The sequence below is a fragment of the Tumebacillus amylolyticus genome, assembly GCF_016722965.1.
GTDB classification, from domain to species: Bacteria; Bacillota; Bacilli; order Tumebacillales; family Tumebacillaceae; genus Tumebacillus; species Tumebacillus amylolyticus.
Genome location: NZ_JAEQNB010000006.1, coordinates 288,358 through 346,028, shown reverse-complemented (window position 1 = coordinate 346,028; position 57,671 = coordinate 288,358). Strand labels below are relative to the sequence as shown.

29 protein-coding genes (2 of these 29 only partly in view) are annotated in these 57,671 nt (G+C 55.4%); 23 read left to right on the top strand and 6 right to left on the bottom strand.

Annotation, left to right across the window (positions count from 1 at the left end; translation table 11 throughout):
* Together JJB07_RS19050 and JJB07_RS19045 are read left to right on the top strand one after the other, a co-directional pair.
* Nucleotides 1-2,980: the 3' portion of a DUF4062 domain-containing protein gene (locus JJB07_RS19050; RefSeq protein ID WP_201637659.1), read on the top strand. It extends 1,178 nt beyond the left edge of the window; the window shows 2,980 of its 4,158 coding nt (coding positions 1,179-4,158); the start codon falls outside the window, past its left edge; the stop codon is at nt 2,978-2,980.
* Between the two features lie 13 nt (nt 2,981-2,993).
* Nucleotides 2,994-4,430 carry a hypothetical protein gene (locus tag JJB07_RS19045; RefSeq protein WP_201637658.1) on the top strand — a complete coding sequence of 479 codons (1,437 nt, stop codon included), beginning with the start codon at nt 2,994-2,996 and terminating at the stop codon, nt 4,428-4,430.
* 75 nt (nt 4,431-4,505) lie between these two features.
* Here JJB07_RS19045 and thrS read toward each other — a convergent pair whose 3' ends face one another.
* Complete coding sequence (thrS, locus tag JJB07_RS19040) at nt 4,506-6,449, bottom strand: threonine--tRNA ligase (RefSeq protein ID WP_201637657.1); 1,944 nt, start codon at nt 6,447-6,449, stop codon at nt 4,506-4,508.
* A gap of 484 nt (nt 6,450-6,933) precedes the next feature.
* Here thrS and JJB07_RS19035 point away from each other — a divergent pair, with 484 nt between their 5' ends.
* Nucleotides 6,934-7,755 carry a dienelactone hydrolase family protein gene (locus JJB07_RS19035; RefSeq protein WP_201637656.1) on the top strand — a complete coding sequence of 274 codons (822 nt, stop codon included), beginning with the start codon at nt 6,934-6,936 and terminating at the stop codon, nt 7,753-7,755.
* A 117-nt stretch (nt 7,756-7,872) separates the two neighbouring features.
* Here the strand turns inward: JJB07_RS19035 and JJB07_RS19030 are convergent, their stop codons facing one another.
* Nucleotides 7,873-9,477: an FMN-binding glutamate synthase family protein gene (locus JJB07_RS19030; protein WP_236588201.1), complete on the bottom strand. Its 1,605-nt coding sequence runs from the start codon at nt 9,475-9,477 to the stop codon at nt 7,873-7,875.
* A gap of 214 nt (nt 9,478-9,691) precedes the next feature.
* Between JJB07_RS19030 and JJB07_RS19025 the strand changes: the two genes are divergently transcribed.
* From JJB07_RS19025 to JJB07_RS19000, 6 genes are all read left to right on the top strand, one after another.
* Nucleotides 9,692-27,757, top strand: a complete 18,066-nt coding sequence (locus tag JJB07_RS19025; protein ID WP_201637654.1) for a non-ribosomal peptide synthetase — start codon at nt 9,692-9,694, stop codon at nt 27,755-27,757.
* Nucleotides 27,754-30,780, top strand: coding sequence for a condensation domain-containing protein (locus JJB07_RS19020; protein ID WP_201637653.1), 3,027 nt, complete (start codon nt 27,754-27,756; stop codon nt 30,778-30,780). Before JJB07_RS19025 ends, JJB07_RS19020 begins: the two co-directional genes overlap by 4 nt.
* A 169-nt stretch (nt 30,781-30,949) precedes the next feature.
* A complete protein-coding gene (locus JJB07_RS19015) occupies nt 30,950-31,984 on the top strand; it encodes an AAA family ATPase (protein ID WP_201637715.1) in 1,035 nt (344 codons plus the stop codon).
* Complete coding sequence (locus JJB07_RS19010; protein WP_201637652.1) at nt 31,959-32,552, top strand: GTPase; 594 nt, start codon at nt 31,959-31,961, stop codon at nt 32,550-32,552. The genes JJB07_RS19015 and JJB07_RS19010 overlap by 26 nt, the downstream gene beginning before the upstream one ends.
* Nucleotides 32,533-33,141, top strand: coding sequence for a hypothetical protein (locus JJB07_RS19005; protein ID WP_201637651.1), 609 nt, complete (start codon nt 32,533-32,535; stop codon nt 33,139-33,141). The genes JJB07_RS19010 and JJB07_RS19005 overlap by 20 nt, the downstream gene beginning before the upstream one ends.
* Complete coding sequence (locus tag JJB07_RS19000) at nt 33,138-33,314, top strand: hypothetical protein (RefSeq protein WP_201637650.1); 177 nt, start codon at nt 33,138-33,140, stop codon at nt 33,312-33,314. The genes JJB07_RS19005 and JJB07_RS19000 overlap by 4 nt, the downstream gene beginning before the upstream one ends.
* A 94-nt stretch (nt 33,315-33,408) precedes the next feature.
* Here the strand turns inward: JJB07_RS19000 and JJB07_RS18995 are convergent, their stop codons facing one another.
* Complete coding sequence (locus tag JJB07_RS18995; protein WP_201637649.1) at nt 33,409-34,137, bottom strand: hypothetical protein; 729 nt, start codon at nt 34,135-34,137, stop codon at nt 33,409-33,411.
* A 99-nt stretch (nt 34,138-34,236) separates the two neighbouring features.
* On the opposite strand from JJB07_RS18995, the gene JJB07_RS18990 reads away from it, so the two are divergent.
* Together JJB07_RS18990 and kynU are read left to right on the top strand one after the other, a co-directional pair.
* A complete protein-coding gene (locus tag JJB07_RS18990; RefSeq protein ID WP_201637648.1) occupies nt 34,237-35,478 on the top strand; it encodes a glycosyltransferase in 1,242 nt (413 codons plus the stop codon).
* A gap of 18 nt (nt 35,479-35,496) precedes the next feature.
* Nucleotides 35,497-36,777, top strand: a complete 1,281-nt coding sequence (kynU, locus tag JJB07_RS18985; RefSeq protein ID WP_201637647.1) for a kynureninase — start codon at nt 35,497-35,499, stop codon at nt 36,775-36,777.
* A gap of 78 nt (nt 36,778-36,855) precedes the next feature.
* Here the strand turns inward: kynU and JJB07_RS18980 are convergent, their stop codons facing one another.
* A complete protein-coding gene (locus tag JJB07_RS18980; protein ID WP_201637646.1) occupies nt 36,856-38,316 on the bottom strand; it encodes a methyl-accepting chemotaxis protein in 1,461 nt (486 codons plus the stop codon).
* Nucleotides 38,317-38,699: 383 nt separating this feature from the next.
* Between JJB07_RS18980 and JJB07_RS18975 the strand changes: the two genes are divergently transcribed.
* Together JJB07_RS18975 and JJB07_RS18970 are read left to right on the top strand one after the other, a co-directional pair.
* Nucleotides 38,700-45,266, top strand: coding sequence for a non-ribosomal peptide synthetase (locus JJB07_RS18975; RefSeq protein WP_201637645.1), 6,567 nt, complete (start codon nt 38,700-38,702; stop codon nt 45,264-45,266).
* A gap of 95 nt (nt 45,267-45,361) precedes the next feature.
* Nucleotides 45,362-46,300, top strand: a complete 939-nt coding sequence (locus tag JJB07_RS18970; protein ID WP_201637644.1) for a phosphatase PAP2 family protein — start codon at nt 45,362-45,364, stop codon at nt 46,298-46,300.
* A 40-nt stretch (nt 46,301-46,340) separates the two neighbouring features.
* Here the strand turns inward: JJB07_RS18970 and JJB07_RS18965 are convergent, their stop codons facing one another.
* The gene (locus JJB07_RS18965) at nt 46,341-47,243 is read right to left on the bottom strand and encodes an alpha/beta fold hydrolase (RefSeq protein WP_201637643.1); all 903 of its coding nucleotides are present in this window, start codon (nt 47,241-47,243) and stop codon (nt 46,341-46,343) included.
* A 76-nt stretch (nt 47,244-47,319) separates the two neighbouring features.
* Here JJB07_RS18965 and JJB07_RS18960 point away from each other — a divergent pair, with 76 nt between their 5' ends.
* From JJB07_RS18960 to JJB07_RS18930, 7 genes are all read left to right on the top strand, one after another.
* Nucleotides 47,320-48,564 (top strand): aminopeptidase P family protein, encoded by a 1,245-nt coding sequence (locus tag JJB07_RS18960; RefSeq protein WP_201637642.1) that lies wholly within the window; start codon nt 47,320-47,322, stop codon nt 48,562-48,564.
* 143 nt (nt 48,565-48,707) lie between these two features.
* Nucleotides 48,708-49,142: a GAF domain-containing protein gene (locus tag JJB07_RS18955; protein ID WP_201637641.1), complete on the top strand. Its 435-nt coding sequence runs from the start codon at nt 48,708-48,710 to the stop codon at nt 49,140-49,142.
* A gap of 24 nt (nt 49,143-49,166) precedes the next feature.
* Entirely contained in the window at nt 49,167-50,255 is a 1,089-nt protein-coding gene (locus tag JJB07_RS18950; protein ID WP_347338373.1) for a sensor histidine kinase, read from the top strand.
* Nucleotides 50,227-50,883: a response regulator gene (locus tag JJB07_RS18945; RefSeq protein ID WP_236588198.1), complete on the top strand. Its 657-nt coding sequence runs from the start codon at nt 50,227-50,229 to the stop codon at nt 50,881-50,883. The genes JJB07_RS18950 and JJB07_RS18945 overlap by 29 nt, the downstream gene beginning before the upstream one ends.
* Nucleotides 50,884-51,133: 250 nt before the next feature.
* Nucleotides 51,134-51,274 (top strand): cytochrome c oxidase subunit 2A, encoded by a 141-nt coding sequence (locus tag JJB07_RS18940; protein WP_201637640.1) that lies wholly within the window; start codon nt 51,134-51,136, stop codon nt 51,272-51,274.
* Nucleotides 51,275-51,306: 32 nt separating this feature from the next.
* Entirely contained in the window at nt 51,307-51,774 is a 468-nt protein-coding gene (locus JJB07_RS18935; RefSeq protein ID WP_201637639.1) for a cytochrome c oxidase subunit II, read from the top strand.
* Between the two features lie 25 nt (nt 51,775-51,799).
* Complete coding sequence (locus JJB07_RS18930; protein ID WP_201637638.1) at nt 51,800-53,440, top strand: b(o/a)3-type cytochrome-c oxidase subunit 1; 1,641 nt, start codon at nt 51,800-51,802, stop codon at nt 53,438-53,440.
* Nucleotides 53,441-53,514: 74 nt separating this feature from the next.
* Here JJB07_RS18930 and JJB07_RS18925 read toward each other — a convergent pair whose 3' ends face one another.
* Nucleotides 53,515-54,042 (bottom strand): type 1 glutamine amidotransferase domain-containing protein, encoded by a 528-nt coding sequence (locus JJB07_RS18925; RefSeq protein WP_201637637.1) that lies wholly within the window; start codon nt 54,040-54,042, stop codon nt 53,515-53,517.
* 272 nt (nt 54,043-54,314) lie between these two features.
* Here JJB07_RS18925 and hutH point away from each other — a divergent pair, with 272 nt between their 5' ends.
* The 3 genes in view from hutH to hutI are tightly spaced (at most 38 nt apart) and all read left to right on the top strand, a layout consistent with a single transcriptional unit that may run on beyond the window.
* Entirely contained in the window at nt 54,315-55,850 is a 1,536-nt protein-coding gene (gene hutH, locus JJB07_RS18920) for a histidine ammonia-lyase (protein WP_201637636.1), read from the top strand.
* A 38-nt stretch (nt 55,851-55,888) separates the two neighbouring features.
* The gene (gene hutU, locus JJB07_RS18915; RefSeq protein WP_201637635.1) at nt 55,889-57,556 is read left to right on the top strand and encodes a urocanate hydratase; all 1,668 of its coding nucleotides are present in this window, start codon (nt 55,889-55,891) and stop codon (nt 57,554-57,556) included.
* Nucleotides 57,557-57,574: 18 nt separating this feature from the next.
* Nucleotides 57,575-57,671, top strand: the 5' end (the start) of a protein-coding gene (gene hutI, locus JJB07_RS18910; RefSeq protein WP_201637634.1) for an imidazolonepropionase. It continues 1,199 nt past the right edge of the window; the window shows 97 of its 1,296 coding nt (coding positions 1-97); its start codon is at nt 57,575-57,577; the stop codon falls past the right edge of the window.

Sequence of the window (57,671 nt, the reverse complement as noted above, 5' to 3'; positions counted from 1 at the left end):
ATATCTGGAGCAAGCACTCGAGCACTTCAACAACGCGAAACAACGGTCTGCACGTAATCGTGAAGGATACGTCAAATCGAGAATGGCTTGGATCGTGACTGCCTCGCATCTGTCTTCGCGATGGCAAGAAGCGAATCGCGAAGCTATCGAGTTGTTAGAGGAGGACCCCGGGAATGACAGCGCTTGGGCGTATGTTGTCCATTATGGTGTTGAACTGGATGTAGAACGTCATGTCGAGCCGGTACAACGGCTGATTCAAGAAGGAAAAGCCTCTCTCAACCAAATCGTGACGATGGCCCACTATCAGATTCAGCAAGAAGACTTCACAGCTGCCCGAAACCTGCTGGACGATCAACGAATACAGTTTCGCAGACACGATGAGTTAGGGCGTTGGGAAGCGCTTATGGTGTTTGTTCTGATCCAAAGTGGAGATGAAGCGGAAGCACTGCGTGTCATGCAAGAGTCAGAGAATTTGGAAGATCCGGTGAAACAGAGGATGCAACTGAATCTCTATGAACGACAAGGGAATCAGGAAGCGGCTTTGGAGCTGGCAGAGCGCTTCGCCAGGGCATCGGGAGACCGCATTGACTTGCGAAACTGGTCTTACATCGCGTATGACACAGGGGATTGGAACAGGGTAGCTCCAGCAGCAGAAGCGTGGCTCGCACAGCACGCCGAAAGACAGGCTGCTGAATTGTATGCGCTCGCTTGCATGCATCTTACACGATACAACGAGGCGTTGGAAACGGTCACAACACATGAGTCTATTTTTCCAGATGGTGGGAACAACCGTTTTGTACTTGAAATCAAGTTCGATGCTTACTGGCATCTCGGGCGGATTTTTGATACGTTGCAAACGGTTGAACAACTTTGGAAGCATGCACCCAGTGAAGTCTTGGCTGTGCGGTGGGCGAATCTGTTCACCAATCAAGGGGAGATCATGCAGGCGGTTCATGTGTTGGAAAAAAGTATTGCGGAAGGAGTAAATACCCCTGCGGTTTATGCGACATTGATCGATTTGCTTACTACTCGAGACCCTTATCAAGCATTTGCCTACGCCAAAAGGGCTTTGGAAGAGAATCGCGACAACCCACATTTGTATCTACGCGCAATGAATTGCGCGTTTCAAACGGGTCACGATCAAGAAGGCGCTGAAATTATGAATGAATACCATGCACGGTTTCCTGATCAATCTGACCTGCGCCTGATGTCCTTGGAAGATGTGCTACAACGCCTGGAGCAGAACAGGGAGAAGCATACGAAATTGCAGAAGGAGTACCTGTCAGGTGCCATACCGGTACAAGTTTTTGCAGACGCGACGTCTCAAAGTACCGGGGCAATCTTTTATCATTGGTGGCACAGCGACGTAGGTGAGTGGCAGTTGCCGATTGGGTATGGAGGTCGACAAGCCGTTCATCCGATGATCTTTCAAAATCGAAAAGTCGTGATGGAATACAGTGCTTGGCTGTCGGCGCATGCGATGGGGCTGATCCCGGCCCTTGAGCAAGGCTTTACTTCGTTTGTTGTTTCACCTCATCTGATGGACTGCATTCAAGCGGACATCCAACAACTTACGCCGGGGCAACCTTCACGGGTTCAATTATCTCAAGAGCTTCAAGAGATTTTGCCACGGGTTAAGAAGCGTGAGGTTCAAATGCCAGAAATGGACAACACGGTAGGCTCTGAACTCCCAGTTTACGATATGCAACGCTTGCTAGCTGCTCGTGAGAACGAAGCGTTCCTTGTGACCGATGGATTTGTTGTTGAAGTATCACTGGAGGGGGAAATGCCGGCTGAATTGGAGGAACAGCGTGTCTATGTGCGTGAGGTGCTCGCTGCTCTCATTCAGATGGGTGAACTTCCAGAAACAGTGTTGGAATCAGCTCCCTATGCCGGTCTGGATATTCGCCCAGACAAGGTGAACCTGTTACACGAAGGTTCTCGACTTCTGGTTGACCGGGTGTTCCTCGAGGAACTTCTGGAGACAGATCGACTGCAAGTTGCGGCTGAAGTCTTTGAATTGTTGGTTCCCTCTGATATCCAGAAGTCATTGGATCGTGAGATTCAAAATATCTCGCAAATTGAACGAAATGTTGATTGGCTGCACGAACTGATGAACCAACTCAGACGCTTAAATGATGCCGGGAAATTGGAATACGTGCCGCGAGTGGAACCCAGAGAGAACGTGAAAATTCTTTCCCATCAAATGGTCGAGGCGGTAGGCTATCAGACCGAATCTCTCGTCCCGTACTGGTGTGAGGATCGTTATTTAAATCGTGCTCCTTTAGCGGTGAACCTGTTCGACGTATTGCTCTATTTGCTAGCCAGTGGTGTGATTTTGGAACCTGATTATCGAAACTACATGACCCAGTTGTATCGAAAAAACACCCACTTTCGTGTGCCCCCAGCCTTCCTCCTTTTTGGTCTCCTCAAGCAAGCACGCTTGGTAAATGGACAGCTTGTGGAGAACCGACATTTGAGTGCCATTCGTTCCCACATCTCCAGTGCGACCGCGGAGAAGTCGATCATAGGACGAGAAGTGCTGAACGAGGGGGGCGCTACAGAGGGTCTATTGTATTTGAACCATTTGCAGGATGTGGTCACCGATACCTTGGTGGGCCTCTGGGGTGACCGGGAGATTGAACAGGTTACCTGTCAAGCGGCCTCAGCTTGGCTTCTATCACATGCATATTTGAGCCTTGCTGATGTTCCACACCTCGCACCTCATGTACCACCAGATTTGCAGGAAAGTGGGGGCCAATTCAGGCTCCTCATCAAAGGGCTGCAGTTGGAGAACAAGGAGTCGTATTTCAATTGGCTGGCGACCTATCTGGAAGCTAGATGGAAGCACGCAGTGGACAGCCAACTTTACCTGCGTTTGTTCCTGCGCAAAACCGGTATTCTTGAGAATTTCCGTTTCATACAGGATCAATTGCCAGAGAGTTTGCATGCGCTTTTGGAAGATCCCGCAGAGGAATAAAGAGGAGGAACCTATGTCACCGAATACAGACGGTACGCTGGATGCAACGCAGTCTTGCGTCCCTTTCATCTTCGCAGTGGACCCCGTTGCACAGTACGATTCGAGCGATCAAGGAAAGTTTGAAACCAACGTCCGCAATGCGTTGTCTCACATCGCGAAAACGTACAAGCACACGAAGATATGGTTCTATACGACGAAGCAATCGGTTCAGGAACAGTGGGTCGAGTCGATGTCCAACGAGATGGGACTGCCAGTCCACGTGATTGATTCCTCACGTGTGGGGGATCCCACGGCGTTCGTTCGGAACAACGTCACGATGTTGGTCTGTGATCAAGTCCTGACACGGCCGACCGCTTCGCCTTTGGATGTGGAAGAACAATGGCCGATTATGCTGGTACTAGACCGAGGTCTCGACTTGACGGAGAAATACATGGAGGCGTTACAAAACATTGACAAATACAACGAGCTGATAGGGAGCCAAGTAACGCCTCAGATGATGCAAAAAAGCATCTCGAATATCAGCGGTTTAACCCCGCGCTTAGAGACGTTGCCTGACCATTTGCTCGATATCTTGAATGGGTACGCTGCGGCTGACGCGCTTAGCATGCGCTTCCAACCGTCATGGCGATGGAACTTAAAATGGATCCTCGCTCTGATTGGATTGGCGGTTTTCTGCTTTGGATACTACTCAAACATCAACTATGATTCCTGGGCGATCATCGGGTACCTTGTTTTTGTGGCAGTTGCTAATCTTGTATACAGGTTTGCAAAAAACAAACGATATGCGAGTAAATATATCGACTATCGAGCGATTGCCGAAGGGTTACGAGTAGTGTTTTTCTGGAAGGCGGGAGGGGTGCAGGATGAGGTTCCGGATTTCTACCTGCGAAGGCATCGCAGTGATTTGGATTGGGTGCGTGTCGCCCTGCGTACGTCCATCCATGTCTGGACAGCAAAACATGCTACGCTGAACCAAGGGAAGGACTTGAATCTTGTTCATGAATCTTGGGTATTGGATCAAAAGAATTTTTTTGTGGGTAAAGTAAAGCGAGATCTGGGGAAGATTGAATCGGTGAACTGGTGGGCCAAGAATTTTTTCCGGTTGGGACTAGGCGTTGCCATTGTTCTGGCTGTACTTACCCTGATGGGATCTACATACCAAAATCTCATCAAGTGGGCTTGCCTACTTACCCCGTTTTTGCCGGTTATCAGTGCCTTATTGGACGTCTATTTAGACAAAATAGCCGCTCGCGAACAGTCTACCCGCTACGAGTTGAGCGGCCAATTGTTCAGCCGGGCAGACGAGATGCTCCAACAGTGCAAGAACAGCCCGAATTCTTCGGTGAATGCTGTCGAGCTCTTGAGAGAGTTGGGAATTGAAGCGTTGTCGGAGAACGGGGATTGGTACCTGCTACGCAAAGAGCGTCCGGTAGGTGTTCCTAAGGGCTGAATTGAAGATAATCGACTCACGAAAAGAGCCCCGGAACGCCATTGGCGGTCCGGGGCTTTTTTTCGTACCTGTATCTTAGTTTTTCGATTCGATGGAATCGAGGATGTACTGAGCTGCTTCTTCGAACTTCATCGAGCCTTTGTCGCCTTCGCCGCGTTGGCGGACGGAGACGGAGCCGTTCTCCGCTTCTTGGCCGCCGATGACGAGCATGAACGGAATTTTACCGACTTGTGCTTCGCGGATCTTGTAGCCGATCTTCTCGTTGCGAACATCGAGTTCCACGCGGATTTTTTTCGAACGGAGGTATTCCACGACTTGCTCTGCGTACTCCTGTTGGTTCTGCGAGATGGTCATGACTCTCGCTTGAACCGGGGACAGCCAGGTCGGGAACGCACCTTCGTAGACTTCGATCAAGTGCGCGGTCATGCGCTCCATGGTGGACACGATCCCACGGTGGATAACGACCGGGCGGTGCTTCTGACCGTCTTCGCCGATGTACTCCAGCTCGAAACGCTGCGGGAGGAGGAAGTCAAGCTGAACGGTGGAGAGGGTTTCTTCCTTGCCGATCGCGGTCTTGACTTGCACGTCGAGTTTCGGGCCGTAGAACGCCGCTTCACCCTCTGCTTCGAAGTATTCGAGGCCGAGTTCGTCCATCGCTTCCTTCAGCATGGATTGTGCTTTTTCCCACATCTCGTCGTCTTGGAAGTACTTTTCGGTGTTCTTCGGATCTCGGTAGGAGAGACGGAATTTGTACTCGCCCATCTTGAAGTCTTTGTAGACGCGCTGCACGAGTTCGACGACTTTCTTGAACTCGACTTTGATCTGATCCGGACGGCAGAAGATGTGCGCGTCGTTCAGGGTCATCGCACGCACGCGTTGCAAGCCGGAGAGCGCGCCGGATGCTTCGTAACGGTGCATCATCCCAAGTTCCGCGATGCGAATCGGCAGGTCGCGGTAGGAGTGCATATCCGCTTTGTACACCATCATGTGGTGCGGGCAGTTCATCGGGCGCAGGACGAGTTCTTCGTTGTCCAGTTTGATCGGCGGGTACATGTCTTCATGGTAGTGATCCCAGTGACCGGAGATCTTGTAGAGCTCAACCGACCCGAGGTGCGGGGTGTAGACATGGTCGTAGCCGAGGCTTTCTTCGAGATCGACGATGTAACGCTCGATGGAGCGGCGAATCTTCGCGCCGTTCGGGAGCCAGAGCGGCAGGCCTTGACCGACTTCCTTGGCGGTGGTGAACAGGCGTTGCTCTTTGCCGATGCGGCGGTGGTCGCGACGCTTCGCTTCTTCGAGACGTTGCAGGTATTCGTCGAGTTGCGCTTGCTTCGGCCAAGCGGTTGCGTAGATGCGTTGCAACATTTCGTTGTCGGAGTTGCCGCGCCAGTAAGCGCCCGCGATGGAGAGCAGTTTGAATTGCTTGGTGCGGCCGGTGGACGGCAAGTGCGGGCCGGTGCAGAGGTCGGTGAACTCGCCTTGGTGGTAGATCGAGAGCACGACGTCTTCCGGCAGGTCGCGGATGATCTCCACTTTGAAGTTGTCACCGCGCTCTTCGAACATTTTCAGAGCCGCTTCACGGCCGATTTCTTCGCGGCGGATCGGCAGGTCTTCTTTGACGATCTTCGCCATCTCCGCTTCGATTTTCGCGAGGTCTTCCGGATGGAAGGAACGGCCGGAGAAGTCGTAGTAGAAACCGTCTTCGATGACCGGGCCGATTGCGAATTTCACTTCCGGCCACAGGCGGGCAACTGCTTGCGCCATGAGGTGGGCGGAGGAGTGGCGGAGGGTGTCGATGCCTTCCGCGTCTTCGTAGGTGAACAGTTCGACTTTCGCATCTTGGGTGACCGGGGTGGTCAAGTCGACCAATTTGCCGTCGATTTTACCGACGACGACGTTTTTCTTGAGGCTTGACGACAGGGCGCCTGCGATGTCCAGCAGGGTGGTGCCGGATGCGAACTCTTTTACAGAGCCATCCTTGAGCTGGATCTTGATTTGTTCTTGAACTGCGTTCGACATGGGGGGTAACCTCCTTCGGGATATAAAAAAACGCCTCCGTCCTCGTACAGACAGAAGTCTGCAAGGACGAAAGCGTTATGCTCACGTGGTACCACCTTGATTCGATCTGCATGAAATAGGCATGGCAGATCCTCATAGACCCGGATAACGGTGGGGGGCCGGTTTGAAATACTGCCGAATTGCGCATGACGCAGAACGGGTTGGTTCAAACAGCTACCAAGGGGGTCACTCATGGGGCCAGGGTCCGAGAATGCTTGCAGCCGGTGGCATTCTCTCTCTGGAGGTCTGCGCCTGAGAGCGTTGTCCTCGGTCATTGCTATTGGCTTTTCAACACTAATGACATCTACTATAGTGTACCAAAAGTTAAAAGTCAAGCCTAATTACGCGGAAAAACCGATCACCCTTTCGTAACACAATCGACAAACATGAAGCAGGGAGTTTATGGCATCCTAGAGGAAGAACAAGTACAGGGAGGACGCAAGAGATGACCTTACATACCGAATGGATTCGCACCGAGCAAGACGGACAAGAGATTTCGCTGTACACCGCACGTCTGGAAAACGCTAAAACGCCGCTTCCGGTCGTCATGGTGATTCAAGAGATCTGGGGGACGGATGAGCACATCCAGCATGTGACCCGTCGTTTTGCAGAAGCGGGTTATCTGGCTGTGGCGCCGGACTTGTACTACGAGGGCGCAGGCAAGCACAAACCGGGTCTGTCGCCGGAGCGCATCGAAGCGACCAAGAAATTCCTCGATACGATCCCGCACACGGCATGGTTTAACGACGAGGAGCGTGCAACGGAGCTTGCGAAACTGCCGGAACCGGAGCGTTCCGAAGTTACGGAGACGATGACCAATTTGTTCAGCGGCATGGCGAACGGTCCGGTGTTCCTCGCGACGTTGAAAGCATCGCTTGCCTTCTTGAATTCGTATGAGCACAGCCAAGGGCAAAGAGTCGCTTCTGTCGGTTTCTGTATGGGCGGGGCGCTGTCTTCGGCGCTGGCGAACCATGCGGATCTCGCGGGGGCGGTTGTGTTCTACGGTCGTCTGAACCCGGAGAACGCGGAGAATGTTTCGTGCCCGGTGCTCGGCTTCTTCGGCGAGAACGACCCGAACATCAACGGCATGATTCCGGAGTATGCACAAGCGATGCAAGCTGCGGGCAAAGAGTTCGAATACCAAGTCTATCCGGGCGCAAGTCATGCGTTCTTCAACGACACTCGCGTCACGTACGATGTAGACGCGGCGCGTGATGCACTCGCGCAAACGCTCGAGTTCTTCCGCATGGTGCTGGTACAGGCGTAATCTTCGTCGGAAGTCAGCTTAGATGGAAAAAAGACCTTCCACCCTTGAGGGGGAGGTCTTTTTTTGCGTGTGCGGGGAAAAAAGAGGTCGTCCGTTGTAGCGGGCGACCTCTTTTTATTAGGAGGCGTTGGTTTCGGGTTTGGGTTCCGGTTTTTGTTCGGCTTCCGGATAGGGGAAGAGGTGTTGCAGTTGCACGGATTGGCCGTATTGGTTGTTGTAGACGATATGCTCACGGGTGAATTTACGCGGGCTGTCGAGTCCGCAGGCGGCGGCGAGTGCGAAGAGGCTGTAGCGCATCGAGAGGAGGTAGTTCATGACGCGCCATTGTTTTTCCTCGGGGACGAGGGCGTCTTGGTACTTGGGATCGGTGGTCGTGATGCCGGCCGGGCACTTGCCGGTGTGGCATTGGAGCGCCATGATGCAGCCGTTTGCCATCATAAACCCGCGTGCCGAGTTGACAGCGTCTGCCCCGATGGCGAGTGCGATGGCAACTTTGTCGGGCGAGATGAGCTTGCCGGATGCGAAGATTTTGAATTTGTCGCGGATGCCGTAGTGCAGGGCGGTATCAACGACCGTGAGCAAAGCCGGGAAGAGCGGGAGACCCATCGAGTCTGCCATCGCTTTGTACGTGGCACCGGAACCTCCTTCACCGCCATCAACGGTGATGAAATCGGGGTAGACGTTCATGTCGATCATCGTCTGGAAGAACAGCTCCAACTTGGCCTGTTGCCCAACCACGATCTTGACTCCGACCGGTTTGCCGCCTTCTGCTTGCAGGAGTTGGACGAATTCGAGCATCTCTTCGGCGTTGGTGAGAAACGGGAAACGGTTCGGCGAGTTGATCGTCTTGCCTACCGGAACTTTGCGGACCGCCGCGATCTTGGCGTTGACTTTGCTGCCTTCGAGGTGACCGCCGCGAATCTTGGCACCTTGCGCCATTTTGAGTTCGAACGCTTTGATGTTCGGGGTCGCGGCTTTGGCACGGAACTCGTCGAGGGAGAACTGCCCGTTTTCATCGCGGTATCCGAACATGCCGGGCCCGATCTGCGCTACGATGTCGACGCCGGACGCCAAGTGTTCTTCGACCACGCCGCCCTCGCCGGTGTTGATCCAAGAACCTCCGGCCATCGCTGCACCGTGGCCGGTGGAGAGGATGTAGTTCTCCCCGACTGCGCCGTAGGAGGTTGCAGAGGCGCCGAACATGCCGCTTAGGTGCCAAGGATGGCTGCGATCTCCGCCGACGATGAGGGTGTCGGAGTCATCATAGAGCCATTTTGGAGACTCGTCGGTGATCATTTTTTCCTTGCGGGAGAAAATGCCTTCCTTATGAATGACGTATTTCTTGGCTTGGACAACTTCGGCGTTGTTGACGTGAAGTTCGTTGGTGAGCAGGGGGAACATGTCATTGGCGATGTAGTAGCCGGGTTGGTCGAAGTCACGTTTGGAGCCAAAGGAGATGAGGTCTTGACGGTACTTCGCGGAGAACACGAGGCCGACGAATTCAGCACGCGAGAACGGCTTGCCCGCGTTGTCGTCGTCAAACCAATACTGGCGGAATTCCGGGCCGAGTTTTTCTAAGAGGTACCGAATCCAACCGAGGTAGGGATGCTGACGAATGATGGAGTGCTGCGCCTTGCGCGAAACGAGGTAGAGTTGGATGGAAAGTGTTGCGGGAACAGCGATCAGAATCAGAATGAGGATCATGAGTAATGTGTTGACCAAGGATACACAACCTTTCATTAGGCGGGAAAGTGTGAATGACTTGCTTTCTATTATACAGTTTCAACTGATGAATGGAACGGAATTTGTTAACATTGACCGATAATCAAGGGTGTGATAATTTATAAAAACGGGATTGGTTAATTACTCTAACAAAAAGTTCTATTTTTAAAAAATTTCCATTACGTACTACGAATGCGGTTCTGGAGGGGAAACAATGAAAAACATGACGAGGCACCAAACGGCGGAGAGGGACATGGGTGATCTACTCTCTTATTGGAAGAGCCTGTTCAGTGGTGAATGGTCCGCTTTGCAATTGCCAGCAGACAGACCCCGCTCTACGACCTCAGGAGTTCCGTTTTCTGTGCATGCTTGCACATGGCCTGCACCGCTTGCAGAGCGAACGCAAGAGCTTTGCCACGAGTTGGACGTCGATCTCTATACGTTGTTGCTGACGGTTTGTGAAACTTTACTGTACCGTTATACAGGACAAGCCGACTTTTTGATCGGCACGTTGTTGAGCCGGTCGGAAAGTGGGCACGAGCAAATCTGGGTGCTCCCAGCTAAACCTACTGAAGTCCAAATCTTCCGTCAGTTGGCGCAGCGTGTGCAACGCGATGTATCCCAAGCGCGTGTTTACCAAAATGCTTCGGTCGAAGCCGATTTGTCGGAAGCCCAAACCACGCAGGGACTTCAGTTCGATGCCCAACTTCCGGTCTTGTTTTCAGCGCCTCTTGGGGAGGCGCAGGTTCAACCTCTTGGAGTGTCCGCTTCCATCTTTGGTGGAGCCGGCCATGATCTGATGGTTTCGATTGACGAGGAGAACGGGACGTACACCACCTCTTTTTCGTACAATCCCGATTTGTTTGAAGAGAGTACGATTCAGCGCATGCTGGAACATTACCAAACGTTGTTGGAATCGGTCCTCGTCAATCCCGATCTTGCTCTCCACGAGATTCCGATGCTCTCAGACACCGAACAACAACAAGTGCTGTTGAATTGGAACCAAACGGAGACCGATTACCCCAAGGAATTCTCGATTCAATTCCTATTCGAAGAGCAAGTTCGTTCAACTCCGGATGCAGTGGCTCTCGTGTGTGCAGATCAAGTAATCTCGTACCAAGAACTAAATCGTCGTTCCAACCAAGTGGCGCATCACTTGCGAAAACTCGGGGTCGGGCCCGAAGTGATGGTTGGAATCTGTGTGGAGCGTTCGGTTGAGCTGGTGGTCGGTCTGCTCGGGATCTTAAAGGCGGGCGGCGCATATGTACCGCTGGACGCCAACCTCCCGATGGACCGGTTGACTTTTATGATGGAAGAGACGGGATTGGACGTTCTCGTCACGCTGCAACATCTTCTCGAAAAATTGCCGGAGCAGGCGACCTCCATCGTCTGTCTGGATTCTGATTTGGGCCGTCTCGCGCAAGAAAGCGAGGAGAACCCCGTCTTCGCGTCCTCTTCGCAAGATCTCGCCTATGTACTGTACACCTCGGGCTCAACAGGGAGACCCAAGGGGGTCTGTGTTCCACATCAAGCGGTCGTTCGGTTGGTGAAACAAACGAATTATGTCTCTTTGACTGCGGAAGACGTGTTGCTGCAATTTGCGCCCATTTCGTTTGATGCCTCGATATTTGAGATTTTCGGAAGTTTGTTGAACGGTGCGCGCTTGGTTCTATATCCGCCGCAGATGCGTTCCTTGGAAGAATTGGGCGAATGTATCCGCGAACACGGCGTGACAACGCTCTGGTTGACAGCAGGGCTGTTCCATCAATTGGTGGACGAGCGTCTCGAAGATTTGGTTCAGGTGAGGCAACTTCTGGCAGGCGGGGACGTTCTTTCGGTTGCGCATGTGAAAAAAGTGTTGCAGTCCTTGCCGAATTGCCACGTCATCAACGGGTACGGTCCGACGGAAAACACGACGTTCACCTGCTGTTACACGCTGACCCACGTGGAGCAAATTTCTTCGTCTGTGCCGATTGGGCGGCCGATTGCCAACACGAAGGTATACGTTTTGGATCAACATCTGCGACTCGTGCCCATCGGAGGTGTGGGGGAGCTCTACATCGGGGGAGCAGGTCTTGCACGCGGCTACCTCAACAACCAAGACCTGACTGATGCAAAGTTCATTGCCAATCCGTATGGAGAGCGCGGAGAGCGGCTGTATCAGACGGGGGACTTGGTTCGTTACCGAGCGGATGGCAACCTTGAGTTCTTGGGTCGGGCGGATCAGCAAGTGAAGATCCGCGGGTTTCGGATTGAATTAGGGGAGATTGAAAAAGTACTGGGTCAGCACCCTGCGATCCAAGAAGCTGTGGTGATCGCTCGCGAGTATGAACAGGGAGACAAACGACTGGTGGCCTATGTCGTACACGACCCTCAATCCACCGACAGCGAGGAACAAGAGGCGGAGCAAGAACTGCAACAGGAGCAGACTTCCCAGTGGGAGATGGTGTTTAACACCACCTATACGCAAACGTCCGAAGAATCGGAAGACCCGACGTTCAACATTATCGGTTGGAACAGTTCCTATTCGGGAGATGCCATTCCGGCAGACGAGATGCGCGAATGGCTTGGTCATACGGTAGATCGGATTCTGGATCTGAAACCGAAGCGCATGCTGGAGATCGGGTGTGGCACCGGGATGATTTTACACCGCGTTGCACCGCATTGTGAGCGCTACGTAGGGGCCGATTTTTCCCAAGAGGTTGTGAACCGCCTGCATCATCAATTGGCGAGTCGCGAACTCCCGTTGCCGCAAGTGGAGTTGCTTCATCGGACGGCAGACAATTTCGCAGGGTTGGAAGCTTCCTCCTTCACAGGTGTGGTGATCAACTCGGTCGTGCAGTACTTCCCGAATATTGAGTATTTGGTGGACGTGTTGCGCGGGGCGACAGAGGTCGTGTCACCGGGAGGCTTTGTTTTTGTAGGAGATGTGCGACATTTTGGGCTCTTGGGCGCGTTCCATACGGCGGTCGAGCTGCATGAGGCCCCAAAGGCGATGTCGACTGAAATTTTGAGTCAGAACATTCAAAAAGGGATGTTTGAAGAAAATGAACTTGTGATTGATCCGGCCTTCTTCTTGGCTTTGCAACAACAGCTTCCCCACATCGGGCATGTTGAAATTTTGCCGAAGCGCGGCGTTGCACACAACGAATTGACGCAGTTCCGTTATGACGTCATCTTACACATCGGAACGGAACGTCCGCTCCTGATCGACGGGGGAGATTGGCTGGATTGGGAATCTGATTTCTTGACGGTGGAGAGCTTGCGTCAGATCCTCACACAACCCGGCCAGCAGGCGGTAAAAATTCGACGTGTGCCCAACTCTCGTGTGTTGCACGAAGTGACGGCTCACGGCCTCTTGGAGAGCCCTGACCTGCCGCCAAATGTCGGGGAATTGCTGGAGAAGGCAGTCGCTGAACAGACAGACAAGGGTGTGAATCCTGAGGACTTATGGGCGATAGGGGAACTCTTGGGGTATCGTGTCGATGTCAGTTGGGTGCAGGGAGATGCGTCGGGGAGTTACGATGTGGTCTTCCAACCTTGCACAGATTCTGAACCGCGGCGTTTGCCCGTGTTCCAAGAGAAGGCAGCCTTCCCGCTTCCTTGGCACGCGTATGCCAACAATCCGCTGCAAGCAAACTTTGCGCGTGTGCTCGTGCCGAAATTGCGGACCTATCTGAAAAGTCTGTTGCCTGATTATATGTTGCCCAGTGCGTTTGTGCTGCTGCCTACCATTCCGTTGACGCTCAACGGCAAGGTCAATCGCCGTGCACTGCCCAGTCCCAGTCAGTTTCGTTTTGAACAAGAGACGGAGTACATCGCACCGCGCACTCCGATTGAAGAGTTGGTCGCAGGGATTTTTGCACAGGTACTGGGATTTGAAAAAGTGGGTGTTCATGACCATTTCTTTGAGCAGGGTGGACACTCCCTGTTGGCGACGCAAGTCATTTCCCGGATTCGGGATGCGTTCCGTTTGGAATTTCAATTGCACGATCTCTTCGAAGCTTCGACGGTCAGCTCGTTGGCGCAGCGGATCGAGAATGCGCGGCAGTTGGAACGCCCTTATGAAGTTCCGCCGATTGTCTCTCTCGACCGTGGGGCTGAAGTGCCGCTTTCGTTTGCACAGCAACGTCTGTGGTTTTTAGAGCAATTTTGGCCGGGGCTGCCTTCTTACAACATACCGGTCGCCCTTCATCTCCACGGAGCGTTGGACGTTGTCCGATTGGAACAAAGTCTGCGCATGATTCTCTCTCGACATGAGGCGTTGCGCACGACGTTCGTCGATGTGGAGGGTCAGCCCGTTCAAGTGATTCGTGAATCGGTGAACTTGCCGTTCTCCGTATACGATCTGACGAACTTGCCTGAGCAGGAGCGCATGGAGCAGGTGATGCAACTCGTGAAGGCGGAAGCAGGGCATGTGTTCAACCTGACACAAGACGTGCTGTTCCGCGCTCAAGTGGTGCAATTGGGCCAGTTTGAACACGTTCTGATCGTTAACATGCATCATATCGTCTCCGATGGCTGGTCGATGGGGGTGTTTGCAAGCGAACTTGCGGACCTCTATGCGGGAGAGTCTGGATCACCGCTACCCGAACTGCCGATCCAATATGCCGATTTCTCCCAATGGCAACGTCAGTGGTTGCAAGGGGAGGTACTCGAAGCACAACTTACTTATTGGAAGCAACAATTGACCGGGCCGCTTCCTGTCTTGCAATTGCCGACAGATCGTCCACGTCCGGCACTTCCGGGGTTCCAAGGCGCCGTGCATAAATTTGTGCTGTCCAAGCGTTTGACGGAGGATTTGAAAGCGTTAAGCCAGCGCGAGGGTGTCACGCTGTTTATGACGTTGTTGGCTGCTTTCCAGACGTTGTTGCACCGTTATTCGGGACAAACCGATATCGTCGTGGGTTCGCCGATTGCCAACCGAAACCGGCAGGAGATCGAAGGGTTGATCGGATTTTTCGTCAACACGTTGGTGTTGCGAACTGACCTTTCCGAAGAACCTGCGTTCCAAGAAGTCATGAAGCGCGTGAGACAAGTTGCGCTGGATGCCTACGCCAATCAAGACGTGCCGTTTGAAAAATTGGTGGAAGAAGTGCAACCGGAGCGCGACTTGAGCCATTCGCCGCTGTTCCAAGTGATGTTCCAGTTGGTCCCGCCTGCGGAGTTTGTGCTGTCAGGTTTGAGCGTGGAGGCGTTGGAAGTCCACAACGGAACGTCCAAATTCGATTTGTATCTTCCACTTTCCGAAGAGGGAGGCCGTTTGGTCGGCCGTCTGGAATACAACACCGAATTGTTCGAGCCCGCTACGATCTCCCGCCTGGTACGACATTTCCAAGTGTTGTTGGAAGGCATCATCGCCCAGCCGGACGTACCGATCTCCCAGTTGCCGCTGGTGAGTGAGGGCGAAGAACATCACTTGTTGATGGACTTGAACCGGACAGAGACGGAATATCCCAAGCACCTCACGATTTCTGAACTGTTTGAAGCGCAAGTGGAAGAGACTCCCGATTCAATCGCGATTGTGGGGGATGACCACCAACTCTCCTACCGTGAACTGAACGCAAGGTCCAACCGTTTGGCCCATCATCTTCGTTCGCGCGGGGTGGGAGCCGATGTGCTCGTCGGGTTGTGCATGGAGCGTTCTGTAGAAATGATCACCGCCATGCTCGGGATCTTGAAGGCGGGTGGCGCTTATATGCCGTTTGAACCAACGTATCCGGAAGAACGCTTGCTGTATATGTTTGAAGATACGAAAATCTCGTTGTTGTTGACGCAGCAAGAGGTACTGCCACAATTGCCGATCTCTTCGGTGGAGACGATTTGCATCGACCGTGAGGGTACATCGTTCGAGCAGGAAAGTGAAGCGAATCCAGTACACACGATTCAGCCGGATCATCTGGCGTATGTGAACTACACTTCCGGATCGACCGGCAAACCCAAGGGGGTGTGCATCCCGCATCGCGGCGTGGTGCGTTTGGTCAAACAGAACCACTACGTGCAGTTCTCGCAGGATCAAGTGTTCTTGCAGTACGCAACGATTTCGTTCGACGCAGCAACGTTTGAAATTTGGGGATGTCTGCTGCACGGGGGTCGTTTGATCGTCCCGCCGGCGAACAAGCTCTCTTTTGAAGAACTGGGGAATCTCTTGCTCCAGTACAAAGTTACGACGATGTTTTTGACCACCTCGTTGTTTAACCAGTTGATTGAGAACCATCTGGAGTGCTTGGTGCATCTAAAAACGTTGCTGACAGGTGGAGAGGTGATGTCGCTTCCACACGCGAGAGAAGCGCTGACCCGTTTGCCTGACTGTCAGTTGGTCAACGTGTATGGCCCGACGGAGGGCACAACGTTTACCACGTATTATCCGATTTCTTCGTTGGAGCAGTTGGCATCGAATGTTCCGATCGGGCGACCTATTGCGAACACGATGGTCTATGTACTCGATCATCATCTGCAACCTGTACCGATTGGAGTGGCGGGGGAGTTGTACATCGGAGGCGATGGGGTGGCACGAGGCTATCTCAACCAACCTCAGTTGACGGCGGAGCGCTTCCTGGCTGATCCGTTTCGCGTGGAGAGAGACGGAAAGTTGTACAAAACAGGCGATTTGGTGCGATACCTTCCGGACGGCAATCTGGAATTCTTGGGACGAACGGACGATCAAGTCAAGATTCGCGGATTCCGTATTGAACTTGGTGAAATTGAAGCGGCCCTTGGGCAACATCCTGACTTGGAACAAGTCGTGGTGGTCGCGAGAGAGGACCGAGCGGGTCAGAAGCGATTGGTAGCCTATACAGTACCGGCAGAGAATTGTCACCCTACTGCAAGTGATCTGCGGATGTTCTTGAATGAACGCTTGCCAGCCTTTATGGTGCCTGCGAGCTATGTGTTGTTACAAGCGTTCCCGTTGAACCCAAGCGGCAAAGTGGATCGTCGGATGTTGCCGGAACCTGAGGCGGTGTTGGCGGACGTTCGCGATCTCATCGTAGCCCCGCGCACGGCAGAAGAAATGGTGATTGCGGAGATTTGGTCCGAATTGCTCGGATGTGAGCAAGTTCATATCCAAGACCACTTCTTCGAACTCGGTGGACATTCGCTGTTGGCGATGCAAGTGGTCAATCGCATTCGCAAACAGTTGGGGCTGCAGATCGAGTTGAAAGAGCTGTTTGCCGCTCCTACTGTGGAGCAATTGGCGGAGATTGTGGCTCAGCGACTGGGGAATGATTCCGAAGTGGGTGAGTTGCAGATTCCTCGTGCGGTTGCTCAAGAGCACTATGCGTTGTCTCATGCACAAAAACGCTTGTGGTTCTTCTACAAATTTGATCCGGGGGCGACGGTGTACCATGTGCCGGTGAGCTACCTGCTCCATGAACAATTGGAACCAAGCGTGTTTGCACAAGCTTTGCAAGCGTTGGCTGCAAGACATGCGATTTTGCGCACCGTGTTCCTCGAAGTGGAGGGAGTGCCGCGTCAGCAGGTGTTGGATCAGGGGAATGTGCTCTTCGAGTATCAGGATTTGAGAAGCCTCGATGCACATCTCCAGAGGGCGACTCTTGAAGCGAAGATGAGCGCTTGCAACGAAGTTCCGTTTGATCTGACCCGAGGACCTTTGATGCGAGTGCTTGCGTTCCAATTGAGCGCAGAGCTGACGCACATCTATCTGAACATGCACCACATCGTCACAGACGGCTGGAGTAACAATGTGATTTTCCGTGAACTTTTGGAGCTGTATCGCGCCGAGAGAGAGGGCCGAGAAGCAGATCTAGAGCCTTTGCCGATCCAATACCTCGATTATGCACAGTGGCAAGAGGAAACGGGCGGTCACGGTCCGGAGGAAGAAGGATATTGGTTGCAAACGTTGGCCAAGCCCTTGCCGGTCTTGGATTTGCCGAGAGATCGAGAGCGTCCGAAAACGCAGACGTTTGCCGGGACGTCTCTCCATGTAGAAGCTTCGAAAACGCTGTATGCGAGCTTGCAACAGGTCGCCAAGCAGCAAGAAGTATCGATGAACATGCTCTTGTGTACGGCGTATGTGACTCTGTTGCGCCATCTCTCCCAAGATGAGGACATCATCGTGGGGATGCCGGTTGCAGGGAGGACGATGGATGCCCTCGAACCGATTGTCGGCTTTTTTGCCAATACGCTACCGATTCGTGTGCGTTTTGAAGAACAGGTGCGCACGTTGCAAGATTTGCTGCATGTGGTGAAACAGCAGACGTTGGAAGCCTACCAGCATCAAAATTACCCGTTTGATCTGTTGGTGGAGAAAGTCAATCCCGAGCGTGACATGAGCCGTCCTCCGATCTTCTCGACTTTGTTTGGTTATCTCGAGGGCATGCAGGCAGCGGAACAAGGTGCAGAGTCATTGTTTGGGGTCGATTTCCAATCGGAGACGAGCAAGTTTGATCTCGCGCTCTATGCGGGGGAGAAAAACGAGACGTTGATGTTTAACTTTGAGTACAATACCGACCTGTTCAACCAAACCACGATGGAGCGTTATGGGAACCTGTTGCTCCAGGTGTTGGAGGCGTTTGCAACCAATCTCCGTGCTCCGCTGGACAGTGTGGAATGGATCACCGACGCTGACCGTGCCGTCTATGCAGCGATGAACGAAACGGCCGTGGAGTTTGATTTGAACCAACTGTTGCACGAAGCGTTCATCGAACAGGCTGAAGCGCATCCCGAGAGAATTGCGTTGATCTACGAAGGCCAGTCGATCACCTATGGGGAGATGCATGAGCGTTCAAACCGACTCGCGAACTTCCTGCGTGATCAAGGTATCGAGCGAAATCAATTGGTCGGGATCATGATGGAGCGCAGCATCGAGCTGTTGGTGGGGATGTACGGGATCTTGAAAGCGGGCGGTGCGTATGTGCCGATCGACCCGGAATACCCGATACAGCGCGTTCAGTACATGCTGACGAACTCGGGATCTCAAGTGCTTTTGTCCAAGCAAACCTATCGAGAACAAGTCGAAGAAATTGCAAGTGGTCTTGCTCTGAAGTCGTTGCTCTATATGGATGCGTCTGCAAACAGTCAGGATGTGACCGACGCGAAGACTTCGATTTTTGTGTGGAGCGACTTGCAGAAGTACAGCACAGACACGCCTGTTGCCGTCAACGAGCCGAGCGACCTGGCGTACGTCATCTACACGTCGGGATCGACAGGAAAGCCCAAGGGCGTCGTGATTCAACATGCCGCCATCGTCAACCGACTGTTATGGCATCAGTCCGTCTTTGCCGCTACGCCTCAAGATTGCATGATTCAGCGAACCACCCATTGTTTCGATGACTCGATTATCGAACTGTTCTGGCCGTTGCGACATGGGGCGTCGTTACTGATTCTGCCGCGTGAAGTCTACACCAACCCGGAGTTCCTTGCCGACTTCATGATGCGCTACCAAGTGACCTACATGCAGTTCGTGCCGGCTTTGTTCTCCCTCTTCGTCAACTATTTGCAAGGTCTTCAAGAGGAGGATCGCCCGCGCTTTGTGATGCGCAACTTCATCGTGTCCGGGGAAGCATTGCCAAGCAAGTTGGTCAACCAGTGGTTCGAAATGTATCCAACAGGTACGCGCATCGCCAACCTCTACGGGCCGACAGAAGCTGCGGTCGATGTCACGGCATTTTTGATCGAAGCACCTCTGGAAACGGTCTACATCGGGGGTCCGATTGCCAACACCCAATGTTACGTGGTCAACCGCGGGGGTCAGCTCTGCCCGGTAGGCGTCAAGGGTGAATTGCTGGTCGGTGGTGTGCAGTTGGCGCAAGGATATCTACACCAACCGGAAAAAACAGCCCAAGCGTTCATTGCCAATCATTTGCCCGGCACTCCGGGAGATCGACTCTACAGAACCGGGGATTTGGCGCGCATCTTAGCAGACGGCACGATCGAATACTTGGGGCGGATTGACAACCAAGTCAAAGTGCGCGGCTTCCGCATTGAGCTTGGCGAGATCGAAGAAGTGTTCGTGCAACACCCGGCTGTGGAAATGGCCGCCGTCATCGTGAAGACCGCAAGCGACGGGAACAACATGCTCGTCGGGTTCTACAAGTCGACGGGAGGCGAGTTGGAGTCGGAGGAACTCAAGGGGTATATCGGCCGTCAAGTAGCGGCCTATATGGTCCCGACGCGCATCGTGTGGCTTGAGGAGATGCCTCTGACACCAAACGGTAAGGTCGACCGCAAAGCGTTAGAGCAGATCGCGGCGGATGCTTCCTTCGACATCACGCACGATTTCGTTGCCCCCTCTACGCCAACCGGACAAGCGTTGCAAGAGATCTGGGGAAGTGTGTTGAAGCGGGATGAAATCAGCGCAAACGACAACTTCTTCGATTTGGGTGGACACTCTCTACTGGTGATTCAAGTGACCAACCGGATTCAAAAGCAGTGGGGCGTGACCGTTGAGTTGAAAGACATGTTCCTTCACGCGACGCTGGAAAGCTTGGCGAATCATGTGGATGGCTTGTTGGGCGACGATTGTGAGCAGCAAGCGGTGCTCATTCCGTCCTTGCCGGAGCTTGCGCATTATGAAATGTCTCATGCTCAACAGCGCTTGTATATCCTCTACAAATTCCATCCCATGAGCAACGTGTACAACGTCCCGATGTTGAAAACCTATCGAGGCACTCTGGACCTCCCCGCCTTCCAAGCAGCGTGGCAGATGGTGGTACAGCGTCATGAAGCACTGCGTACCTTGTTTGTGGAAATTGAGGATGTGCCGCGTCAGGTGGTGAACGCAGAGCTGGAAGTGCCGATGGTCGTGCATGATCTGTGCGGGAAAACGTCCGCCGAGCAGCAAGCGTTCATTCGCGCAACCGTGGAAGCAAGTGAAAGTGTTCCTTTCGATCTGGAAGTGGGGCCGCTTCTGCGAACGATTCTGTTCAAACTCTCCGAAGCGGAGTCTGAGTTGTATCTGAGCATGCACCACATCATCACAGACGGTTGGAGCCTCGACGTGCTGTTTGGGGACCTGACCTTGGCTTATGAAGCGTTGAAGAGCGGACAACAGCCGGATTGGGAAGTTCTGCCTGTGCGGTACGTGGAGTATGCAGCGTGGCAGAATCAGGAGCTCTTGGCAGGGAAGTGGGAACAGCAGGAGCAATTTTGGTTGAACGCGATGGCAAAGCCGTTGCCGGTGCTCAACTTGCCGACCGATTTTGCACGACCGGAAGTGATGACGTTCCACGGGGAGATGGTGCATGCACACGTCCCGATGGAGGTGACCGAGCAACTGCGAGCACTTGCCAAACGTGAGGAAGTCTCGATGTACCTGTTGACGCTCACCGCCTATCTGATGCTGCTGCACCAGATGTCAGCTGAGGAAGACATCATCGTCGGCACGTTGGCTGCGGGACGAACGGTTGCAGAATTGGAGCCGATGATCGGATTCTTCGTCAACACGATGCCGATTCGCATCTCGTTTGCAGGAGTTGAATCCCTCCACGATCTGTTGCAAGCGGTGAAGACTCAATTTTTACGCAGCTACGAGCACCAAGAGTATCCCTTCGATCTCTTGGTTGAAAAAGTGAACCCGGAGCGAGATACGAGCCGTCACCCCATTTTCTCGACGATGTTCCTGTATGAAACGAATAAAAAAGGCGATATGAAATCACCTCCGCACACCATCTCCAAATTTGACCTCTCCTTGGCTGTTTTGGATGACGCGGATGGTTTGGTCTTGGAATTTGAATACAACACCGACTTGTTCAAGAGATCAACCATCGAGCAGTTCCACGACCGTTTGAAAAAAGTGTTGCATGCCTTGGCGCAACACCTTTCCAAACCGCTCGGTGCGTTGGATTTGCTCTCCGACACCGACCGCCTACTCTATGCGCAGTTGAACGAGACGCAACTGGCATTCCCGGAGGAAGCGACGATCCAGGAACTGTTTTATGAGCAAGCGGCGCTGCGCCCCGAGGAACCGGCACTTTCCGATGAGCAAGGGATGCTCACCTATGGGGAATTGAATGAGCGCACGAACCAAGTGGCGCGCTTTTTACAAGAGCAAGGGGTCGGCACGAATCAGTTTGTCGGCATCTTGATGGAGCGTAGCCGAGAATCTGTCGTGGCGATGCTGGCGGTACTCAAAGCTGGGGCCGCGTATGTGCCGATCGATCCGAATTACCCGGAAGAGCGTGTGCAATACATGTTGGAGGACAGCGGGGCGAGCGTTGTGCTCACTGAAAAACATCTGTGCTCTCGATTGGCAGAGGGCACGGTGGAGACGGTCTGCATGGAGGACATCCCGAACACCACTTCCAAGGCGAATCTCGCCGTTGGCAACGAGCCGACCGACCTCGCGTACATGATCTACACCTCAGGCTCAACCGGTTGGCCGAAAGGAACGATGGTGGCTCATCGAGGCGTCGTCAGTTTGGTCACGTGGATGAAGGAAACTTTCACAGCGGACGTGCGTCAATCGATGCTGCAATTCTCCTCCCACAGTTTCGACTTGTCGGTTTGGGAATTGTACACGTCGCTGTTGTTGGGCGCACGAGTGCATGTGCTGTCAGATCGTCAGCGTCACTCGGTTGAAGCCTTTGGGCAAGCGGTCGAGGAGTTGCAGGCGACGATCACATTCTTGCCGCCGGCGCTGTTCCACCAGTTCGGGTTGCATTTGCCTGAGAATTTGAACCCGTGGCAGACGATGACGTGTATCTTCGTTGCAGGGGAAGCGTTGCAGGCCGAGAGCGTGCGGATCTGGCAAGAGCGGTTCGGGGACAGCCTTGAAATCGTCAACGGGTATGGACCTACGGAAGCGACCGTGTTCACCACGTACCACCGAGTGCGGGAAACGGTGAACCCTGAATGGTCGACGGTGCCGATTGGCCGTCCTCTTGCCAACTTGGAATTGTCCATCTTGAACTCGCACTTGCAATTGTGCCCCGTCAACGTCCCAGGAGAGCTCTATATTGAAGGAACAGGATTGGCAAAAGGCTATCTGAACAAGCCGGACAAAACCGCAGAGGCCTTCAAGCCGCATCCACTCAAACCCGGACAGCATGTGTACAAAACGGGGGACATCGTGCGTCTGTTGCCAAGCGGGGAGATCGAATTCATCGGTCGCCAAGACTTCCAGGTAAAAGTGCGCGGCTACCGCATCGAGACCGGAGAAGTAGAAGAGTGTCTGTTGCAGCATCCGGCTGTAGACCTTGCAGCGGTCGTCGTGAAAAAGGACGCCCTCGGTCAGAACGAGCTGATCGCCTTCTACACCACGCAAAGCAACCCGCTCTCTCCGGCAGAACTGCGCCGTGAGTTGGAGGGCAAACTGCCGGCTTACATGGTGCCTGCACAAATTCTGCTCTTGGAGGAGATGCCGCTGCTGCCAAATGGCAAGGTCAACCGCAGGATGCTGACCGAGAGGGCCGAGTCGGTCGCAGTGACCCACAGTCGGGAGTTCCTCGCACCGGTGACTGCGATGGAGGAGCGGGTAGCTTCCATTTGGACGAATTTGTTTGCGAGAGAGGAGATCAGCCGTGATGACCATTTCTTCGAGATGGGCGGTCACTCGCTGATGGCGATTCAATTTTTGAACCGTGTTCACAAGGAGCTGTCTGTTCGTCTGGAGATGAGGGATATCTTCTTGCATCCGACGCTGGAGGGAATTGCGGCTCATGTAGAGGCCAATTCGGTTGTGCCGACGTTGGCGCCCGCGATGATCGAGCGTCTGCCTGAGCAAGCGCACTATGAATTGTCTTCTGCGCAGAAACGAATCTGGTTCCTGCATCAACTTCATCCAAGCAACCGGATGTACGATGTGATGACGATGATGGAGCATGAAGGGACGCTGGATCTGGAGAAGTTCGAAGCCGCTTGGAAACTCGTCATTGAGCGTCACGAAGCGTTGCGAACCGTGTTCTTCCAACTGGGAAGCGAGCCTCGCCAGCAAGTGTTGGATGAGATCGTAATTCCTCTGGAAGTCCGGGATCTCCAAGGTTTGGATCGCGAAACGCAAGCTGAGTTCATCTCGATGAAAATCGAGCTCTTCAACGCCCAACCGTTCGATCTCACAAAAGGGCCGCTGGTACGCATGTTGTTGTTCAAACGTGGAGAGCAATCGTACCAATTGTTCTTGAACATCCACCACATCGTCATCGACGGATGGAGTATGGAGTTGCTGTTCCGCGACTTGTCGTTGGCGTATGAAGCGCAAGTTCGAGGCGGAGAACCGGAGTGGGCACCGCTTGCGGTACGCTATGTAGATTTTGCGGCGTGGCAACGTGAGGAATTGGAAAAAGGAACGTGGCAGGCGCAGGAAGAGTACTGGTTGCAACAACTCTCCAAGCCGTTGCCGGTCTTGGAATTGCCGACCGACTACCCTCGCCCTCCGGTGATGACCTACAGCGGCTCGACGGAGGAACGTACAGTCTCCCTCGAACTGTTGGAGCAACTGCGAGGAGTGGCGATGCGGGAAGACGTGTCTCTGTACCAACTGTTGCTGGCTGCCTATTTCATGCTGATGCACCACCTGAGCGGACAGGATGATCTCATCGTCGGGACACCGGTGGCAGGGCGTATGAACGAAGAACTGGAACCGATGGTCGGATTCTTTGTCAACATGTTGGGGATTCGCACACGGATTGAGGACATTCAGACTCTTCGGGACCTGGTGCAAGAAGTGAAGCACCAATTCTTGAGCGCCTTCGAGAACCATGCGTACTCCTTCGATCTCTTGGTCGAAAAAGTAAACCCGACTCGCGACACATCACGAACGCCGATCTACTCCACCATGTTCACGTTGCATGCGGAACGGGGAACTGTACAGCCAGCAGGGTCCCTGCAGTTTGTGAGCAGGGAGGAAGAGTTGGGGTTCCAAACGGCCAAAGTCGACTGCTCCCTGATGGCTGTCGAACAGGTGAACGGGTTGCGATTGGCCTTTGAGTACAAAACCGATCTGTTCAAACGGGAGAGCATCTTGCGCTTTGCGGACTTGTACCAAGAGGTGTTGCACGCGTTCGTCGAACGAATGACAGCGCCGCTGGCAGAAGTTGAACTCTTGTCCGCAGAAGACCGGGGAATCTATGCCGCGTTCAATGACACGGCGGCTGAGTACGATCTGGAAACGACGTTGGTCGATCGCTTCTATGATTGTGTGCAGTCCTACCCGATGAGCATCGCACTGTCCGGCGAGCGGGGTCAACTGACCTACGCAGGGCTGAACGAGCGATCCAATCAGGTTGCCCATCTGTTGAAGCAGCAGGGGTTGCAGAGCGGTGAGTTTGTCGGCATCGTCATGGAGCGCTCGATGGAGACGGTCGTCTGTCTGCTTGGCGTCATGAAAGCCGGCGGCGTGTACGTGCCGATCGACCCGGATTATCCGGAAGAGCGAATCCGCTACATGATCGGAGACAGCGGAGCTCCTTATCTGTTCACCAAACTCGCGTATGTAGAAAAGCTGCAAGCGTTTTTGGAGTCGGAGGGTGGACAACAGGGACCGAAAATTCTGTGCATCGAAGAGGCCGCCGAGGTTTCCGACAAGCAAGATCTGCGAACGGAACTTCGCCCGGATGATCTCGCCTATATGATCTACACGTCAGGATCAACCGGACAGCCCAAGGGAGCCATGCTTGCCCATCGCGGTGTGGTCAATCTCGTGGAGTGGGCTGCGGATCGGTACCGCATTGGCCGTGATGATGTTGTGTTGGAATTCGCATCGTTTAGCTTCGATGTGTCCGTGTGGGATACGTTTGTCCCGCTTCTGCTCGGCGGTCGTTGTCATCTGCTTTCACAGGCGGAACGACTGTCTGTCGAAGAGTTTGCACAGGCGGTGGAGAACACGGGAGCAACGGCTGTTGCGATGCCGACGGTGTTCTTCAAGCAACTGGCCACGAATTTGACAGAGGAAAGTTACGCCAAGATGAAGACCCTCCGGAACATGTTCGTCGCAGGCGAGGTATTCTCAGGAGAAGTCATGCGTCTCTGGCAACGCCGCTTCGGTGAGCAGATCTCCATCACCAACGCGTGTGGGCCGACCGAATGCACGGTGTACCTCTCCGCGTACGATGCCAACACTCCATTCCCGGAGGAAAAAGTCAACGTCCCGGTCGGAACCCCTGTTGCGAACTACAGGCTGTATGTGCTCAACAAATACCGGACGCTCTGCCCGGTCAATGTGATCGGAGAGCTGTATGTCGAGACGGTGGCACTGACCAAGGGCTATCTGGGCAAGCCGGACAAAACGGCAGAAGCACTCTTGCCCAATCCGTTTGTGACAGCCGGCGAACGGAGATTCAGCGATCAACTGTACAAGACGGGCGATCTTGCGCGACTGCTCCCCGATGGAAATCTCGAAATTCTGGGTCGTCGCGACAACCAAGTCAAAGTCCGCGGGTATCGCATCGAAATCGGAGAAGTGGAAGCGGCGATCCTTCGCCATCCACAGGTGGAAGTCGCGTCTGTTGTCGTGCAAAGCGCGTCCGATGGCAGCAAGGAACTACACGGCTTCTACACGTCTGTCGAGGAATTGCCCGTTCACGAACTCAAAGCGTTCCTGAGCCGTCTCCTCCCGGTCTGGATGGTGCCTGCTCATCTGACGTCTCTTGCGCAGATGCCGCTCTCTCCGACGGGCAAAGTCGACCGCATCGCATTGGCGCAACGCAAGCCTCAATCCGGTGAGGAAGCAACTCCAATTAAAAAAGCAGCGCAGACTCGCGCAGCCGCTCCCCAGGTCGCGTTGGGAAGAAGTCATCTGCACCAACAGATCGTAGACATCTGGGCGAACGCATTGAACCGTACACCTGCCGAGATTCGCATCGACGACAACTTCTTCGACATCGGGGGACACTCGTTGCTGTTGATGAAGGTGCAGGACGACTTGCGAAAACAAGTGGGCTCGTCCCTGAAGATTCTCGATTTGCTACAATACACGACGGTTCGTCAACTGGCTGATGCGTTGGGGCAACCGACTTCCGGGAAGCACCGTACGCAAGAACCGACGTTTGCACCTGAACGAATCGTGGAACAAGAGTCGATTGCGATCATCGGCATTGGCTTGCGCTTCCCGGGTTCGAAGACTCCCTACGAGTTCTGGCGCAACTTGAGAGAGGGCAACGAATTGATCCGCGACCTCACATTTGAGGACGTGCAAAGCCAGTGGGAACATCTCGACTCGGAGGAACGCGAGCGTTTGGTGCTGCGTGAAGGATATCTCGATGACATCGACCTGTTCGATCCTGAGTTCTTCCAGATGAGCCAACAGGAAGCGAGCTACATGGACCCGCAACAGCGCCTGTTCATGCTCTGCGCGTGGGAAGCGATTGAGAATGCCGGGTACAAAGTCAGCGACATCCGTTCGAACGCCGCCGTCTATGCCGGCGTCTCCGATACAGAATTCCAAACGGAGGTCTTGGGACGAGGAGAAGGAGCTTCGGATGAATTCCAAAGCGACCTGCTCACCAACAAAAAATTCGTCGCGACTCGACTTTCCTACAAGTTGAACTTGCAAGGAGAAAGCGTCGTCGTCGACACCGCTTGCTCCACCTCGCTGGTTGCCGTGCATATGGCGTGCCAAAGCTTGTTGACCGGACAGAGTGAGTATGCCATCGCAGGAGGCATCTCGGTTCAAACTCCACAAAAATGCGGCTATGTATATGAACCGGGCTTCATCGCGTCGCCGGACGGCTATTGCCGAGCGTTTGACGAGCAAGCAAACGGAACGGTGTTTGGCAACGGGGTCGGAACGGTGTTGTTAAAACGCCTCTCCGCCGCAGAGCGTGACGGAGATCCGATTTACGCGGTGATCAAAGGCTCCGCGATCAACAACGACGGCAATGCGAAGATCGGCTACACAGCTCCAAGCCAACAGGGGCAAGCGGACGTCATTCGAAAAGCGCAACGTGTGGCAGGAGTCGACCCGTCGACGATCTCCTACATCGAAGCTCACGGGACGGGAACTCATCTCGGAGACCCGATCGAAGTGTCTGCGTTGAAGGATGTATTCGGCGATCAGCAGGAGCAAGGCTTCTGCGCCCTCGGATCGGTCAAAACCAACATCGGGCACACCGACGCAGCGGCGGGTGTGGCCGGGTTAATCAAAGTGGCGCTTTGCATGAAATACGGTGAACTGGTGCCCAGCTTGCATTTCAACAAACCGAACCCGGCCTTGGGATTGGAAGACAGTCCGTTCTATGTCAACACGACGCTCAAACCATGGACAGAGGAAAAAGGACTGCGCCGAGCGGGGGTAAGTGCATTCGGCATCGGTGGCACGAATGCGCACGTGATACTTGAACAGGCTCCCGGTACGAATACAAGAACTGGAGGTAAGGAAGCGTGAGCACAGAGGGAATCGACCGTTCGCATCACCTCTTCACACTCTCGGCGAGAAGTCTAGAGGCAGTGTGTCAAGCTGCGGAGAAACTAAAAGACCATGTAGACGTGGAACCTGCCCAAAACCTGGCCGATCTTGCGTATACCCTGCACGTCGGCCGGGAGGAGTTTGATCATCGAATCGCGGTGGTCGCACAGGATGCAGAAGAACTCAAGAAACTGTGCCAACAGGAACCGGAGACAACGGGGGCCATCGCCTATCGGAAACAGAGCACAGAGCCCCTCAAAATTGCGTTTCTGTTCAGCGGCCAAGGTTCGCAATACATCGGGATGGGGCAGACCTTCTATGAAAGTTCGTCGCTGTTCCGCGACGTGTGCGATACCTGCTTTGATCTTGTCCAACCGTTCTACCCCATACCGTTTCAAGAGTACATGTTCAATCCGAAGTACAGCGTCGAACTGAATCAACTGCATATTAGTTCGACTGCGATGTTTATCATCGAATATGCGCTGGCTTCTCTATGGATGTCGTGGGGGATTCAGCCGGATACGGTGATTGGACACAGTTTGGGGGAGTATGTGGCCGCCTGCATTGCGGGCGGGTTCTCTCTGCGCGATGCGCTGCAAACCGTGGTTAAGCGCGGATATCTCATGCAGGAGGGGACGGAAAGCGGAGCTTTGCTTGCGGTGAACGGAACGTTGGAGATGGTACAGGCGTACTTGGAACCGTATGGGGAGGACGTGTCGGTGGCAGCCGTCAACGGCCCGCAGCATTTCGTCATCGCGGGCCGACGAGATGCGGTGGAAAAATTGGACGCTTCCTTGGAGGCAGACGGGATCGTACACCGACTGTTGCCGCTCGCCTCAGCTTCCCACTCGGTGTTGATGGAGCCCGTCTTGGACGAGTATCGCGAATTTATGGAGCGAGAAGTCACGTTTTCCCCCATTCAAATACCGCTTGTGTCCAACTTGACAGGGGAAGTCGTGGAGGGACGAACTCTGGATGCAACGTATTGGTGTCGCCACTTGCGGGACACCGTGCAGTTTGCAGCCGGGATTCAGAGATTGCTGGACCAAGGGTTTACAACGTTTTTGGAGATCGGACCGCATCCGATGCTGACGACGTTGGTCGAAACTCTGCAACTCTCAGAGGGTCACGTGGTCGTCCCCTCACTCAATCGCAAAGAGCCCGCTTGGAAGACCTCGCAAGAAAGTCTCGGTCAACTCTGGTTGGCGGGGGCGAACATCGATTGGCACGCATTCGATCAGGAGTGGAAGCGCAAGCGAGTCCATGCGCCCACGTATCCCTTCGAACTCAGGTCCTGCTGGGTCGCATCCGGAACTTCTGATCGCGTTGCACCGGGGAGCGCAGAAGCACTGCCAAAGCGTGTCAACGTGGTGCGGTCGCCGGAAGAATGGGTGCGGACCATTTGGACCGAGGTGCTCGGTGTGGAAGAGATTGCACCCCAAGATAACTTTTTGTATCTGGGCGGAGATTCCTTGAACCTGATTCGCGTGCAGTCTCGACTCAACAAAGCGTTACAACTGCGTCTCAACCTGCAAGAACTGTATACAAACACGGGGTTCGCAGACTTAGTTGCCCTGCTCGAAACCAAGCTGGGGGAGAACAGTGGTGAAGTCGTGGAAGACACCGTTGGAGGAGAGACGCAAACTCCTGTCGTTGGCGAGGTTCCGCTGTCGCACATCCAGCAGTGGTTGTTCCAAAGTAGCAAGATGGACCCCGAATATTTCTTCATGCCGGTCTGTTTGGAGCGAAGCAAGCCGCTGCAACCTGAATTGCTACAGCAAGCACTTCAGATCTTGCATGCTCAACATGACATGTTGCGGGCGACCTACAAGCGAGATGGCGGACTCGTCCGGCAGATCGTGCTCGCTCCCGAAGAGACAGCTGTGGAACTGCTCCTCTACGACCTCTCCGACTTGGAGGTTGCTCAAGAAAAAAGGGAAGCCTTCCACCGTCTGGAACTTGACTTGGCCAATTCCCTTACATTTGAAAAAGGACTCATGAACCGTGCCGCGCTGATCAAGATGGACGAGCATCAGCACCGCGTCCTCTGGGTCGTCTCCCATCTCTACACCGACAACGTCAGCAGCCATATCCTGCCCCAAGACTTGATTACGGTGTATGAGCAATTGGAACAGGGCGTGGAGCAGTCCCACATCCATTTGGGCGAGAAAAGCGCTTCCTACAAAGATTGGGTGGAGATGTGTCGCTCCTTTGCCAATTCTGCACAGGGAGCAGACGACTTCCGCTATTGGGAAGCCCTTCTGGAACAAGAGGGCGAGGCGTTCTTCGCAATCGGAGAGGGCCGTGAACGCAACACCCTCGCGAACATGAAGTCACAGTCCTTCAAGTTCGACGCCGCGCGCACCGCGATCATCCGCCAACACATCCCCGAGATGTACAACACGTCGGGTAAAGAAGTGCTGACCGCTCTCGTTCTGCACAATCTCTCCAAATGGCTTGAGCGGGAGCAGGTCTGCGTCGCAGTCAACGGTCACGGACGGGATGTGGTAGGAGACCAACAGGCCGTAGACCTGAGTCGAACGGTCGGGTACTTCATCAACACCTACCCGTGTCACGGGCGGATCGAGGGGCATCAAACCATCGAGCAAACCATCACGCAGATGCAACGACGCTCGCAGGAGATGCCGCATGGAGGAGCTTCCTTCAACATGCTGCGCTACCTGAGTGACGACGCGCAGATTCGTGAAACCATGCAGGGCTTCCCCGATCCCGAGGTGTTGTTGAACTATCACGGCGAATTGCTCGACCTCTCAGGCACGAGCGAGTGGCGAGAGTACGAGCCCGGCAATCTGGAGCAGCCGATGAACCAAGAGTCGCAATACAAACTGATCGTCTCCGGCTACATCCAAGACGGCGAATTGGTTCTCCACCTCTCTTATCTGGAGTCCCTGATCTCGCCGGAAAGCATCGCTTCCTTGGAGCAACTGTTCCACGAGCAAGTGCAACATCTGGTCGAGGTCTGTGAAGGAAAGCTCGTCTAAAAAAGAGTCGCGTTGGACCGAAGAAGGGGTGCTGAACCCCTTCTTTTTTTATCTCCGTTGAATAAAGTAGGAATATACTGCAACTTCGAAAGAGGCTGGGCAATCACCTATTTCCACCTCAACACATACCCTATACCAATCTCTCCAAAAGCGAGGTGGAAATCACGTGATGAGGAGCGGTAACAGGACTCCTTCCTTGCGCGAGTCGGGTCCGGATGTGTTGGATCAATTCCGCAAGGGCGAGGTAGCCTTGAATGAGGCGCTCAAACGATTGAATGGGAGCAGCCCGAACTCCACCCTCCGCCGTGAGAACAAAGGCCAAACGGCCGTTGTCGATACACAGCGCTACCAGGCGATCATCAAAGAACTTGACGGACTGATCGGGTTGCGACAGGTGAAGAATTTGGTCAAGGAGATTTTTGCTTTCATTCAAATTCAGCAAAAACGCTCCGCCGCCAAACTCGCCACCGAACCCATCGTCTTGCATATGATCTTCAAAGGCAATCCGGGCACCGGGAAAACGACGGTGGCACGCATCTTGGCCCGTTTGATGCGTGAACTTGGCGTCTTGTCAAAAGGTCATCTGGTAGAAGTGGAACGGGCCGATCTCGTCGGCGAATACATTGGGCACACCGCCCAAAAAACGAGAGAACACGTCAAAAAAGCACTCGGCGGCATCATGTTCATTGACGAAGCCTACTCCCTCGCCCGCGGCGGCGAAAAAGACTTCGGCAAGGAAGCCATCGATTGCCTCGTCAAATCCATGGAAGACCACAAAAACGACTTCATCCTCATCCTCGCCGGCTACGGCTTGGAAATGGATCAGTTTCTGCGCACCAACCCCGGCTTGCCGTCGCGCTTCCCGATCACCGTCCATTTTGAGGACTACTCGGAGCACGAACTGATGCAGATCTCGGACACGATGCTCCGCCAACGCGAATACCGTCTGTCGCACGAAGCCAATGTCAAATTGCGCTCGTTCCTCCGCGACAGCTTGCAAGGGGCGGGACGTCGAAACTTCAGCAACGCCCGGATGGTGCGCAACATCATCGAGCGGGCGATTCGCCTGCACGCGGTGCGGCTGCTCGACAACGAGCGCCCGTCTCGCGAAGAGTTAATGCGGATCGAACCGGAGGACTTGGTGATGGGGGAGGAACTCAAAAATGAGGAACTGTCTCGTGATTGGCCGAACCAACGTCGGTAAGACCATTTTCTGCCTCAACTTCGCGGAGTTCCTCGGGCTCCAGCGAATGGATGTCTACTTTCAATTGCCCGACGGCACCACCCGTCAGCGCAAATACAACGTAAGCACCGCCCGCGAAGAGCTCTCCAGCACCGAAGCCCACCACACCCGCTCGCTGCAATCGATCTCGCTGGAACTCCCGCGCGGCAAAGGCATGCGCCAACTCAAACTCACCGACTCCACGGGCCTCGTCGACGGCATCCACCCGGACCTTGAAATGCGCGAGGCAATGGCGCAAACGCTCGAAGAACTTCGCCTTGCAGATTGCGTCCTCCATCTCGTCGACGCCAGCGAGATCATGAAGGCAGGGGGCCTCAAAAACCTCGGCGAGCTCGATCTGCAAATCGCCGAGCTCGGTTCCCGAAAAAGCGGCTACCTCTGCCTCGCCAACAAAGTCGATCTCCCCGACGGGCAACGTGGCTTCAAACTGTTGGAAAAAGAGATGAAGGGCCTCAACTTGCTCCCCATCTCCGCCCTGTACCGCCAAGGATTTCGGGAGGTGAAAGATCATGTATGGCGTCTGGTCTAGCCTCCTTGTCGAAATCTTCGGCATGGTCTTGACCGGACTGACGATCAAGTTGATGGACGATGCGCTCGATGTGGAGTTTGACAAAAGCGTCGGGCGGCACACGCTGTCCGTTCGTCTCGGACGCGCCTGCCTGCCGTACGGACTTCTGCTGTTCGGCGTGGCGATGGCGCTTGCGCCAAGCGTGGCCTTGGCGCTTTTTCTCGCCTCCTACGCAATCGGAATGGGGCATGACCTTTCGGAAAAAATGCCCACCCGACTGCCGGGCTGGCTCGAATCGATCCTCGCAATCTGCCTCGCCCTCTGGCTGAGCGGGCCGCAGACCACCGCGTGGGCCGTGTTCGTCATGATCATGATCCAACTGCTCGACGATCTGATGGACGTTCACCATGACCGTCGATCGGGACAGACGAACTGGGCCATTCGCGCCGGCGTTGTGGAAGCCACCCTGCTTTTGTTCATCAGTGCGTTGGCCGCGATCTTGCTGGCCCCGCTTCGAACGGCGGAAGTCATCGTGGCGATTCCGATCGTCCACATCGTGATGGCGCTGCTGGTCGGGATCAGGTGGCGGGAGAGGAGGGAGCCAAATTGACCTGGGTGATCCTCGGCATCCTTCTCCTGTTGCTCTGCATCTTGATCGGGTTCACCGTCGGTCGCCGACTCGGCTACCAAGACGGCATCGACCAAGGCCGTGCCCTCGCCAAGATCGAGTTGCGCGAAACCACGCTTCGCCGCGGCACTTGCCCGATCTGCGACCGTTCCTAAAAAAAGCGACCAGATTCCCGACTTTATTCGGGAACTTGGTCGCTTTTTTGTGATTCATGTTTGTCGGCTCGCCGCCCGGTCTGAGCAGCAGCCCTCACGGACGGGTGCCTTTTTTTCTCGAACGCAAGTACGCGATGAGAGCCACAACTCCACCGGCCAACAACGCCAGAACGCCCCACGTTTGTGCGGGATCGTACCACATCCGCACTTTCAGCCAAGTGGAGGGAAACTTGAGCCAATCTGCGGCGCCGAATTTCTCCTCGGTGCCGGTCGCGAGCACGTACTTGCCTGTTCGGTCCTGCGGTTCGTAGACGGCGAGGTAATACGTACCCGGCTCCAACTTTCTCGCAACGAATTGCCTCTGCAAAAGCGTCGTCTGCGTAAACGGTTCAAAAAACTCGTCCTCTTGGCCGTCGTACAGAAAAATCCCCTGGCCTAACCCCTCCGGCGTCGAAAGCGGGTAGTTCGGCGGCTCGTTGGATTTCGGCAACCCCGGCCCGAACAGGACGAGAGCGGGCGTGTAGGAGTCGCTGCCCGGCTTTTTGGGTACGGACAGTCTGGCGTAGAACGGCGTCTCCTCCGTCACCGTCAGTTTGTACAGATCGACTTGGCGCGGGGTCGTGAGATTTCCGTACACCGCATACGACGTCGTCGGATCGGGGATGGGAAACGCTTGGTCATACCCTTGGACAGCCCGCTCGACAAAAATCGGCTTGTGCGCCATCGCACCGGACGGGATGAACAGGCACGCGATCAGCATGATCATCAAGTACAGGACGATTCGCGAGGAAACGGGATGTTCGCGCATCATCGTTCGCATCATCGGGATCTACACCTCCTCTTCCTTGATAACTCATATGCGGACGAGGCTTTCCTCATGAGCGGCGAATAGGGTAAGATGAGAGATGAGGTGGACCCGTCGATGAAGAAAATGCTGATGATTTCCTACTATGCACCTCCGCAATTGAACGCGGAGTCAATTTTGGTTGCGAAGACGTTGAAATTCCTCTCCCGACAGTTTCAAGTTGATCTGGTGACCGTCGGAGAAGAGGCGGAGTTCAAAGTGGACCCGTTTTTGGTCGAAGAGATGGGCGACGATGTGCAAATCACCCGCCTGTCCAACCCCAAGCCGACCTCGCGCGTTCTGCGCAAGATCTACCGCGAGACGGTGGGTCGGATGTCTTCTATAGACAACCCGATCTGGCTGCGGGCGGCCGAGACGATGATGAATATGATGGTGGAACGAGGACAGTATGACGTCCTGTACTCCCGCTCCCAACCGGGGTCGAGTCACTTGGCGGCGCTCTATGCCAAGAAGCGGTTCGATTTGCCGTGGATCGCGCAATTCAGCGACCCGTGGGCGCACAATCCGTACCATCCGTACCATGGACGCAAGAAACAAGCCATCGAAGCTTGGGAGAGCGAAGTCGTTCAACTTGCGGACAAGCTGATTTTCCCCACGCAAGAGATGTTGGAGTTGTACGCAGCGGCCCATCCCACCGTCGATGTAGCGGGCAAGTCAGTCGTCCTGCCGCATCACTATGACCCGGAATTGTACATAGGAACAGAGCAAGAAACCCCTTCTGAAAAAATTCGCCTCGCCTACATCGGCGATTTTTACGGCCTGCGCAGCCCGGAGCCGTTGGTAAAAGGTCTGCGCGTGCTGAAGGAACGCCGCCCTGATCTGGTGGAAGGCTTGGAATTGCAGGTGGTCGGCAACGTCGAACGAACGTTTCACCCGTTGCTCGAAGAAGCGGAGCGCACCCTGGGCATGACGGTGCAACGCGTCGGGCAAGTGCCGTATCGCAAAAGCTTGGAGGCGATGGCGCAGACCGACATCCTGTTGTTGGTCGATGCGCCGAGCGATGTGAATTTGTTTTTGAGCTCGAAGCTGATCGACTACTTGGGCGCACGACGCCCGATTCTCGGGATCACGTCGACGAAAGGCACGGCGGGCCGCTTGTTGCAAGACTACGGCTGGCAGGTTCATCATCCGGACGACGTGGACGGCATCGCCGATGCGTTGGAACTCTACCTCGGCCGTCTGGACGAGCAACAAGCCCGCGCCGAATCGAATTCTGTGGAGAACTTCTCTTCGGAGCATGTGGTGGGGAAATTGGTCGAGCTGTGCCAGCAGGCGATGCAGGAGCAAAGTAACCGTTAGAACGAGGGGGCCACATCAATGGCAGATTGGAACTGGACGTTAGAGGAAGCACAGCAGTTGGACCGGGAGGACGAGTTGGCGGGGTTCCGCGAGCGGTTCTACCTGTTGCCGGATACGATTTACATGGACGGCAACTCGCTTGGGTTGGCGTCTCGCGATGCGGAGCAAGCGGTTCTTAAAGCGTTGGAAGAGTGGAAGACGCTTGGCATTGAAGGCTGGACCGAAGCGTCTCCACCGTGGTTCTATTTGGCGGAAGAGTTGGGCAAGCGACAAAGCGACCTCGTGGGCGGCAAGCCGGAGGAAGTCATCGTGACCGGTTCGACCACCGTCAATTTGCACCAGATGGTCTCGACTTTTTATCGTCCCGAAGGCAAGCGCACGAAGATTTTGGCGGATGAGTTGAATTTCCCGTCCGACATCTACGCGCTGCAAAGCCAAGTCCTGCTCAAAGGTCTCGACCCGGCGGAACATCTCGTGCAGGTGAAGAGTCGCGACGGACGCTTGATCGAGGAGGACGACATCATCGCGGCGATGACCGACGAGATCGCCCTGATCTTGCTCCCGGCTGTGTTGTATCGCTCGGGGCAACTGCTCGACATGGAGCGATTGACCCGGGAAGCGCACAAGCGGGGGATTCTGATCGGTTTTGATTGCTGTCACTCCATCGGCTCGGTGCCGCACCGCTTCTCGGAGTGGGGGACCGACTTCGCGTTCTGGTGCAACTATAAGTATCTGAACGCAGGTCCAGGTTCTGTCGGCGGGCTCTACGTCAACGAGCGCCACTTTGGCACCCGTCCGGGCCTCAGCGGTTGGTTCGGCTACCACAAGGAGCGTCAGTTTGACATGGTGCATGAGTTTGAACCCGCTGAGACGGCGGGTGCTTGGCAGATCGGCACGACGCATCTGCTGAGCTCGGCCCCGTTGCTCGGCTCTCTGCAAATTTTTGAAGAGGCGGGGATGGAGCGTCTGCGTGCGAAATCGTTGCGCCAGACGGAATACCTCATGGGCTTGATCGACCGCCTGCCGGAGTCGCTCGGTTATGTGATCGGCAACCCGCGTGAAGCCGAACGCCGCGGGGGACACGTCTCGTTGGAGCATGAAGAGGCGGTGCGCATCTGCAAAGCGTTGAAAGCCCGCCACATCATCCCGGATTTCCGATTCCCGAACGTCATCCGCTTGGCGCCGATTGCCTTGTACACCTCCTATGAGGAAGTCTGGCGCACCGTTGAAGCCCTGCGTGGGATCATCGAAAACCGCGAGTACGAAGTGTTCGCGACCGGACGTAACGTCGTCGCCTAAGACCGGCAAGACCTGCATACAGCAAAAAAAAGCCCCACGGCCAGTTCGAATGGCTCGTGGGGCTTTTTTTCATGCCTCTTACTTCTTGGTGAGGGCGGTGAGTTGGGAGATGAGGTTCTCCAAGTTGTTGAAAGAATCGACGACCTCTTCGATCCGGCTGTATTGTTCCTCAACCGATGTGAGGACTTCTTGGACGGCAGCCGAGGTCTGTTCGGTGACGGAGGAGATCGAGGTGACTTCGTCGATCGTGACGTTGGAGGAGGCAATCAGGTTCTGCACCATCATCTGCACGTCGTTTGCTTGACGTACGACGTTGTCGGTGTTGGACATGATGTGTTCGAAGAACTGTTCGGCTTGTTGGGTGGCTTTTTTGGAGGAGAGCATTTTTTGCTGGCCTTCGTTGACGATGGCGGTGACTTGGCTGGTTTTTTCTTGAATTTCGCCGAGGATGTTGGCGATTTTTTCGGTGGAGTGTTGGGAGCGTTCCGCCAGTTTGCGCACTTCGTCTGAGACGACGGCAAATCCGCGGCCGTGTTCACCGGCTCGTGCGGCTTCTATGGCTGCGTTGAGCGCCAAGAGATTGGTCTGTGCGGAAATCTCGGTGATCGTGTCGAGGATGGTGCCGATCTGCTGGGTCTGGTCGGTCAATTCCGCCATGAGCACCACCGAATTAGAGATGATCGAGGAGACTTCCTCCATCTCGGAGGCCGCATAGGAGATCTGCTTGTTGCCTTCTACCGTGACGGACACCGTCGATTGCGAGAGGTCGCGCATCGTGGTGGAGCGTTCAGAGACCGTTTGCACCGAATGGTTGACGACTTGCATCGATTCGTTGATATCGGCGACGCTTGCCGCTTGTTCGCTGACACCGTGCGCAATTTCGCCGAACGCGGCGGTGACTTCCTTGGAAATCTGACCAGTCGCCGAGACGTTCGTCGTCACGATGTCCCCGAGTTCACGCAAGGTGTGAACCGACTGCTTGATTTGCTGCAACAGCAGGTCGACACGCTCCTTGGCTTCGACCGCTTCTTGGCGTTGTTGTTCTACTTCCAGACGCATCCGGTACCCGATCCGGGTCTGGATGGCGAGGATGACGACCGCCATGACGGAGACTTCGATGATGACGTAGATGTACGTGAGGTCCGCTTCCGAATACCAATGACGGAAGAAGATCACCAGAACAAACTCCATCAGCACACCGCCGATCCCGGCGATCATGATGATGCGCGCTCTGTGGTAGAACGAGAGCATCATCACGCTCAGGCAGATGTTCAGGTAGGAGGCGGCGGTATGGTCTCCGATGAACGACAACAGGTCGAACACCATGAAAGCCCCGATATAGATGTACGGAGTTTGCTTAACCCAGATCTTTTTCAAGATCAAGAAGGTGATGAAGGCACCCAGCAGGCCTGCGCCCACGGCATCCATGATCAAAATAAATTGATTTCGTGCAGCCAATGTGGCCAGCACGATGGCGGCCCACATGCCGATCATCAAATATTTGTTCGTTTGCTGGTTCAACTGGCCGTTGTTGCTCATGAGTTGTACACCTCACTTCACTTTTTCATATCGTACTACAGAAATTAAATTTTGTCATTCTGAAATGAAATGTGCCTAATACCTCCTTGGTTTGGATTGATTTTCTTAGAGATCAATGAGTGATAATGATAGTGCAGTTTGGTTTATTGTGAATGTTTCGTCGTTAATGTTACTATTTTCATTCTGTATATGATAATTCCTGCATGAGTTGATTCTAAAGACTACTTTTTTTTGTTCGAATGAACACTCAAGAGACTCGTTTCTAGATAATAATGACTAATATTAAATAAAAGCACATTCAATTTTCAGATAGATTAATTTATAGTTCTGCGGTAAGATATGGGACAGAACACTTTTCGCTATGAGATGAGGTGAACCGCGAGATGAGCAACTTGCAACAACAATCGTACGCAATCAGTCGGGGAAGAGAATACGCGGGATGGGAAACGTCTCCGAAGACGTTGCCACAAGCGCTGAAACGGGCGGTGGAGCGCGGGCGCGGCATTGTGCATGTCAAAGCCGACGGGTCCGAAGTCTACCAATCGTATGCAGACCTGTTGGATTCGGCGGAACGGGTGTTGGGAGCGCTTCGGGCGAGAGGCTTGCAACCACATGACAAAGTAATCGTGGAAGTGCAGGACTCCCATCTCTTTCTGTCGGTGTTTTGGGGCTGTATCTTGGGGGGGTTCACCTGTGCGCCGATGCATACGCCGGCTTCGTTTGAGCCGGAATCCAACCAGATGCGCAAGACCAAGAACGTCTGGAAGCTGTTGGACGAGCCGTTGCTCGTATGCGACGGGTTTCTCGAATCGAAATATCTGAACCTGCAAGAGCATCCGCTGTACGCCGGACTTCGTTTGGTAACGGCCGAAACGCTGTTGAATCATGAGCGGGATGGGCACCACCATCCAAGCCTTCCCGAAGACCTCGCGTTCTTGCAGTTTTCCTCAGGCTCCACAGGCAACGCCAAGGGCGTGGAATTGACGCACGGCAACATCATGTACAACTGCGGTTCTCAGTCGGAAGCGTATGGGTTCAACGAGCATGACGTGTTCGTGAACTGGATGCCGCTCTACCACGATATGGGTCTGATCGGGCTGCATCTGCATTCGCTGTTCCACGGCTCCCAACAGCTCAAGATGTCACATGAGACGTTCGTGCGACGCCCCGAACTGCTTTTGAAAAAAATAACCGAGCACGGCGGCACCATCACCGGCTCGCCGAACTTTGGACTTGAATGGATGACCGCCAAAGTCAACGACCTCTCGGAACTCGACCTGTCTACACTGCGGGCGATGATCAACGGAGCCGAGCCGATCTCGGTGCAAGTCACACAGCGTTTCCAAGAGAAATTTGCTCGAGCCGGCTTGCGGGAGGGGGCAGTTTTTTACACCTACGGGATGGCGGAAGCTTGTGTCGGCGTCGCGGTGGCACCGTGCGGCGAGATGCAGAACGATCTGTTCCATCGCATCGACCAGAAACTGTTCAACTCGAAGGGACTCGTCGTTCCTGTCACCGACCTCGACACGCCGTATCTCGAAATGGCGGACGAAGGGATTCCACTGCCGGGCATGGAGTTGCGCGTCGTCGATGATCGCGACCAAGTGTTGCCCGAATCCCGCGTCGGACACATCCAGATCAAAGGTCCGAACGTCACACGGGGCTACTACCGCAATCCGGAAGCCAACGCCAACCTGTTCTGCGACGGTTGGTTGCGGACGGGTGACCTTGGGTTTCTTCTAAACGGTCGTTTGGTCGTGACCGGGCGGAACAAGGACATCATTTTCATCAACGGTCAGAATTTCTACGCCCACGACGTGGAGGAGTTGGTGATTCGGGAGTTCGATCTGCAGAACCAGACGGTCGTCGCCGTTGGCATGACCGAGCAGGGAAGTGGTCGCGAGCGCGTCTACCTGTTCCTCAAATACAAGCGGATCAACGACCAGTTCTTGAAGCTGTCCCAAGATCTCAAGACCACGATCAACGTCGAACTCGGGTTCGAGATCGAGGGTGTCATCCCCGTGCAAGCGATTCCGAAGACCACGTCGGGAAAATTGGAGCGCTACAACCTGCGCGCCCGCTTGATCGAGGGGGAATTCGATGAGTTGCTGGACGACATTCGCCTGAAACTGTTGGAGAAGTCCAGCACCCGCAACGACTTGATCATGCCGCGCACGGCGATGGAGAAGATTCTGCACAAGCTCTGGACCCGCGTTCTTGGTCATCTGCCGGGCTCGGTCATTTCGGTGAACGACCACTTCATGGCACTGGGCGGCAACTCGCTGAAAGCGATGCAACTGCTGCGCGACGTGGAGGAAACACTCGGGGTTCAAGGATTTGAACTTTCCAAGCTGTTCGAATGCCCGACGATTGAAAGCCTCGCGACGTACCTGGAGCATCTGCAAGCCGCACAAGCGGAGGTTGCGGCAGGTTCTCACGATCTCGCCCTGCAGACGAGAGAGTCGATTCGCGAGTCGGTGTTGCGTCTGCAAGCGGAAGGCCAGCGAGCGGAGTACGAACTGTCCCACGGACAACGCGGTCTGTGGTTCATCCAGCAGATGACGCCGAATTCGGTCGCGTACAACGAGCACTACTTGCTGAAACTTACAGGTCGTCTCGACGTGCTGACGTTCGGTCTCGCCCTGCGTGAAATCATCGAGCGTCATGCGATTCTGCGCACGGTGTTCGTGGAGCGGGGAGGACGTCCGAAACAGTTGATCCTCGACGAAGTGACGTTCGAATTGCCGCTGTTCGACGCGGTGGACATGACCGAGGAGCAAGTGCAAGCGGTCGTGGAAGAAGCGCTGTTCGAAGACCTCAGCACGCCGTTCGATTTGACGCAAGAGCCGCTGTTCCGCTTCAAGCTGTTCCAAATCGGCGAGACGGAGTTCCGTTTTTACATCGTCACGCATCACATTCTCATCGACGGCCTCTCCATCGACGTGCTGTTCCGAGAATTGTCGACAGTCTACTCCGCCAAGGCGGAGGATCTCCCGTTCTACCTGCCGCCGGTGGAGGTGCAATACGCGGAGTTTGCCGAGTGGCAGCAGGAGCAGATGGACACCCCGCGCTTCCAACGCATGGAAGAGTATTGGGTGGAACGTCTCGCGAAACCGCTTCCCGTCCTCGAACTGCCGACCGACTTCCCGAGACCGCCGCGCCTCAGCAACGAAGGGTCGATCGTGAACCACCCGCTGTCTCCCGAGTTGACGCAAGCGTTGAAGAGTCTCTCCGAGCAAACCAACACGTCGCTGTACATGGTGATGCTCGCCGCGTACTTTGTCTGGTTGCATCGTGTGACGCACGACGAAGACCTGATCGTCGGCACACCGTTCAACGGACGCACGGAGCCCGAAATTCAAGAGCTGATCGGCTATTTCGTCAACACGATGCCGATTCGGGTGAACATGGAGGGTGTCGTCACGTTCCAAGACATGCTGAACCAAGTGCGTCTCCGCTTGTTGGAAGCCCTCGAACACCAAGCCTACCCGTTCGATCTGTTGACTGAAAAAAGCAACCTCGACCGCGACCCCAGCCGTCCCGTCCTCTACTCCACGTTGTTCAACTTCCTCATCCCGCCGACGGCAAAAATGAACGGTCTCGAACTGGAATTGATGGACAGCCGGAAAATTTCCTCCATCTCCGACCTGACATGGATTGCGCTGTTGAAGGACGAGCATCTGCATCTCGACGTCGAATTCAACACCACGCTGTTCAAACCGGACACCGTGCGCCGCTTCCTCGGTCAATTCGAGACGATCTTGCGCACCATCGCAGACGACCCCGACGCGCCCGTGCGCATGGTCGACATCCTGACTGTCGAAGACCGCACGATCTACGAGCGACTCAACGACGTCAAGACCTGGTACCCCGCCGACAAAACCCTCGACACTCTGTTCTATGAAGCGGCTGAAGAGTTCGCCGCCAATCTCGCGCTCTCGTCAGACGAAGTGCAATACACCTACACAGAACTGAATGAACGCTCCAACCAAGTGGCGCATCTCTTGCGGGCACAGGGATTGAAAAAAGGCGAGTTCGTCGCCATTTTTATGGAACGCAGCCCGGAGACGGTCATCTCGGCGCTTGGAATCATCAAAGCGGGCGGGGCATACGTCCCGATCGACCCCGAGTATCCGGCCGACCGCAACCGCTACGTGCTTGAGGACTGCTCGGCTCGCTTCGTTCTGACCACCCGAGAGTCGATGGAAAAAGTCAACGAAATGGTCGCAGGCAATGGAACTCCGCCGACCGTCTACAACGTGCAGACCGATCCGGACGGACAGCCTACCCACAATCTCGACGTACAAGTGACACCGGATGACCTCGCCTACGTCATCTACACCTCCGGCTCCACCGGTCGTCCCAAGGGCGTTCTCATCGAGCATCGCGGCGTCGTCAACCTCTGCGTCTGGGGCCGTGACGCGCACCAACTCACCGAGCGCGACGTCTGTCTGGAATTTGCGTCCTATAGTTTCGACGTGTCCGTGTTGGAGACATTCTGCCCGCTGTTCTACGGAGCTCGTCTGCATATCCTCTCCAACTCGCAACGCCTGTCGATCGAAGAGTTCGCCGACGCCGTCGAGCGTGTGGAAGGCACGCTGCTGATGATCTTGCCGGTCGTGTTCTTCAAACACTTGGCCACCTACCTGCGTGACGAAGACTTCCGCAAATTGCGCACGCTTCGCCAGATCAACACGGCAGGGGAAGCGTTGACGGGGGAGATCGTGCGTCTCTGGCAACGTCGCTTCGGCCTCGGCATCGTAATCGGGAACGGCTACGGCCCTACGGAGGCAACGGTTCTCTCGACGTTCCACGCAGTTACAACCCCCGTCCCCGAAGACCGAGCCAACATTCAGATCGGTGCCCCGCTGTCCAACTACGAGACCTACATCCTCAACGCGTTCCTGCAACCATGCCCTGTCAACGTCCCAGGTGAACTGTGCATCGGGGGTCTCGCTCTCGCGCGCGAATACCTGAACCAGCCGGAAAAAACGGCCGAGGTCTTCATCCCTCATCCGTTCTCCGATGACCCCAATGCCCGTCTGTATCGTTCCGGCGACATCTGCAAACTCTTGCCGGACGGCACGATTGAGTACCTCGGTCGCAAGGACGCCCAAGTCAAAGTGCGCGGCTACCGGATTGAAATCGGAGAAATCGAGGACGCCTTCGCCAAGCAGCCGAACGTTCAGGAAGTCGCCGTCATCGCCAAAGCGGACGGGGACGGCACGAAGCGCCTGCTCGCGTTTTACACGACGGTCAGCGGGGAAGCGATGGAGCTTGACGACATCCGCGCTTTTTTGGGAACTCGATTGCCGGACTTCATGATTCCGGAGGGCATTACGTATCTCGACGAGATGCCGTTGACCCCCAGTGGCAAGATGGACCGCAAAGCGTTGGCCGCACTGGAGACCTACGTCCAAGTCGCACAACGTCCGTACGCCGCGCCGGAGAACTCGGAGCAGCGCATTCTCGCCGATGCTTGGCGCGACGTGTTGGAAGTGGAGCGAGTCGGCATCCATGACGACTTTTTTGAAATGGGCGGTCATTCGTTGAAGATCTTGAAAGTGCTCGTCCTGCTCAAACCGCATTTCCCGACGCTTCGGGTGCAGGATTTCTTCCTCCACCACACCATCGCCGAGATGGACCACGCACTTCGGGAACAAAAAGGGAAGCGCAGCTTCCAACGCGGAGCCCGTGCGAAAACGCGCATCCTCGGCGAAGAAAAAACGTTCGCGAATTTCCCCGCGAACGCTCTCGTCACCGATTCCTTCAAAACCGTCTTGCTCACCGGCGCCACAGGCTACCTCGGCGCCCACATCCTGCACGAACTTTATGAAAAAACGGACGCCCACATCCTCTGCCTCGTGCGACCGTCTGAAACGGTCGGCGTGCAAGAGCGTCTGGACGAGATTCTTCGCTTCTACTTTGGCGACGAGACGGCACAGTTGATGGCGTTGCGTCTCACCGTACTGGCAGGCGATCTTGCCAAGGTTGGTCTCGGCCTCTCCGCAGAGGACGCCGCGTACCTCGACCAACACGTCGACGCCATCATCCACTCCGGCGCAGACGTCCGCCACTATGGAGACGTCGAACACTTCGACCAAGTCAACGTCGAAGGCACGCGCCAACTGCTGGACATCGCCCGCCGCCGCCCGGGGGTGCGTTTCCACCATGTGTCGACGATGACCGTCCTGGAAGCGTCGCCCGAAGACGAGTACGGGCAAGCTGTTCTGGAAAACGTCTACGTCGCTTCGAAACTTCGTGCCGAAGAACTCGTGCGCGAGGCGATTGAGGAGGGCATCCCGTGTACGGTGTTCCGTGCCGGCAACTTGATCGGGCACAGCAAGACCGGGAAATTCCAGCGCAACATCGATTCCAACGCGTTCTACCGCATGATCCGCGCCCTGTTGCTGTTAAAAGCAGCCCCGGACGTGCGCTCGTTCATCGACCTGACCCCGATCGACTACGCCGCAGCGGCCCTGGTCAACTTGGCGCAACGCCGCGAAACGGTCGGACGGGCGATTCATCTGTGCAACTGGGAGCAGTCCTCCCACACCTCCATGATTCAACTCCTGCAATCGTTTGGCTACCACATCTCGCTCCTGCATCCACAAGCCTACCAAGACTTCCTCTTCCGTGAATCTCACACCCAAAACGACACCCTGCAATTGATCATCGCGCAGATGGAGGGCGACGGCCCGCGCGAAACGCCCGTGAAATTCTCCTGCATCGAGACCCAACTCCTGCTCCAAGGCACAGACGTCACGTGTGCCAAGCCCGACCCGCTGTTGTTGTTCAACATGGTCAAGTACGCGATGAGCATCGGCTACTTCCCGCAAAATCGCCACTACGACGCGCTGGCCGGAGCGGACAAACGCAACGAATCGCGCTTCATCTCGCACGTCCTCACGGCGGGTGGGTCCACGACAAATTCTTCTGCCACCATTTAACGGTAAACATAGTGAAAAAATCGTGTGAATATCGTAAAGGAGGTGTTATAATAGCTACGATTGTTTGCTGATCGTGAGAGGAGAACACAAAGAGAATGCTTGCTTTTAAAACGTACAAAATGCCGCTGTTGATCCTCCTGACAGCCATCCTCCTGTACTTGATCTTCCAAGTGTCCAGCTGGGGCTGGGCGTGCTTGGCGGTACTGGTTTTGGCGTTGATCGGGACGCAGAGAGATATGAAGAACGTGTCATGGGAGAAGTTCCTCCCGGCGGGTCTGGTCGCCTTGACGGTGTTCTATCTGATCTATCAAAACGGCGGTCCGATGTGGGACCGTGTGGTACAGTGGCAGTTTCATAGCATAAATCGTGCGTTTGATTGGAATGCGACGTTCAACAGCATTCCGTTCAATGACGGATTCTTCATGCGTTTCTGGCAGCCGGAGTGGCTGACGAAGTACTTCAGCTGGGTGTACATGTACGGATTCACGCTGTCGTACTGGGTCTGCGTCATTCGCGCGTTTTTCACCAAGGACGTGAAAAAAATCGCGCTGTACGCGATGGCGGGGTATCTCTTGCAAGTGCCGTTGATCTTGCCGTTCTACAACACGATCCTCTTGCAAGAGGTTTGGTTCGTGCAGGGGACGCCTGATCTGCTGCATCGCTTGCTGACGCCGGAGCAACAGTACACGACGGCGTGGAACTGTTTCCCGAGCATGCACACGTCGATTGCATCGGCGGCGATCTTGCTTGCGTTGCGGGAAAAGAGCCGCTGGTACAAGACCGTGATCGTGACGTACTGCTCGTCGATCATCATCGCGACCCTGTATCTGAAAATTCACTGGGTCATCGACGTGTTCGCCGGGATGGCGTTTGCTTTCCTCTGTGTGAAGCTCGCAGACTGGATTGTGAACTCGAAGTGGTTTGCCCGCTTCACGGTGAAGTTCGAGAACCTCTCTTGGAAAAAGCTCCCGGACGTCGCCATCGGCGAAACACAAGCTCAACTGGCCGCGACGAAAGCAACTCCATCTGAATAAGAAAAAAGCCGGGGCGTGAAGCGTCCCTGGCTTTTTTTCGTTAGGGGCGGAGCAGGAATTCGGTCACGACTTCTGCAAAGCGGTCGGCTTGTTCGATGGCCGGTACGTGGCCGGCTTCTTCGATGAGGAGGTGTTCGGAGCGTTTCACATCGCGGAGCACCGCTGCGGTTTGAATGTCGCAGGTGGTGGAGTCGGACTCGCCGCGCAGGAGCAGCGTGGGGCACTGCAAGTCGGGCAGAAGCGGCAGGAGCGAGGTGAAGAGGAGGGGGTCTTGCATGATTTTTTTGACATGCATCCCGGTGCGTCCCCATTCTTCGGAGGAGATGCCCGACGTTTGGAGCAAGTTGCCGAAGTAATTCGGGACGGGGCGGTACCAGTAGAGCTTGTCGCGATGCTCTTTCAGCGCCAACGTGAGGGTTACCATTTGGTCGAAGCGGTCCTTGGGTGACAGGTCTGCTTCCCGCAAGTCGTGCGCTTGTTGGGCATGAGCTTCGTCGCCGAGTTTGAGGAACTCGTCGGCCGATTTCTTCAACATGTATTTCGCGGAGAGATCGAAGTCAAGCGCCGGGCAGTCGAGCACGAGTTTCTCCACCGATTGGGGATGACGATGTGCGTACAACGTCGCCAAGAAACCGCCGAAGGAGTGCCCGAGCACCGACCAGCGCTCATAGCCGAAATGCACGCGCAGAGCTTCGCAATCGTCGATCAAGTCTTGCAGAGTCAAGGGATCGTGCTCGTCCAACGCTTCCGACCGCAACACGCCCCGTTGGTCGAACGCGATCAGGCGGACCTGCTTGGACAGGAGATCGCCTTGCCCTTTCATAAATTCATAGGAACCGGCCCCGCCGGGACCCCCGTGCAAGAACAACAAAGGGGGAGCGTCCTGCGGGCCGTGAATTTCCACATACAGACCCTTGCCGCGAATGGTGATGGTTTCGGTCATGAAAGGTCAGACCTCCTTTTCTTCTCCTAAACTATGGTACAATAAGCGAAGGAACTGGAAAAGGGGAGATCGAGACATGCAAACTCAATTTTTTGTTCAGAACCGCAAGAATCTTCACGACACTCTGCCGGATCAATCGATCACGGTATTTTTTGCCGGAGAAGCGCCGCAGAAGTCGGCCGATGAGAAGTACAACTTCGCGCCGAACCGCAACTTTTACTACCTGTCGGGGCTGACCAAGGAACATCTCATCCTCGTGTTCCTGAAACTCGACGGCAAAGTCGAAGAACAACTCTACATCCAACGCGTCGATCCGGTATTGGAAAAGTGGGAGGGCAAGATGCTCACCGCTGAGGAAGCGAAGGAACAAACCCAAGTCGCGACCGTCCGTTACCTTGACGAATTCGAAAACGCATTCAACCGCACCGTACATAGCGGCGACTACCGCGTAGTCGCATTGGATCTGGAACGCCGCGGTTTTGACACCGTGCCGACCCGTGCCAACCTGTTCGCAAGCGAAATCAAGACGCGCTACCCGCACCTCCAATTGGAGAACATCTACTCGGCCGTCTCCGAGCTGCGCACCCGCAAAGCTCCGGAGGAAGTGGAGAAGATCAAAAAAGCGATTCACCTTACGAACCAAGGCATCCAACGGATGATGAAGCACATCCACGAGTGCGAGACGGAGTACCAATTGGAAGCGCACTTCAACTTTGCGCTGCATTCGGCCGGTGCTCGTGAAACCGCATTCCACTCCATCATCGCGGCAGGCGGCAACGCGACCGTCCTGCACTACGCGGAGAACAACTTGCCGATCGGAGAGAACGAACTCGTCCAGATCGACCTCGGTGCCGAATTTGAACTGTACAAATCGGACATCTCCCGCGTCATCCCGAAAAGCGGCCGTTTCACCGACCGCCAGAAGGAACTGTACAACATCGTGCTCAAAGCGGAACTCGCGGTGTTCGACGCGATCAAGCCGGGCGTGAAATTCTCGGAACTCAACGAGATCACCAAGCGCGTGCTCTCCGAAGAGTGCATCCGCATCGGCTTGATCAAAGAAGCGTCCGAACTGCCGGAGTACTACTACCACGGCGTCTCCCATCACCTCGGCCTCGACACGCACGACGTCGGCAACTACCGCGACCTCGTGTTGCAACCGGGTCATGTGCTGACCGTGGAACCGGGTCTGTACGTGGCGGAGGAGCAAATCGGCATCCGCATCGAAGACGACGTGCTCGTCACCGAAACCGGCTGCGAAGTGCTGTCCAAGGACATCCTCAAAACCGTCGAAGAGATCGAAGCGTTCATGGCACGATAGAAAAAAGCCTCCGGTGCTTGCCGCCCGGAGGCTTTTTTTCGTTCACGATTCTCTAAAGATCGGGGAATTCCCTAAGTTTCTTCTGTGGCGCAACTCGGTATAATGGCAAACAGAAGATGTGTACAACTAAGGGAGGGATCGCTGTGATCCGGCAAGGTGAGGAAATTCAAAAAGCGCTGGACGGTCTGCGCTTGCAAGTGGGCGTGGATTTCCTCGCGCTCGCGATTGCGGAAGGGGACGGCCAGATTCGTTGGGTGAATGCGTCCGGCAACCGCAACGACCGCTTCAAGCGCATCGTGCTCCGTCCGGGCAAGGGCATCGCAGGGCGTGTCATCACGCTTGGCCGCCCGATCGTCGTCGAAGGGATCGTTCCCAAAGCGGGCGATGACCCGCGCGAGTATCCGATTTTGTTGGCGGAAGGGCTTTGTTGCGCCGTGGCCGTGCCGGTGGTGTGCGGGTCACGCGTGCGAGGGGTTTTGTTGATGGCAAGCCGAACGGAACGGAGCTTCGCAACATCTGACGTGGACGCTGTGCTTGGGCTGGCAGAACGCCTTGGCACGGTGTATAGTGAAGTGTAGAGTCGCGGAGGGGAAGTGGTACTTGTGGGGTTTCGAATGCTGAATGAAGCGGCGTCTTTTTTGGAAACGTTGTTTTCACATATAACCGATGCCATCCTCATCGTGGATTATCAAGGAGAAGTGATCGGCGTCAATCCGGCGTTTGAGCGACTGTCCGGATGGTCGGCCGAAGAAGTGCTCGGTCAAAAGTCGCTTTGCGACCTCTGTCGCGGGATGGCGACTTGCCAAGAGGAATCGTCTTGCATCGAATGCTTCGCCTCGCGTTTGAAAACGCCGTCGTTCCAAATGCATTTGCAGACGAAGCAAGGGGCGGAATTGCCGGTTGCAGCCTCCTCGACCCGTCTGCCCGAAGAGGCCGGGGGAATGGGCGCACTGGTTGTGATATTGCGCGACAATTCGGAAATGCAACGCATCGAGCGCGAGCGTCACCAACGCCAGTTGACCAACTATGTCATCCAAGCGCAGGAGGAGGAACGCAAACGCATCTCTCGCGACCTGCACGATGGAATCGGACAAGCGTTGTACAGCATCATGGTCGGGTTGCGCGTCGTGAACCAGATTGAAATGGACGACGCGACCAAGCATCACTTGGAAGAAGTGCAGCACTTGACCGCCCGCACGCTGGAGGAAGTGAAAAGCCTCTCGGTGGAACTGCGGCCGTCCGCACTCGACGATCTTGGCTTGGTAGCCGCGCTGCGCTCGTATGCGAAGCGTTTCGAGCAGACGTTTGGCATCGTGACGACGCTTGAGATCGCAGGCCAACGCCGCCGCTACGATTCGTCGGTGGAGACCGCGCTGTACCGCATCTGCCAAGAAGCGATGACCAATGCCGCCAAGTACGCGGATACAGATGGAATCTCCCTGCGTTTTGTCGATGAAGTCGACCGCGTGGAGTTGCATATCGAAGACACAGGCGTTGGATTTGATCCGACGCAATTAAAAGTACGCGGTACCGGATTGGGTTTGTACGGCATGCGAGAACGGGTGTCGCTGTTGGGCGGCACGTTGAAAATCGAGTCCGCGCCCGGTGAGGGGACTGCGGTGCATGTCGTCGTACCGCTGGAAGAGAAAGGGGGTCCGCGCTATGGCCATCCGATTGCTGATCGCGGATGATCACGCCATCGTTCGCTCCGGGCTTTCGATGTTGCTCAACAACCAGCCGGACATGGAAGTGATCGGGACGGCGGCAGACGGGGGCGAGGCGTTTGACAAAGCGCTCGAACTTCGTCCGGACATCGTGTTGATGGACCTCAGCATGCCGCCCGGTGAGAACGGGTTGTCGGCGACGACTCGGCTCAAGGAAGCGGCGCCGGAGATCGACATCCTCGTGTTGACGATGCATGACGATGAGGAGTATCTGTTTCGGCTCTTGCAGGCCGGAGCGTCGGGGTATCTGTTAAAAAGCGCCCCGGACAACGACCTGCTCACCGCCATCCGCACCATTCACTCCGGGGCGGCTTATTTGCATCCCAGTGCAACGAAGTCGCTGATCTCGGAGTTTTTGCAGCGCGTACACCGTGGGGAAGACGTGGAGCGTTTCCAAGTGCTCACCGATCGGGAGCAAGAGATCCTCGTGCTGATCGCCAAGGGCTACGCGAACAAGGAGATCGCCGAGAAATTGATTGTCTCCGTCAAGACGGTCGAGTCGCACAAAGCGAAGATCATGGAGAAGCTCCACATGAAAACGAGGCCGGAACTGGTACGCTACGCTTTGAAAAAAGGGCTGCTCGACTTCGAATAAAAAGGTGCTCAGTCCGTGCCAAAGGCGAGACTGCGCGTCATGTGAGGGTTATCGGTATATGTTTTTTTGGCTAACAGCCGGGTTCCGCGAGGAGCACGGCTGTTTTTTTATGCTGTTTTTTTCGAAAGTAGGGGAGTTCCCGTCCATGAATGGGGGAAAGCCCCGATACTCGGGAGACCTGCTGCGGGGCTATACTCAAGTCATCGGAACGAAAGTTCCAAATTGCACAAGTTCAAAGGAGGAGGACACCATGTCTCAAGGTTCGCAGCAACCGCCGCAAGAGGACGAGCACGGCTCTCTGCGAGGCACGTTTGCAGCCGTCATGGTTTTGGGCTTCTTAATTCTTGCAAGTTGGGTGGGTATTTTCACCCTGTTCTTGCATCGCCAATAACGGGAGAGCGCCAAATTAGGAGGTTGCACCGCATGCACATTCACAAATTAGAGAAAATCTGGCTCACGTTAGGCGGCATCATGCTCGCCGCCTTCCTGATCGTCCTGACGATCAACGCGTTCGCAATGGGGAACACCCCGCCGTCCGACCTGCAACAGATCGACCCGACCAAGGTCGACCAAACCCCGCCGTTTGACAAGCCGGGCTTGGTCAAGATCAGCGACAACGAGTACGACCTGAACATGATTGGCTACGCATTCGGCTACACCCCGGCACAAGTTGAAATCCCCAAGGGCGCAACGGTGCACTTCCACGTCACGTCCCGCGATGTTATGCACGGTTTTGAAATCGCCGGTACGGACGTCAACATGATGCTCACGCCCGGTCTGGTCAACTCGTCTACGAAAACGTTCAACGAAAGCGGCACTTATCTCATTCTCTGCAACGAATACTGCGGCGCGGGTCACCAACTGATGGCGGCTCATCTCGTGGTCAAGTAAAGTCAAACAAAGGATGTGACGTATCATGAGTTCGAGAAGCATCGACCGCCGTGCGGCGGAAATGAGCGTCGCGTATGTGCTGACCGCCTTTCTGTTCTTCGGCGTCGCAGCACTGGCAGGCCTCTTGCAAGGTCTGGTGCGCGGCGGGGTCATCACGCTCCCGAAATGGGTGAACTACTACCAACTACTCACAGCACATGGCGTGCTGATGGCACTTGTTTTTACCACCTTCTTCATCCTTGGCTTTTTCTACGCCGGTATGGCGAAAACGATCACGCTGCCCAGAGTCTCCACGAATCTCGGTTGGATCGGATGGGCAATGATGTTTTTTGGCACCACGATGGCGACCGCAACGATCCTCATCGGTGATGCCTCGGTCATGTACACGTTCTACGCACCGCTGAAAGCGTCTCCGTGGTTCTACATCGGGGCCACGCTGCTCATCGTAGGCTCTTGGGTCACTGGGGCCGGCATGATCTACGCCTACACCAAGTGGCGCAAAGCGAATCAAGGCCAACTCTCGCCGCTGTTCGCTTTCATGGCGGTGGCCACGATGGTGCTCTGGTACATCGCAACGCTCGGTGTGGCTGCAGAAGTTTTGCTGCAACTGATTCCGTGGTCGTTTGGCTGGGTGCCGACCGTCAACGTCGTGCTCTCCCGCATGCTGTTCTGGTTCTTCGGTCACCCGCTGGTCTACTTCTGGTTGATGCCCGCGTATGCGGCTTGGTACAACTGCGTGCCGAAAATCGTCGGCGCGAAGATCTTCTCCGATTCGCTCGCTCGTCTGACGTTCGTCCTGTTCATCTTGCTCTCGATCCCGGTCGGCTTCCACCATCAGTTGACGGAAGCAGGGATTTCGGAAAAATGGAAGATCGTCCACGTCGCTTTGACGCTCGGCGTTGTGCTTCCGTCGATGATGACGGCGTTCTCGATGTTCGCCACGTTTGAAACGGTGGGCCGTGAAAAAGGCTCGCGCAGACTGTTCGGCTACTTCAAAAAGCTCCCGTGGGGCGACGTTCGCTTCTTCGCACCGTTCATCGGGATGGTGATGTTCATCCCGGCGGGGATCGGCGGTATCATCAATACCTCCAACCAATTGAACCAAGTCATTCACAATACGATCTGGGTCACCGGCCACTTCCACTTGACGGTGGCAACCTCTGTCGCACTGACGTTCTTCGGGGTTTCGTACTGGCTGATCCCGTCGCTGATGGGTCGTAAGCTCACCAAACGAATTCACAAACTCGGCATCTTCCAGACCATCCTTTGGACGGTCGGCATGCTGATCATGTCCGGCGCGATGCACTTCATGGGACTGCTCGGCGTCCCGCGCCGTACCGATTACACGACGTACATGGACGACCTCATTGGATTGTCTTGGATGAAGTACGAAACTCTGATGGCGATCGGCGGCGCGTTGCTGTTCGTCGCGGCGATGTTGATGGTCGGCATCGTGATCTATCTCTGGAAGTACGCTCCGGTTGGAGAGGAAGAGTTCCCGATGGCCGACTCTCAACCGATGTTGCAACACACCCCGCGCGTCCTCGAAAAATGGAAACTCTGGATCGCGTTGACGGCCTTGCTGATTCTGATCTCCTACGGATACCCGGTGTACGACGCCATCGTCCACGCACCGCCGGGAGCCCCGCCGATGAAAACTTGGTAGGGAGGTGATGGCAAGTCAAGCTGTTTGCAAAAAAAGTCCTTCGCAGACCTGCATGCGAAGGACTTTTTTTCATATTAGTTGTTGTCAGCCAATGCATCTGCAAACGCTTTGGCATACGGCGGGAGATCGGGCGGGCGGCGGGAGGAGATGATGTGACCGTCCACGACCACAGGTTCGTCGAACCAGATCGCGCCCGCGTTTTCCATGTCGTCACGGATGCCGGGGGTGGAGGTCACTTTGACCCCTTGCAGAATCTTGGCGGAGATCAACACCCAGCCGGCGTGGCAAATTTGCCCGATCGGCTTTTTCGCTTCGTGCATGTCGCGGACGAGTTGCAACACGTCGGGATAACGGCGAATTTTATCCGGAGCCCAGCCGCCGGGAACGAGGATGGCGTCATAGTCCTCGGCTTTCACTTCCTCGTGTGCGAAGTCGGTCTGAATCGGCACGCCGTACTTGCCTGTGTACGTTTCGTTCGCTTTCGGACCGACGATATGTACCGTTGCACCCTCTTCTCGCAGACGAAGCACCGGATACCAGAGTTCCAAGTCTTCAAATTCATGCTCCACCAACTGGATGACTTTCTTGCCTTGCAAACGCATCTAAAAAAACCTCCTCAAAATAATTCTGCGTACTACCACTTTACCACACAAACTTGACAACCGAGGAACCCATCAGCGATTATATGAATAATTAGAAGGATCAAACTCTAGGAAAAGGTGAGGGGTCGCGATGAGGCATTGGAACTGGATCGCCCGTTTGGATACTGGACAACTGCATCAGCAACTCCTCTTTTTAAAAAGGGACTGAGTGGAAGCGAGAGCTTCCGCCCAGTCCCTTTCTTTTGCTAAAGCAAGAAAGGGGAAGAAGCAACATGATATCAGTACGAGATGTGGAGCTCAATGGGACGACGGTGACCGCAGAGGACGTGGCCCGCGTTGCGTTTGAAGGGGCGAAGGTTGTTGTCGGCGAGGAACAATGGGTGCGCGTGGCAGAATGCCGCCGCATGGTAGAGGACTTGGTGTCGTCCGGCAAGGTCGTTTACGGTGTCACGACTGGATTCGGCAAGTTCAGCGATGTACACATCTCGCCGGAGGACGCGGTCCAATTGCAAGCCAACTTGATCCGCAGCCATGCCTGCGCCGTCGGGGAACCGCTTCCGGAAGCCACCGTGCGCGCACTGATGATGCTGCGCGCCAACGCTTTGGTAAAAGGCTACTCGGGCATCCGCCCCGAGACGCTTCAACTTTTGATCGATTGCTTGAACGCTGGCGTACATCCTGTCGTTCCGTCGCAAGGTTCCTTGGGAGCATCCGGCGATCTAGCGCCGCTGTCGCACCTTGCGCTGGTTCTCATGGGCGAAGGAGAGGCGTATTACCAAGGAGAGCGGCTCCCGTCGGACGTTGCGCTCGCAAAAGCCAACCTCCAACCGATCACTCTGCAAGCCAAGGAAGGGCTCGCCCTGATCAACGGCACGCAAGCGATGACGTCCATCGGAACTCTGTCCCTGGTCAAAGCGCTTCGCTTGGCCAAAGCGGCCGACATGATCGCCGCCCTGACCACCGAAGTTCTGCGCGGCATCCCCGCCGCTTTTGACGAGGACGTTCACCTCGTTCGCCCGTATCCGGAGCAGATCGGCGTCGCTTCGAACTTGCGCACGCTGTTGCAAGGAAGCCGACTCACGACCGAACCGGGCGAGATTCGTGTACAGGATGCCTACTCGCTGCGTTGCCTCCCGCAAGTACACGGGGCAACCCGCCAAGTCTTGCACTACGCAGAAGAGAAACTCGCGATTGAAATTAACGCCGCGACGGACAACCCGCTGCTGTTCGTCGAGCAGGGCAAAGTCATCTCCGGCGGCAACTTCCACGGACAGCCGATCGCGTTTGCCATGGACTTCCTGAAAATCGGCATGTCCGAACTGGCCAACATCGCCGAGCGCCGCACCGAACGTCTGGTCAATCCGGCTCTGTCGGGACTGCCGGCGTTTCTCAGCCACAACCCCGGCATCGCATCGGGCATGATGATTCCCCAATACGTCGCGGCTTCGCTGGTTTCGGAAAATAAAGTGCTCGCTCATCCGGCGAGCGTCGATTCCATCCCGTCGTCCGCCAACCAAGAAGACCACGTCTCGATGGGCACAACCGCTGCCCGCCATGCAGACATGGTGATTGCGAACGTCGCGAAAGTGCTCGCCATCGAATTGATCTGCGCCGCCGAAGCGGCTGAATTCGTCGGGGCGGACGGACTTGCGCCGGCGACTCGCAAACTGTACGACCAACTGCGTGCGATCGTGCCTCCGGTGCTGACCGACCGCTCGACCTCCACAGAGATTGAAAACGTGGCACACGAACTGTTGCAAGGGAATTGGCAGACGGCGGTGGAAGCGATCACCGGTCCTCTGTACTAATAAAAATACTCACCGACACCCCCAAGGAGGAATTCCCCATGACCACCGAACAAAAACGAACCATCCGTGCTCCGCGCGGCACTGAACTGAACTGCAAAGGCTGGGTCCAAGAAGCGGCGATGCGCATGCTGATGAACAACCTCGACCCGGAAGTCGCAGAACGCCCGGAAGACCTCGTCGTCTACGGCGGGATCGGCAAAGCGGCCCGCAACTGGCCGTCCTACGACGCCATCGTCCGTGAACTGCAACGTCTGGAAAGCGACGAAACCCTGCTGGTTCAATCCGGCAAGCCGGTCGGCGTCTTCAAAACGCATGAGCGTGCGCCGCGCGTCCTGCTTTCGAACTCCGTCCTCGTTCCGGCGTGGGCGAACTGGGAACATTTCCGTGAATTGGAGCAGAAGGGTCTGATGATGTACGGCCAGATGACCGCCGGTTCCTGGATCTACATTGGCACCCAAGGCATCCTCCAAGGAACGTACGAAACCTTCGCAGAAGCAGCTCGCCAGCACAGCGGCGGCACGTTGCGCGGGACCCTGACGCTCACAGCTGGTCTTGGCGGTATGGGCGGGGCGCAACCGCTCGCCGTCACCATGAACGACGGCGTCGTCATCGCGGTCGAAGTCGACCGTACCCGCATCGAGCGCCGCATCCAGACTCGCTACTGCGACGTGCTCGCCGAAACGCTCGACGAAGCTCTGGCCCTCGCAGACGAAGCGAAACAAGCGGGCAAGCCGCTCTCCATCGGGCTGCTCGGCAACGCCGCTGAAATTTTCACCGAGTTCGTAGACCGCGGCATCAAGCCGGACTTCGTGACCGACCAAACCTCGGCGCACGACCCGCTGATCGGCTACATCCCGGAAGGCTACTCGCTGGAACAAGCGGCTGAACTGCGCACGTCCGACCCGACCCGCTATGTAGAACTCTCCAAAGCCAGCATGGCGAAGCACGTCCAAGCGATGCTCAATCTGCAAAAAATGGGCTCCGTCGTGTTCGACTACGGCAACAACATCCGCCAAGTGGCGTTTGACGAAGGTGTGCAGGACGCATTCAACTTCCCAGGCTTCGTACCGGCGTATATCCGTCCGCTGTTCTGCGAAGGCAAAGGCCCGTTCCGTTGGGCGGCGCTCTCTGGCGATCCGGAAGACATTCGCAAAACGGATGAACTCGTGCTGAAACTGTTCCCGGAAAACGACCACCTGCGCCGTTGGGTCACGATGGCGGGCGAACGCGTCGCGTTCCAAGGTCTCCCGGCGCGCATCTGCTGGCTCGGCTACGGCGAACGCGCCAAGTTTGGTCTCGCGATCAACGAAATGGTGAAAAACGGCGAGCTCAAAGCCCCGATCGTCATCGGTCGCGACCACCTCGACTGTGGCTCCGTCGCTTCTCCGAACCGCGAAACGGAAGCGATGAAAGACGGCTCCGACGCAGTGGGCGACTGGGCGATCTTGAACGCATTGATCAACACGTCGGCGGGCGCCTCTTGGGTCTCCGTTCACCACGGCGGAGGTGTTGGCATGGGCTACTCCTTGCACGCGGGGATGGTCGTTGTGGCAGACGGCACCGATGCAGCAGCAGAGCGACTGCAAGCCGTTCTGACTTCCGACCCGGGCATGGGCATCATCCGCCACGTCGATGCAGGCTACGACGAAGCGATTGAATCGGCTGAGAAGCACGGTGTCCGCGTCCCGATGCGCGACCAAGCTTAGAAAGGGGACTGTGACCTCATGAAAAAAATCCCGACCACGATTGATGTTCTGCTCCACAACATCGGCACCCTCGTCACGCCGCAGGGCAACCACCCGCGCGGCGGGGCGAGCATGA

Excerpts from the sequence above, each read along its gene's own strand:
- JJB07_RS18990 (WP_201637648.1), top strand. The coding sequence starts at position 34,237 with ATGAAGAAAATGCTGATGATTTCCTACTATGCACCTCCGCAATTGAAC.
- JJB07_RS19005 (WP_201637651.1), top strand. The coding sequence starts at position 32,533 with ATGTATGGCGTCTGGTCTAGCCTCCTTGTCGAAATCTTCGGCATGGTC.
- thrS (WP_201637657.1), bottom strand. The coding sequence starts at position 6,449 with ATGTCGAACGCAGTTCAAGAACAAATCAAGATCCAGCTCAAGGATGGC.
- JJB07_RS18925 (WP_201637637.1), bottom strand. The coding sequence starts at position 54,042 with ATGCGTTTGCAAGGCAAGAAAGTCATCCAGTTGGTGGAGCATGAATTT.
- hutU (WP_201637635.1), top strand. The coding sequence starts at position 55,889 with ATGACCACCGAACAAAAACGAACCATCCGTGCTCCGCGCGGCACTGAA.
- JJB07_RS19025 (WP_201637654.1), top strand. The coding sequence starts at position 9,692 with ATGAAAAACATGACGAGGCACCAAACGGCGGAGAGGGACATGGGTGAT.
- JJB07_RS18975 (WP_201637645.1), top strand. The coding sequence starts at position 38,700 with ATGAGCAACTTGCAACAACAATCGTACGCAATCAGTCGGGGAAGAGAA.
- JJB07_RS18965 (WP_201637643.1), bottom strand. The coding sequence starts at position 47,243 with ATGACCGAAACCATCACCATTCGCGGCAAGGGTCTGTATGTGGAAATT.
- JJB07_RS19015 (WP_201637715.1), top strand. The coding sequence starts at position 30,950 with ATGAGGAGCGGTAACAGGACTCCTTCCTTGCGCGAGTCGGGTCCGGAT.
- JJB07_RS19035 (WP_201637656.1), top strand. The coding sequence starts at position 6,934 with ATGACCTTACATACCGAATGGATTCGCACCGAGCAAGACGGACAAGAG.
- JJB07_RS18935 (WP_201637639.1), top strand. The coding sequence starts at position 51,307 with ATGCACATTCACAAATTAGAGAAAATCTGGCTCACGTTAGGCGGCATC.
- JJB07_RS18960 (WP_201637642.1), top strand. The coding sequence starts at position 47,320 with ATGCAAACTCAATTTTTTGTTCAGAACCGCAAGAATCTTCACGACACT.
- JJB07_RS18940 (WP_201637640.1), top strand. The coding sequence starts at position 51,134 with ATGTCTCAAGGTTCGCAGCAACCGCCGCAAGAGGACGAGCACGGCTCT.
- JJB07_RS18945 (WP_236588198.1), top strand. The coding sequence starts at position 50,227 with ATGGCCATCCGATTGCTGATCGCGGATGATCACGCCATCGTTCGCTCC.
- JJB07_RS18970 (WP_201637644.1), top strand. The coding sequence starts at position 45,362 with ATGCTTGCTTTTAAAACGTACAAAATGCCGCTGTTGATCCTCCTGACA.
- hutH (WP_201637636.1), top strand. The coding sequence starts at position 54,315 with ATGATATCAGTACGAGATGTGGAGCTCAATGGGACGACGGTGACCGCA.
- kynU (WP_201637647.1), top strand. The coding sequence starts at position 35,497 with ATGGCAGATTGGAACTGGACGTTAGAGGAAGCACAGCAGTTGGACCGG.
- JJB07_RS18995 (WP_201637649.1), bottom strand. The coding sequence starts at position 34,137 with ATGATGCGAACGATGATGCGCGAACATCCCGTTTCCTCGCGAATCGTC.
- JJB07_RS18930 (WP_201637638.1), top strand. The coding sequence starts at position 51,800 with ATGAGTTCGAGAAGCATCGACCGCCGTGCGGCGGAAATGAGCGTCGCG.
- JJB07_RS18980 (WP_201637646.1), bottom strand. The coding sequence starts at position 38,316 with ATGAGCAACAACGGCCAGTTGAACCAGCAAACGAACAAATATTTGATG.
- JJB07_RS19045 (WP_201637658.1), top strand. The coding sequence starts at position 2,994 with ATGTCACCGAATACAGACGGTACGCTGGATGCAACGCAGTCTTGCGTC.